The organism is Aeromonas sp. Marseille-Q7275, assembly GCF_965119515.1.
The window spans coordinates 1-56065 of record NZ_CBCPLW010000028.1 but is presented as its reverse complement, the minus strand read 5'-3'; the positions used below and the strand labels follow the sequence as shown (position 1 = coordinate 56065).

The window sequence follows — 56065 nt, the reverse complement described above, 5'->3', positions numbered from 1 at the left end:
CCAGTTGCGGCCATGGTGCTGGTAGTAATCCTCCATGGCGGCAAACGAGATCGCGAGCGGCCCCGCTTCGCCGAAGGGACGCAGCCGCATGTCGACCCGAAACACCTGACCATCCTGGGTGGGCTGGTGCAGGGCGTTGATCAGGCGCTGCCCCAGCTTGATGAAGAACTGCTGGTTCGCGAGTTCGCGCCGCCCGCCGACCGTGTAGCCGTTGTCGGGGAAGGTGAAGATGAGGTCTATGTCCGAGGAGAAATTCAGCTCGCCGCCACCCAGCTTGCCCATGCCGAGGATGAGCAGGGGCTGGGGGTCGCCGTTGCCGTCCATGGGGGTGCCGAGCTCGGCACACTGCCTGGCGTAGAGCCAGTCCCGGGCGCCGCAGATCAGCGCGTCCGCGAGCCTGGTGAGATGGACAAAGCTCTCTTCGACCTCTGACTCCCCGAGCAGCTCGCGCCAGGCGATCACCAGCATGCGGCTGCGGCGGAACTGGCGCAGCACGCGCTTGAGCGCCTCCTCGTCATGGACTTCGGCGAGCAGGGCCGCGAGATCGCCCTCGTAGGCGGGCCAGCGCTCGGACAGCGCCAGATCCCCGGCGGCCAGGGTCTGCGCCAGCAGCTCGGGCTGCTTTATGAGGGAGTCGGCGACGAAATCGGAGAGACCAAACAGGGTCAGCAGGGTCTGCTGCTCCATCGCTGGCAAATTGCCATAGTCGGGGGCCAGCGCCAGCAGCCGCTGCCACTGGCGCCCGGCCTGATCCTGCAGCAGGGGGGGCAGAGTGGAGAGGGATGCAGGCGATGGGGGAAGAGAAGAGGAATGCTGGGCCACGGTTGCCGTCCTTGTGATTAACGGGTCTGCAGAGGGAATGAAAACACCGGCAGCCAATCTAGCATTGTCCGTGCCCGCGTCACAGCCCGGGAGAGAGAAGCATGAGCCGGCGGGGAAAATGGGCCGCCGGCGCGGGCTCAGGGGCGTTGATAGATCTCGGGGTCGTACTTTTCCATCAGGCTGCCGGGGGTGCGGGGCGGCGCGAAGCCAAAACCGGCATAGAGGCCCTGGGCATCCGAGGTGGCCAGCATGAGGCGGCGCAGCCCCTGCAAGGCGGGATGGTCGACAATGGCCGCCATCAACGCCTTGCTATGGCCGCGACCGCGATGCTCGGGCAGCACGAAGACGTCGGAGAGATAGCCGAAGGTGGCCCGGTCTGTGATGACCCGGGCGAAGGCCACCTGCTGACCGTCGACATAGCCGCCGAAGCAGAGGGAATGATTGATGGCCCGCTGCACGGTGGAGAGGGGAATGCCGAGGCTCCAGTAGGCCTCCTCGGACAGGAAACGGTGAATGAGCGGGACATCGAGGCGTCCCTTGTCGTCGCTGATCTCCAGTGGGGATGGGGTGTGCTGCATCCTGGCTCCTTGCCGTGTCATGAGATGAAAAAAGGCCCCTCGCGGGGCCTTCCAGTTTACTCAAATCACGACCTCAGGCCAGCTTGAAGGCCTGGATATGATTGTCCAGCGTCTGGCTGTGGTCCGTCTCTCTTTCCGACACCTTGCTGTGATAGCAATAAGAAAGGCCCCTGACGGGGCCCTTGTGCGTACCAGGTTGATGCCATCAGGCCAGCTTGAAGGCCTGAATGTGGGTATCCAGCGTCTGGCTGTGGTGCTCCACCAGTTCGGAGGCATCTTTCAGCTCCCGCAGCACCACCACGGAGCCTTCCACCACCTGCTTGACCTGCTCCAGGTTGGCGTTCATCTCTTCGGCCACCGAGCTCTGCTGCTCGGAGGCGGCGGCGATCTGGCGGTTCATGTCGGCCACCCCCTGTACCCGCTGCACTATGGTGGCGAGCTGATCGCCGGCCTGGGTCACCTGCTCCACCCCCTTGTCCGCCTGCTGCACGCTCTCGGCCATCAGGCCGACGGCCTGGCGGGCATTGCCCTGCAACTGCTCGATCATCTTCTGGATCTCGACGGTGGCGGCCTGGGCCCGGTTCGCGAGTTCGCGCACCTCGGAGGCGACCACGGCGAAGCCGCGGCCCGCCTCGCCGGCGCGGGCGGCCTCGATGGCGGCGTTCAGGGCCAGCAGGTTGGTCTGCTCCGAGATGCTGCGGATGGTGTCCACCACTGAGCCGATGCGATCGACCCCGTGTTCCACCTCGTTGACCACGGCGGAGGAGCGCTGGATGTTGCCGGAGAGGGTGTCTATGGTGCTGACGGTGGCGGCCACGCAGCGGCTCCCCTCCTCGGCCAGGGCGCTGGCGTCGGCAGTGGCGTGGGAGGCCTGCTCCGCATGGTTGGCCACCTCGCGAATGGCCCCCACCATCTGGCTCATGGCGCTGGCGAGCTGCTCTATCTGGGTGAACTCCTCGTTGATCGCCTCGTTGGCCTCATCCATGCAAAGCGTCACCTGGGAGGCGATGTCGTTGAGCTCCTTGCAGGCGGCGCGCTGGGTGCCGAACACCTCCTTGAGGTTCTCCTGAGAGTGGGCGACCGCCTTGGCGATGTCGCCGAACTCGTCCCGGGACTTGAGCAGCACGCTGTGGCTGAGATCCTTGCGGGCGAAGCGCTCCAGCAGGCCCACCAGATAGTGCACCTGCTTGACCATGAGACGGGAGCCGGTTAGCAGCAGCACCACGAAGACGACCCCCATCAGCGCCGTCTCCATCAGACCGGTCCAGAGCAGGCGATCGGCAATGGCATTGGCCTTGGTGGCATCTATGCCCTCGCCGAGCAGGGTGGCTTCCAGGTTGCTGGCATCGAACCAGAGCTTGGCCAGCAGCAGCAGCGTGCTGAACACCATGAGCAGCACCACTTTGGGCACCAGTCGGATGTTGCTCATTCGCCTCTCCAGCGAGTTTAACTGCATAATCTTTCTCCTTCTTAATGGCCGGTTTTCCTTTGTCCTCAGGACTATCGGCATTATCTTCCTTTTTATTAATTCGCACCGTGCCTAAAGTAGGAAATTGTATGCGACATCACTTAACTCACCTGCGCGCCATGGATCTGCTGATGGCGTTTCTGTCGGTGATTTCCGTTTGCCTGGTCTGTGCCCGCTGGTGGGGGCACCGCGAGTGGAGCCCGCAGACCCTGCAACTCTTCTATGACGTCGACAGCCTGATCTGCTATTTCTTCCTCGCCCACTTCGCCTACGGCTGGGTGAGGGCCCCGGATCGCATGGCCTTCTTCAAGGCCAACTGGTTCTATCTGCCGGGCAGCCTGCCCATGGTGGAGCAACTGCGCTGGGCGCGGCTCATCCAGCTGTGGCGGGTCTATCAGCTGCTGCGAGACAGGCCGGACCTGCTGGGCATGTTTCGCCGGGAGCGCAACGAGACCACCCTCTCCGGCATTCTGTTCCTCTTCTTCCTGCTGCTGGGGGTGGGCTCCGGCGTCATGTACTGGCTGGAGACGGGCCAGCCAGGGAGCCTGATCCAGACCCCCTACGATGCCTTCTGGTGGACGCTCGTCACACTCTCTACCGTGGGCTACGGGGATCTGGTGCCCAGGACGGAGGAGGGGCGCTTCGTCGCCAGCCTGCTCATCCTGTTCGGTGTGGGTCTGTTTGGCGCCCTCAGCGGTTTCATGGCCAGCCTGTTCGTGCATCCCGGCAAGACCAACGACGACACCACCCTGTGGCGACGCCAGCAGAGCGAGCAGCAGGCGCAACTGTTGCAGGAGCTGAAGGCCCTGCGCGCCGAGGTGAAGGCATTGCAACAGAAGTAGCCTGCGGCGTCTGGAATGGTCGCATGGCAAACGGGGGAAGCCGTGAGGCGCCTCTCAGTCAGGGGGGCGCCGCTTTTCTTTGCTTGTCCTTTGACCCGCTGGCGGCTTAACATTCGGCCTGCAACCTAATTCAACGAAGAGAATCGATCGACCATGCGCGCCCTTCTCGGGATCTTGATCTGCTTGTGTGCCCAACAGGTACTGGCCGATACCCGTTATGTCTCAGACAACATCTTTACCTATATCCACAACGGTCCTGGCACCCAGTACCGGATCCTCGGCAGCGTCAAGGCCGGTGAACCGCTGGAGGTCAAGGCGGTGAACAACGACGCCGGTTTCACCCAGGTGGTGGACGGCCGTGGTCGTGAAGGCTGGATCAAGAACAGCGAACTGCAGGGGGAGATCAGCCTGCGCGAGCGTCTGCCCCAGGTTCAGAAAGAGCTGGATGAGGCCAAGGCCCGTCTGCTGAACCTCAATGGCGACAACGAGCGTCGTTTCGCCGAGAAGGATGGCCAGATCACCGAGCAGAGCAAGGAGATCGCCAGCCTGAAGGCCCAGCTCGCCAGCCAGAGCACAGAGATGAGCAGCCTCAAGGAGCAGAACGACGCCCTGACCCAGAGCTATGACAACCAGGAGCACGACATGCAGATGGACTGGTTCATCCGCGGTGGTGCCATGGTGCTGGGGGGCATACTGCTCGGCATACTGCTCCCCATGCTGCCCCGTCGCCGCAAGAGCAGCGAGCGCTGGATGAACTGATCGCCCGGGCGATCGCAACGAGAAAGGTCGCCATGGCGACCTTTTTTCATGGGCGCGCACCGGGGCCGATTCTTGACCCGGTCGGGGGTCGCCAGGGGGCCTTTGCGGCCGTAAGATGAGCCGAACTATCCCGTGCCCTGCGCACCCTTCTCAACAAGAGCCTTCAACATATGTCATCAACCGAACAGGCCCGCTGGTTCGTGCTGGGGGGCGATCACCTCGTCCTGCTGGATGAACGGGGGCAGATCCCCCGGGGCCCCAAGGCCAGCCTGCCCGCCCATCTGCACGCCGCCCATTTCGAGCCTTTCGACGAGTGGGACGGACTGCCCTGCCTGCTGCTGGATCTGGGACCGGATGCCGAGATCGCCTCTCTGGCGGGGCTGCGCCAGCTGATGGTGGCGGGGGACGAAGAGGGTTTTCGCCTCGCCGGACGCGCCTGGCAGCTCGCCACCTTCCGCCGCACCCATCGCTTCTGCGGCGAATGCGGCGCCCCCATGACCCCCAAGGCGGGGGAGTGGGCACAGGTGTGCCGGCATGGTCACGTCGTCTACCCGCGCATCTCCCCCTGCATCATAGTGGCGGTGCGCAAGGGCCCGGCGATCCTGCTGGCGGCCCATCGCCGTCACTATCAGGCGGAGGATCCCATGTATACCGTGCTGGCGGGCTTCGTGGAGGCGGGGGAGAACCTGGAGCAGTGCGTGGCGCGAGAGGTGTTCGAGGAGAGCGGAATCCGGGTGCGCAATGTGCGCTATGTGGCGAGCCAGCCCTGGCCCTTCCCCCACAGCCTGATGATGGGCTTCACCGCCGACTACCAGAGCGGCGAGATCAAGGTGCAGGACGAGGAGTTGGTGGCCGCCGGTTTCTTCGAGGCGGACCGGCTGCCACGGCTGCCCCCCCACGGCACCATAGCGCGGCGGCTGATCGAGCAGAGCCTCGCGGCAGAGAGGCCCTGAAAAGCGGGGCCCTGGTTTGCGCCCCCTCACATCTTTGCACTCCGGCGACCCGGCGGCGCGTTTGTGCCGCCCTTAGCCTTGCACAAAGTGGTATCATATCCGCCATTTTATGCTGGATATGAACTCAGGAACTGGGATGAAAGAGCTGAAGAACGATCGATACCTGCGTGCCCTGCTGCGCCAGGATGTGGACATGACCCCGGTGTGGATGATGCGTCAGGCTGGCCGCTACCTGCCGGAATACAAGGCGACCCGCGCCGTCGCGGGGGACTTCATGTCCCTGTGCCGCAACGCCGAGCTGGCCTGTGAAGTCACCCTGCAGCCCCTGCGCCGCTATCCCCTCGATGCCGCCATCCTCTTCTCCGACATCCTGACCGTGCCCGACGCCATGGGGCTTGGCCTCTACTTCGAGCACGGGGAAGGCCCGCGCTTCGAGCGCCCAATCACCTCCATGGCGGACGTGCAGGCGCTGCCCATCCCGGATCCGGAAGATGAGCTCGGCTACGTGATGAACGCGGTGCGCACCATTCGCCGCGAGCTCAAGGGCGACGTGCCGCTCATCGGCTTCTCCGGCAGCCCCTGGACCCTGGCCACCTACATGGTGGAGGGGGGCAGCTCCAAGGCGTTCACCAAGATCAAGCAGATGATGTATGCAGAGCCGCAGACCCTGCACCTGCTGCTCGACAAGCTGGCGGACAGCGTGATCGCCTATCTCAACGCCCAGATCAGGGCAGGTGCCCAGTCCGTCATGGTATTCGACACCTGGGGCGGCGTGCTGACCCCCCGCGATTACCGCGACTTCTCCTTGCAGTACATGCACAAGATCGTCGATGGCCTGATCCGTGAGAATGAGGGGCGCCGCGTGCCGGTGACCCTGTTCACCAAGAACGGCGGCCAGTGGCTGGAGCAGATCGCCGCCACCGGCTGCGACGCCCTGGGGCTGGACTGGACCACGGATATAGCCGACGCCAAGCGCCGGGTCGGCGACAAGGTGGCGCTGCAGGGCAACATGGATCCCTCCATGCTCTACGCCGCGCCTGGGCGCATCCGCGAAGAGGTCGCCACCATACTGGCGGGCTTTGGCAGCGGCAACGGCCACGTCTTCAACCTCGGTCACGGCATCCATCAGGATGTGGACCCGGAGCACGCCGGGGTGTTTGTGAACGCGGTGCACGAGCTGTCGGCTCAGTACCACGGCCGCTGAGCGCGGCAGACAGCACGATGAGAACGGGGCCTGCGGGCCCCGTTTTGCTGCCCGGCCTCGCGGGGGCTGCATCCTGGTCACCGCTCGGGTTACACTGCACCACCACTGAACAGGGTCGCGGACAGGATGGGCGAGTGCACCTCCTGACGACCGTGTGAGGGCGTCGTCGAACATGGCAGGAGGCAGGATGGGCAAGAGTGCATGGGACTGGGGAATCGATCTTGGCGGAACCAAGTGCGAGTGCGTGGTGCTCGAGGGTGACGAGGTGCTGCTGCGCCATCGCATCCCCACCGAGCGCCGTGGCGGTTACGAGCACATGATAGGCCAGATCGCCAAACTGGTGGACGAGTGCGCCGAGCGGCTCGGCCAGCGTCCCGCCATCCTCGGCATGGGCACCCCGGGGGCGCGGGACCCCCAGACCGGGCTGATGAAGAACTGCAACACCACAGAGCTCAACGGCAAGCCGTTCAAGGAAGATCTGGAGCGCAGGCTCGGCATTCCTGTGCTGATCGCCAACGACGCCAACTGCTTCGCCCTGGCGGAAACCCATCTGGGGGCGGTGCGCCAGCACCATCCCGATGCCAAGGTAGTGTTCGGCATCATCATGGGCACAGGGGTGGGCTCCGGCATCGTCATCAACGGCCAGATCCTCAACGGCCATCACGGCATCGCCGGGGAGTGGGGCCACAACGTGCTCTCTCCCGACGGCCCGGAGTGCTACTGCGGCAAGCGCGGCTGCGTCGAGACCTTCATCAGCGGCCCGGCGCTGGAGGCCTGGTATGAGGGCAAGGCCAGGCGCCACCTGTCACTGGCCCAGATAGCGGCGGCCAGTGCCCACGACCACGTCGCCAAGCTCACCATGGACCGGCTGCATCTGCTGTTCGGCCAGGCCCTGGCCAACGTGGTCAACATCCTGGATCCGGATGTCATCGTCATCGGCGGCGGTGTGGGCAACGTGCAGAGCCTCTACAGCGTCGGTCGGCAGACTGTGCTGCCATTTCTGTTCAATCCCCGCTTCGCCACCCCCCTCATTGCCCCGGCCCTGGGCGACAGTGCCGGTGTGTTCGGGGCCGCGCTGCTGGCCAGGGGCGTCTTCCAGGAGGCCCTGCTGTCGTGAACCAGTCAGGGATCCGTCACTTTGTCGCAGGTAAGGACACAGATTTTTCATGATCAAGATTGCCATCAACGGATACGGGCGCATCGGTCGCAACGTGTTGCGGGCCCTCTACGAGAGCGGCCGCGATAACCAGCTTAAGATAGTCGCCATCAACGAACTGGCGGCTCCCGAGGCCATGGTGCACCTCACCCGCTTCGACACCAGCCACGGCCGCTTCGGCTACCCGGTGCAGCTCGCGGGCAACAGCATGCTGGTGGGGGAGGATCTCATCGCCCTGTTTGCCGAGCGGGATCCGGCCAGGCTGCCCTGGCGAGCGCTGGGGGTGGATGTGGTGCTGGACTGCACCGGGGTATTCGGCTCACGGGCCGATGCCGAACTGCATCTGGGCGCGGGGGCGGGCAAGGTGCTCTTCTCCCATCCGGCGGATGCGGACGTGGATGCCACCATAGTCTACGGGGTCAACCATCAGGTGCTGACGGGACGGGAGCGGATCGTCTCCAACGCCTCCTGTACCACCAACTGCGTGGTGCCCGTCATCGAAACATTGCATCGAGAATTCGAGATAAATTGTGGTACTATTACGACAATTCATTCGGCCATGCACGATCAGCAAGTCATCGATGCCTATCACAGCGACTTGCGTCGAACCCGGGCCGCCAGCCAGTCCATCATCCCGGTGGATACCAAGCTGGCAAAGGGGTTGGAGCGAATCCTCCCTCACTTCGCCGGCAAGTTCGAGGCGATCGCGGTGCGGGTGCCGACCATCAACGTCACCGCCATGGATCTGAGCATTACTGTTCGTAAAAAAGTGACAGTTAGTGACGTAAATCAAGCCCTGCAACGGGCATCCAGAGGTACATTACAGGGTATCCTGGACTACACGGAAGAGCCGCTGGTCTCCGTAGACTTTAATCATGATGCACACTCCTGCATCATTGATGGTACCCAGACTCGGGTGAGCGATGCCAACCTCGTCAAGATGTTGATGTGGTGCGATAACGAATGGGGCTTCGCCAACCGCATGCTGGATACCACCCGGGCCATGATGGCCGCAGGCTGAGAGCCTGCACCGGGCGCAAGGTTACTGTTTTTTTAACATTACCTGAAAATATATAGAGGACTGAATATGTCTGTTATCAAGATGACCGACCTGGATCTGGCGGGTAAACGCGTTCTGATCCGTGCTGACCTGAACGTGCCGGTAAAAGACGGCAAGGTCACTTCCGATGCACGTATCGTGGCGACTCTGCCGACCATCAAGCTGGCTCTGGAAAAGGGCGCCAAGCTGATGATCACCTCCCACCTGGGTCGTCCGACCGAGGGTGAATACAACGAAGAATTCTCCCTGGCCCCGGTAGTCAACTATCTGAAAGACGCTCTGTCCTGCCCGGTCCGCCTGGCCAAGGATTACCTGGATGGCGTAGACGTCGCCGCCGGTGAGCTGGTTGTGCTGGAAAACTGCCGTTTCAACAAAGGCGAGAAGAAGAACACCGAAGAGCTGGCCAAAAAATACGCCGCCCTGTGTGACGTCTTTGTAATGGATGCATTCGGTACTGCTCACCGCGCCGAAGGGTCCACCTACGGTGTGGCCCAGTTCGCCCCAGTTGCCTGTGCTGGCCCCCTGCTGGCCGGTGAACTGGACGCCCTGGGCAAGGCCATGCTGAAGCCCGAGCGCCCCATGGTTGCCATCGTTGGCGGCTCCAAGGTCTCCACCAAGCTGACCGTGCTGGAATCCCTCTCCAAGATCGCTGACCAGCTGGTGGTCGGTGGTGGCATCGCCAACACCTTCATCGCCGCTGCCGGTCACAACGTCGGCAAGTCCCTGTGCGAGCACGACCTGATCGATACCGCCAAGAAACTGGCTGCCGAGACCAACATCCCGGTGACCACCGACGTGGTTGTGGGTGCCGAGTTCTCCGAGTCCACTCCGGCCACCATCAAGTCCGTTAGCGATGTGACCGACGGCGACATGATCTTCGACATCGGCCCTGACTCTGCCAAGGCCCTGGCCGACATCATCATGAACGCCAAGACCATACTGTGGAACGGCCCGGTCGGCGTGTTCGAGTTCGACCAGTTCGCCGAAGGCACCAAGGTGATCGCCGAAGCCATCGCCGCTTCCCCGGCCTTCTCCATCGCTGGCGGTGGTGACACCCTGGCCGCCATCGACAAGTTCGGCATCGCCGACAAGGTCTCCTACATCTCCACCGGCGGCGGCGCCTTCCTGGAGTTCGTAGAAGGCAAGGTACTGCCGGCTGTCGCGATTCTTGAAGAACGCGCCAAAGCCTAATTGACCCGGGACGGGGGGCAAAAGCCTCCCGTTTCGTTTATCATGTGGCCGCTGTGCCGGTTCATGATGAACCCCCCATTTTTTATTAACGGCATACGAGAACAGGACGATTAAACATGTCTAAGAAAATTTTCGACTTCGTAAAACCCGGCGTGATCACTGGTGATGACGTTCAGAAAGTGTTCGCCATCGCTAAAGAGAACGGCTTCGCTCTGCCTGCCGTGAACTGCGTGGGTACCGACTCCGTCAACGCCGTGCTGGAAGCTGCCGCCAAGGTCAAAGCCCCGGTCATCGTTCAGTTCTCCAACGGTGGTGCCGTGTTCACCGCCGGCAAGGGTCTGAAGCTGGAAGGCCAGCAGGCTGCCATCATCGGTGCCATCTCCGGTGCCAAGCACGTGCACGCCGTTGCCGAAGCTTACGGTGTACCTGTCATCCTGCACACCGACCACGCCGCCAAGAAGCTGCTGCCGTGGATCGACGGTCTGCTGGAAGCGGGCGAGAAGCACTTCGCCGAGACCGGCAAGCCGCTGTTCTCCTCCCACATGCTGGATCTGTCCGAAGAGTCTCTGGAAGAGAACATCGACATCTGCTGCGAGTACCTGACCCGCATGGCCAAGATGAACATGACTCTGGAGCTGGAACTGGGTTGCACCGGTGGCGAAGAAGACGGTGTGGACAACAGCCACATGGATCAGTCCGCCCTGTACACCCAGCCGGAAGACGTGGCTTACGCCTACGAGCGTCTGTCCAAGATCAGCCCGCGTTTCACCATCGCTGCCTCCTTCGGCAACGTGCACGGTGTTTACAAGCCGGGTAACGTCAAGCTGACCCCGTCCATCCTGGACGCTTCCCAGAAATACGTTTCCGAGAAGTTCGGTCTGCCTGCCAAGTCCCTGGACTTCGTGTTCCACGGTGGCTCAGGTTCCACCCTGGAAGAGATCCGCGAATCCATCTCCTACGGCGTCGTGAAGATGAACATCGACACCGACACCCAGTGGGCTACCTGGGAAGGTCTGTTGAACTTCTACAAGACCAACGAAGCCTACCTGCAAGGCCAGCTGGGCAACCCGGAAGGCGCCGACAAGCCGAACAAGAAGTTCTACGATCCGCGCGTATGGCTGCGTGCCGGTCAGACTTCCATGATCGCCCGTCTGGAGAAAGCCTTCTCCGACCTGAACGCCATCAACGTACTGTAATTCGTTACCGTATCTTGATTGCTGAAGAGGCGCCCCGCGGGGCGCCTCTTTCATTTTGGGCCCTCGGCTGGCCTCTCAAAAGGTGTCCTTCGGGACACCTTTTGCATTTCTGTGATCCTGACAGGCTGGATTGGCGACCCTGGGCTGGGTATTATCGATGACACTGCGTTTAATTTAGTAAACAAGTGCAACCAAGGCAGGATGCTGAGCATGCAGACAGGAAGACACAACGGACACCAGGAGCACGTGGCCTCCTATTACGCGGCCACCCGCAACGACCATCGTCAGTGGCCCGAGCTCAGCGGTGAGCTGGATGCCGACGTCTGCATCATAGGCGGCGGCTTCACCGGCCTCAACACCGTCATCAACCTGGCCGAGGCGGGCTACAAGGTGGTCTTGCTTGAGGCCAACCGCATCGGTTGGGGCGCCTCCGGCCGCAACGGCGGTCAGCTCATTCGCGGTATCGGCCACGACACCAGCCAGTTTGCCCGCTGGATAGGCGAACAAGGGGTGCGCGAGCTGGACCTGATGGGGCTGGAGGCGGTGCAGCTGGTGCGCGAGCGGGTCGCGCGTTTCAACATCGACTGCGACCTGACCTGGGGCTACTGCGATCTCGCCACCAAGGCGCGCCACCTCAAGGGATTTGAGGAGGATGCCGAGCACTTGGCGAGCCTGGGCTACCGGCACGAAGTCAGGCTGGTGCCCAAAAGCGAGATCAAGTCGGTGGTGGGGTCGGATCGCTATATCGGCGGCATGATCGACATGGGCTCAGGCCACCTGCATCCCCTCAACCTGGCCCTCGGCGAGGCGCGCGCGGCGGCCAGCCTGGGCGTCGCCCTGTTCGAGCACTCCAGGGTGACCCATATCGACTACGGCGATCGGGTCGAGGTGACCACGGCCCATGGCCGTTGCCGCGCCAGCTATCTGGTGATCGGCTGCAACGCCTACCTCAACGAGCTCAATCCCGAACTCGGGGGCAAGGTGCTGCCGGCGGGCTCCTATATCCTCGCCACCCAGGTGCTGGAGAAACGGCTGCGCCAGCGGCTGCTGCCGCAAAACATGGCGGTGTGCGATCAGAATGTGGCGCTCGACTACTACCGGCTGTCGGCGGACGGTCGCCTGCTGTTTGGTGGGGCCTGCAACTACTCGGGGCGCGATCCCAGGGACATCAAGGCGTTTATGCTGCCCAAGCTGCTGCGGGTCTTCCCGGAGCTGGCTGGCACCGCCATCGAGTTTCAGTGGGGGGGCATGATAGGCATAGGCGCCAACCGGCTGCCGCAGATCGGGCGCCTCAAGGAGCACCCCAATGTGTTCTATGCCCAGGCTTACTCGGGACACGGCCTCAATGCCACGCACATGGCTGCCAAGCTGGTGGCCGAGGCGATCAGGGGGGAGAGCCGGGGCTTCGATCTCTTCAGTCGCGTGCCCCACATGACCTTCCCCGGCGGGCCTGCCCTGCGCTCCCCCTTGCTGGCGCTCGGGATGCTGTGGCACAGAATGAAGGATCTGCTCTAGGGGAGGGCTGGCGGCAGGGAGGAGGGTGCTTATCCCTGCTGCGCCGGTTCTGCCAGCTGCCAGCCCTGCTCCGTCTTCATCATCCAGACCTGGCTCTCCTGCGCCAGCGCCTGGCCTGCCTCGAACTCGCCGTATTTGCGCTCCAGCTCCATCAGGGCCATCTCCTGCTGGAAGGGGCCGACCCTGTCATAGACCAGATCCTCGTCGTGCAGCACCTGCAGCTGATCCAGCCCCTGCTTGAAGTGGAGCCGGTAGCTCACCCTGACCAAGTAGACCCCCTCCATCCGCTCCTCCTTGCCGAGCACGGCGAAGTCGCTGATCTCGAACAGGTTGGCGTCGGTTTCGGCCTGCAGCCTGGCGGTGACCTGGCTCTGGATCGCCTCTTCACCTGGACCTGAGTTGCAGCCATATAGCCAGCAGGCCAGCAGGGGGATGAACCACTTTTTCATCAAAACTCCGGACGATGCGAGACGGAAAGGGCAAATTCTGCCATGGCGCCTGTCATATACAAGGGATGGCCAGAAAAATCAGCGCGCAGAGGAGAGGGCGGCCCGCGCGGCAAGGTGGGCCGCCATGGTTCAGCGCAGCTTGTCCAGCTGGCCGAGGAACTCGGCGGGCCCCATAAAGCCGGTCACCCGCTGGCCGCTCACCTCGTTGCCATCGCGATCGAAGAAGATCAGGGTCGGCAGCCCCAGCACGTTCAGGCCGTTGAGCAGATCCACATCGGCATCGTCGTTGGCGGTGACGTCAGCCTGCAGCAGCACCATGTCGGCGAAGCGCGCCCGCACCTCGGGATCGCTGAAGGTCTTGTGCTCGAACTCCTTGCAGGCCACGCACCAGTCGGCGTAGAGGTCCAGCAGCACCGGCTTGCCGCGGGCGGCCTCGAGTCGGGTCTTGAGGTCATCCAGGGTCTTGATGCGGACAAACCGGGGCGCCTGGGTCCCGGTGCTGGCCTTGACGCCAGGCTCGGGCAGCAGCAGATCCTTGCCCATCACCACCAGGCCCATCATCGCCAGCAGCAGCACGAAGCCGCCGAGACTCTTGCCCACCGAGTGGGGGCGATGCTGGTTGTGGTGATAGAGATAGCCGCACAGCACCAGCCCCCAGCCGAGCCAGAGCAGGGTGGCGACCTGGTCGCTCAAGAGCCGTGACAGCAAGAGGATGGGCACCGCCAGCAGAGCAAAGCCAAAGAGTTGCTTGATCACATCCATCCAGGCGCCCGCCTTGGGCAGCAGCTTGCCCCCCGAGGTGCCGAGCAGCAGCAGCGGCAGCCCCATGCCCAGGGACAGGGCATAGAGGGCCGCACCACCGAGCCAGAGATCGCCGCTCTGGGCAACATAGATAAGCGCGCCGGAGAGCGGCGCCGTGGTGCAGGGGGAGCAGACCAGGCCGGAGATCATCCCCATGATGGTGACCCCGACCACTGAGCCGCCCTGCTGGCGGTTGGAGAGGCCTGAGAGCCGGGTTTGCAGGCTGCTCGGCAGTTGCAGGCTGTAGAGCCCGAACATGGAGAGCGCCAGCAGCACGAACATCACCGAGAGGCCGATCAGCACATAGGGGTGCTGCAGCGCCGCCTGGAACTTCAGCCCCGCCGAGGCGACCACCAGCCCGAGCAGGGTGTAGGTGACCGCCATCCCCTGCACATAGACGAAGGAGAGCAGGAAGGCGCGGCGGGTGGAGAGGTGCTGACCGGCACCGGCGATGATGCCGGTCAAAATGGGGTACATGGGGAAGACGCAGGGGGTGAAGGCAAGCCCCAGCCCCAGCGCAAAGAAGGCGGCGATGCTGAGCCAGAAGCCCTGGCTGCCGAGGGCCGCCGCCAGTCTGTCCTGCTGGCTGCTGGCCGGCGCCTCGATGGCGTCAGCGGAGCCTGTCTGCCCGGCGTCGCCGGTAGCCGCGAGGGGCTGCACCGGGATCCGCTTGTCGGTGGGGGGATAGCAGAGGCCGTCGGTGCAACCCTGATAGCTTATCCTGAGGCTGGCGGCGTCCCCCACCTGGGTCAGGGTGACGGGGATCTGCAGCTCCTGATAGAAGACCCGGGTCTTGCCGAAGAAGTCATCCTCATGCTCGGTGCCTGCGGGCAGCACTGGAGGCTCGAAGGCGAGGTTGTCCCCCTTGACGCTGATGCTGTGGCGATAGAGATAGTAACCGTCGGCGAGGCGCAGGGTCAGCAGCAGCTTGTTGCCCTGCTGCTCGCTCTCGAGGACGAAGGCCTCGTCGACTTTCAGAAACTTGGGCTGGGCGCTGGCCTGGATGCCGAGGCTGCCGAGCAGATCCTGACTGCTGGCCTGGGCGGGGGCCGCGAGCAGGCTCAGCAGGAGCAGCAGGGGGAAAAGCAGGGGTCGCAGAGTCATGAGGTCTCCTGTGTCAACCAGTCGAGGTAGGCTTGATGACCCTGGCTGGCGGGGATCGCCAGGATCTCCGGCACCTGGTAGGGGTGATGCGCCAGGATGCACCGCTCGAGCTCGGCAAAGAGCGGCTGGCGGGATTTGATGATGAGCTGGATCTCCCGTGCCCGTTCAGTCTTCCCCTGCCAGCGATAGACGGAGGTGAGCCCTGGCAGCTGATTGATGCAGGCGGCGAGGCGCTGGTCGAGCAGTTGCTCGCAGATGAGGTCGGCACTGGCTTCATCAGGGCAGGTGCAGAGCACCAGAATGGCGTCGGTCATGGGGTCGGCGGTCTCGTCAGCGGGGGCGCAAAGGCCCTCTGGAACAACGGTTACTATACCGGGCAAAGGGGCAAATAGCACCCGGCCCGCGCCCCGCTGGCGGGACGCTCAATTAGTGATGCGCCCGAGATAGACGCTGTGAAAAGGACAGGGCAGAATGAGCGGGCTTGTTCCCACTCTACGTAAGGAAATGTATGACCCAACAGAATGAGCAGCAGAGAAACCGCATGTTGAGCCTGTTGCGTGAAGGCGAGCGCCGCATGTTGGTGCAACTGGCCGGTCTGCTGCGTACCAGTGTCGATGAAATCAATGCGGAGCTGGAAAAAGAGGAGTTGCTGTCTGCCCTGGAGCAACCCATCACGGTGGAGTACCTCAATGGCGTGGTGCAACACCATCTGTTCGAGCGTCTGCACAAGGGGGACATGGTCGCGGCCCAGCGCATGCTGAACCAGTATCAGAGCGACCTCGAGGCCATGCTGAACCAGGAAGCGGCCCAGACCGAGGCCCCTGCCGACGAGGTGAAGGCGCAAGCCTGAATACCTGCCCCTCGAGGATCCAGATCAGCACCATCATGCCAGTCGCATGATGGTGCCTCGATTTTTCCCTTCTCTTGTCACCCCGTGACCGGCCGCACCCCCTGGCCCGGGATGGGGAACACCTTGTCATAGCTCCAGTTGTAGACGAAGGCATAGACCAGGTAGAACAGCACGAAGCCCAGATCCAGCACCAGCGCCTCCAGCAGGCCGATGTCGAGCCACCAGGACATCACCGGCAGGGCGACGATCAGCAAGCCCCCCTCGAAACCCAAGGTATGCAGCACCCGTTGCCACAGGCTCTTGTGGGTATGGCCCTGCAGGCGCAGCAGCAGCCTGTCCACCCCGATGTTGTAGACATAGTTCCAGACGGTGGCGACCACCGAGAAGAACAGGGCCAGCGGGCCCATGTGGTTGAGACCGACGCCGGTGACCCAGCTTGCCAGGGGGGCGGCGATCAGCAGGCCAATCAATTCGAAGCCGATGGCGTGGCGCAGGCGATCACGGGTATTACGCATGGTCTGTCTCTCTGTTTCTCTTTCCGGGTGGGTATGGCGGCCAATTTATCGCTATTTTTCGATAGGTTCACGTTGGTATCTATCGCTAAAATAGATGGATCTGGGTGCAATATCAGGGCAGGAGCAGGCGAATGACCCCTTCACTGGAACAATTCAAGGCGTTGCTGGCGGCGGCCGAGACGGGATCTTTCTCGGCGGCGGCGCGCAGCCTGGGCAAGGCGCAGTCGGTGGTGAGCACCGCCATCGCCAATCTGGAGATAGATCTCGGTCTCGAGCTGTTTGATCGCAGCGGCCGCTACCCCGTGCTGACCGAGGCGGGGGCCCGCATCAGCCAGGAGGCGGGGGTGCTGCTGGCCCAGAGCGAGCGGCTGCAGGCCATTGCCGGGGAGCTGGCCAGCGGCATAGAGTCGCGCCTCACCCTGGCCATCGACGATGACTCCCACCTGCCCTGGCTGGGTGCCCTGCTGGAGGAGTTCGCCGGTCGCTATCCGACGGTGGAGCTGGAGCTGCTGTTCCCGCTGATGGAGGATGTGACCGAGCTGCTCAAGAGCGGGCGGGCCCAGCTCGGCATCAGCTACCAGAAGGCGCACCCGGAGCGGGAGCTGGTCTCCCGCTCCCTGGGGAGCGTCGCCATGCCCCTGGTGGTCTCCCCGGATCACCCCCTGGCCCACAAGACGCCGCTGCACGAGAGTGACCTGCAAGGGGCCCGCCAGCTGATGGTGACGGGACGGCGGGAGGGCACGGAGCGCCATCGCTTCCGCCTCTCGTCCCAGGTGTGGTGGGTCGAGGGGGATCTCGGGATCCTGGAGCTGGTCAAGCTGGGGCTGGGGTGGTCTGCGGTCCCCGAGTTTCTGCTGCACCGGCCGCTGGCGCGGGGTGAGCTGGTGGTACTCAAGCCGGATTTCCTTCCCCTGGCCGAGCTGGAGCTGGAGTTGCAGTGGTATCGCGCCCGCCCGCTCGGGCAGGCGGGGCGCTGGCTGAAGGAGGCCCTGCTGGCGCGGGTGCCTCGTTAGCGGACCTTAGTCGGTCAGGGAGTAGGGCAGGGGTTGCAGGGCGAGGCGGGAGCCTTCCTCCTGCTTGAGGCGGAAGCTGGCATCGGCCTCGGTGTCCTTGGGCAGCACGGCGGTGAGCCACACCTGACCATCCTGCTGCCAGGCGTTCAGCACCATGCCGCTGCGCCGCCAGTTGTCACCGAACTGGATCTCCAGGGTATCGCCGCTGGCCACGGGGCCACTGGCCTGCCCGGCCAGCACGAAGAGGGCGCGGTTGTTGGCGCCGCGGTATTTGGCGCGGGCCACTATCTCCTGCCCCATGTAGCAGCCCTTGGTGAAGCTGATACCGTCCAGGGCCTGCAGGTTCAGCATCTGGGGAATGTACTCCCCCTGATGGACCGCCTCCAGGTGCGGGATGCCCGCCTTGATGTCCAGACCCCACCAGAGCGCTTCGTTGCCGGCAGGCAGGCTCAGCGCCAGCGGCTGCTCGCTTGCCAGCAGCCAGCGATCGGCTTCCACCCTGACCGCCATGCCGCCCTCGACAAGGCCGGTCCCGGTCAGCTCGAAGTGCTGTGCTACCCAGGCATCCGTGCCCTGACCGGCCAGGCCGACCGCCTGGCCCTGGAACTCGCCGATCTCCACCTTGGCGAACACCGCAAACTTCTTGAGTTCGGGCAGCTGGCGCGCCAGCACCGACGGCTTGGTCAGCAGCAGCAGGCTCTCATCAAGGCAGAGCAGGCGAAAATCGCTCCACAGCTTGCCCTTGGGATCGCAATGGCCGCCGAGGGTGCTCTGGCCCGGTTGCAGGGCGCTGACGTCACAGGTGACCTGGCCTTGCAGATATTTCACGCGATCAGTGCCGGTGAGGCGGGTGATGGCCAGATCGGTCAGGGAAAACAGGGTTGGCTCGGCAGGAAGAACAGGGGTCGGCAGGCTCACGATGGTATTCCAGAGACAGAAAGTATGTGACCTGCATGGTAAAGACGTAAGGAATGTTTGTCAGCCGGAAAATCCAGCTGCTACCATCCTCGGGTCTTTGTAAGGAGAGTTCCATGTTGAGCCCAATTGAAAAGTCCCGCCTGAAGTGGGCCTGCCGTCGCGGCATGCTCGAGCTGGATGTGATCTTTATGCCCTTTTTCGAGCACGAGTTCGACTCCCTGAGCGAGGCCGAGCAGCAGACCTTCATCCGTCTGCTGGAGTGCGAGGATCCCGAGCTGTTCCGCTGGAGCATGGGCCACGGTGTGCCGAGCGACCCCGATTTCGCCGCCATGATCCCCCTGATCCTGGAGCGCAATCAGGCCCGTCATGATCGCCTGAGCTGATCCCCGATGCGGGTCCTGATGCCCGTCATTCCCTCCCGGCGGCAGCGCCTGCTGCTGCTTGTCCTGTTTGGGCTGTTGCTCTGGCCCACCGCCAGCCTGATCCAGGGCTGGCAATGGGGGCTGTTTATCCCCTGCTGGTTGCTGGGGCTCTGGCTGGCCTGGCGCCCCGTCACGTCAGGGCGACAGGCGCTGCTCTGGGATGGGGAGTGGCTGGAGTGGCAGGGCCGGCGCCATCGACTGGATGACCGCAGCCGCATCCTGCCCGGGGTGCTCTGGCTGAGGCTGGTGGCAGACGAGGGCGCCGAGCGCCACCTCTGGCTCTTCTCCGACGCCCTGGCACCCGAGCACTACCGCACCCTGGCCCGGGCCATTCACCTCGCCGTTCCCCGCTGACCCCATCCTGCCCCCAATAGATGACCCCGCCGAAGCGGGGTCATCTGATGGACTGCGGTGGGTTGTTTACTCCCGTTCCGGCGTCAGTACCGTTGGCTTGGGATTCGGCTGCATGTCCGGGTAGTCGAGGTTATAGTGCAGTCCGCGGGACTCCTTGCGCTCCAGGGCACAGTTGACGATGAGCTCGGCCACCTGCAACAGGTTGCGCAGCTCCAGCAGGTTGTTGGAGACCCGGAAGTTCGCATAGTACTCCTGCACCTCCTGCTTGAGCAGGTCGATGCGGCGCTTGGCGCGGGCCAGACGCTTGTTGGTGCGCACTATCCCCACGTAATCCCACATCATCAGCCGCAGCTCGTGCCAGTTGTGCTGGATCACCACCTGCTCGTCCGAGTCATCCACCTGGCTCTCGTCCCAAGCGGGCAGGCTCGGCGGCTCCACGCTGGTGGGCAGCTTGGCCAGGATGTCGGCCCCCGCCTGATGGGCGTAGACCACGCATTCGAGCAGGGAGTTGGACGCCATGCGGTTGGCACCGTGCAGCCCGGTGTAGGTCACCTCGCCGATGGCGTAGAGACCCGGGATATCGGTCTGGCCGTTGTTGTCGATCATCACGCCGCCACAGGTGTAGTGCGCCGCCGGGACGATGGGCATGGCCTCCTTGGTGATGTCGATGCCGACCGCGAGGCAGCGCTCGTGGATTGTCGGGAAGTGCTTGATGATGAACTCCGCCGGCTTGTGGCTGATGTCCAGATACATGCAGTCGGCGCCGAGCCGCTTCATCTCGTGGTCGATGGCGCGGGCGACTATGTCCCGCGGCGCCAGTTCGGCCCGCTCGTCGAAGTCCGGCATAAAGCGGCTGCCGTCGGGACGGCGCAGATAGGCCCCTTCCCCGCGCAGGGCTTCGGTCAGCAGGAAGTTGGGGTCATCGGGGTGGAACAGGCTGGTGGGGTGGAACTGGTTGAACTCCAGGTTCGCCACCCGGCAGCCGGCGCGCCACGCCATGGCGATGCCGTCCCCCGAGCTCACGTCCGGGTTGGAGGTGTATTGATACACCTTGGAGGCGCCGCCGGTGGCCAGCGCCACGAAACGGGCGCGGATCACCTCGACCTGCTCGACGTTGCGGTTCCAGACATAGGCGCCGAGCACCCTGTTGCCCGGCAGGTCCAGCTTGCGGGTGGTGATGAGATCGACCGCGTTGAAGCGCTCCATCAGGCGGATGTTGGGGTGGGCGCGGACCTGATCGATCAGGGTGAGCTGCACTGCCTTGCCGGTGGCGTCCGCCGCGTGGAAGATGCGGCGATGGCTGTGGCCCCCTTCCCGGGTCAGGTGATAGTGGGATTCCCCCTCGGCATCCTCTTCCTGATCGAAGGGCACGCCCTGCTGGATCAGCCACTGGATGGAGTCGCGGGCGTTGCGGGCGGTGAACTCCACCACGGCCGGGTCACACAACCCGGCGCCGGCGTTGAGCGTGTCGCTCACATGGGATTCGATGCTGTCGGTCTCGTCGAACACGGCAGCGATGCCTCCTTGCGCATAGAGAGTGGCCCCCTCACTGATGGGCCCCTTGCTCAGAACCAGGACTTTGGCCTGGTCTGCCAATCGCAACGCGAGGGACAGACCGGCGGCACCGCTGCCAATGATCAGTACGTCGCAAAGGTATTCAACACTTGCTTTCATAAGTATCATTGGCCTGGATTAAGAACTGGCCCCATGGTAGCCCAAGGGGGGTTGTGATGCAGCCCGCATCACATTTTTTTCAATGCAAGCGAACTTTCTCTGATTCCTCCTGTCTGAACTTGTGCGCTTAGAAGGGGCCGGAAAAGAAGAACGATAACCTGATGGGGGTTTTACGGCTCTGATGAGCGACCAGAATCTACTGGACGAACAGCTGGTTGAACGGGTCCAGCGTGGCGATAAAAATGCATTCAACCTGTTGGTAAGAAAATACCAGCATAAGGTGGTCAACCTGGTGGCCAGGTATGTCAACAATCCGGGCGATGTGCCGGATGTGGCGCAGGAGGCCTTTATCAAGGCTTACCGTGCGTTGCCGACATTCCGTGGCGAGAGCGCGTTTTACACCTGGTTGTATCGGATCGCCGTCAACACGGCCAAAAATTACCTGACCTCACAGGGGCGCAGACCGCCTAGCAGTGATGTCGAAGCGGACGAGGCTGAATATTATGGTGGTGGTGAAGCCCTGCAAGAAGTGGCCACCCCGGAAAACCTGGCGCTGACCGACGAGATCAAGCGCACTGTGTTTGCCGCCATAGAAGCCTTGCCAGAAGACTTGAGAACAGCGATCACCCTTCGTGAAATGGAAGGGCTGAGCTACGAAGAGATTGCGGAGATCATGGATTGCCCTGTGGGTACGGTGAGATCCCGTATCTTTCGGGCGAGGGAAGCAATCGATAAAAAGCTGCAACCTCTGATCGAGAATTAAACTGGGGAAAGACAGGCAAACTTATGGCAAATAAAGAGCAACTTTCAGCCCTGATGGATGGTGACCTCAGCGACATGGAGGTTCTGAACGAGCTGGGAACGGATCCCGCTCTGCAAGATACCTGGGCTCGTTACCATCTGATCGGTGATGCCATGCGGGGAGACCTGCCGGTCAATCTGCAACTGGATCTCAGTGACAGCATCATGCTGGCACTGGAAGACGAACCCGTCATACTGGCGCCCAAACCGGTGCAACCCGTTGCCCCCCAGGTGAAGCCTGCAGGCAAGGTGATACCTCTGGTCCGTCGCTTTGGTCAGCAGATGGGGCAGTATGCCATTGCGGCCTCCGTGGCTGCCGCCGTCATCTTCGGGGTGCAGCAGTATCAGGGCAACGACGGCATGCCGGCCAACCCTGTGCTCAACACCATACCGGTCGGTGGCAGTGCGACGCCAGTGAGCGTGCACTATCCCCAGGAGGGCAACCGTGCCACTCCTCGCCAGCAAGGCTTGAACGAGCAACAGATGCAGGAGCAGCGCGAGCGTATCAACGCCTTCCTGCGAGACCATCAATTGCAACAGCGTCTGCTGCAAGACAAGCAGATTCAGGAATAACGCATCTTTAGGGATCAGACCGTGCGCCAGTCCAGCCTCATTCTGCTGGCCTCTCTCCTGCTGATTTGTGCCAAGGCCTCGGCCGACGATCTGTCGGCCGAGGCCTTGTTGCAGCAGATGCAGAGTGCCGTTTCGCAACAAAATTTTGAGTTGTCCATGGTCAAGGCCCGTCAGGGACGCCTCGAGCCCATTCGCTTCAGCCACGGGGTGATCGATGGCAAGGAGGTCGCTCATCTGAGTTATCTCGACGGCAAGGCGGTGGAGTATCTGCAACGCCAGAATGAATACACCTTCTTCGAAAACACCCACGAACCCTACACCCTCAAGGGAGCGCGTTTCCCGGGCGTCTGGTCGAGCCTGGTGAAGATGCCGCTGCCCCGGGTGCTGGAGAGCTATGATCCCGTGCTGGCCGGTCGCAGCCGGGTGGCTGGCCTGGTGGCCCAGGTCGTGAGACTGGTGCCCAAGGAGGCGGACAAGTACGGCTTTGTGCTCTGGGTCGATGAGCAGAGCCACCTGCTGCTGCGGGTGGACATGGTGGACAAGGAGGGCAACCTGGTCGAGCAGGTGCTTGGGGTGGATCTGGACAGGCAGCCGGCGCCCGCGCCCTGGCTTGTCACCCTGGCCCGCAGCAAGCTGCCCGATGCGCTGGCATTGGAAGACGCCTACCCCGCCCCCCAGCAGACCCTGAACTGGCACCTGACCTGGCTGCCGGGTGGATTCAAGGTGCTCTCTCAGGACAGGCACCAGCTGGTCAGCACCAGCTTGCCGGTCGACTACATGATGCTGTCGGACGGCGTGGTGGATCTCTCCGTCTACGTCTCCCGGGTCGATCCCAAGCAGGCGGTGCGCCAGCAGTTGATCCGCCAGGGGGCCACCTCGCTGGTGAGCTTCGTCAACGAGGTCGGGGTGGAGATCACCGTGGTCGGGGAAGTCCCCACCGAGACGGCCAAGCGCATCGCCGAGTCGGTGCAGCCGCTGGCCCGCAACGAGGCGGTACAGTGAGGCGGCATGCTGCCACTTGCCGAACCGGGACGACCGTGCTGAGATCGGGTAAATCCATAGCCGTTCGTCTGGAGTCATCCTGTGAGTAACATGAGCGAAGAGCTGGCAACCGTGGTGGCCGTCGAGGGGGCTTTTGCCTGGGTGGAGTGCGAACGGCGCTCCGCCTGCAGCGGCTGCCATCAGCAGTCAAACTGCGGTACCGGCACCGTCGCCAAGGCCTTTCCCCTGAAGTCGCAGCGACTGCGGGTGGCGCTGACCGGCGAGGTCCTGGTCGGCCAGCAGATCCGGCTCGGCATTCCCCAGGCGAGCATCCTGCGCGGCGCGGCCCTGGTCTATGTGCTGCCGCTGTTCTGCCTGCTGCTCGGTGCCCTGCTTGGTCAGCTCTGGCTGGCGCCGCTGCTGTCGGCGGGGGAGGGCGTCACCATCCTCAGTTGCCTGCTCGGCGGCACCATCGGATTTTTACTGGTTCGTTACTTTTCTGCCCGGCTCGAGCAAGGGGAATATGGTCCCCGCATGCTCGGCGTGGTACTCAATACCCGCCACCTCTCCTGAGCGGCGCTACCCTTTTCTGGCTCCGTCGCCGCCGTTCTGGTGCCGAGGGCCCGCCAGACAAGGCGCTATTTCTGGTGCCCGCCGACTAAAGATTGGCCGTCGACCGGGTTATCCAGTAAAATCCTGCCCTCATATCCGACCCTAACTTAATTTTGAGTGATTCTTGCTCGATGAAACACATTCGTAACTTTTCGATTATTGCGCACATCGACCACGGTAAATCGACCCTGTCGGACCGTCTGATCCAGACTTGTGGCGGCCTGTCCGACCGCGAGATGCAGGCTCAGGTGCTTGACTCCATGGATCTGGAGCGCGAGCGCGGCATTACCATCAAAGCACAGAGTGTGACCCTGAACTACCAGGCACAAGACGGTAACACCTATCAGCTGAACTTTATCGACACCCCGGGCCACGTGGATTTCTCCTACGAGGTTTCTCGCTCCCTGGCTGCCTGTGAAGGGGCTCTGCTGGTGGTGGATGCCGGTCAGGGGGTTGAGGCACAGACTCTGGCCAACTGCTACACCGCCATGGAGATGGAGCTGGAAGTGGTGCCCATCCTGAACAAGATCGATCTGCCTGCCGCAGAACCCGAACGGGTTGCGGAAGAGATCGAGGACATCGTCGGCATAGACGCGGTGGATGCGGTGCGTTGCTCCGCCAAGACCGGTCTGGGTGTCGATCTGGTGCTGGAAGAGATAGTGGCCCGCATCCCGGCGCCGGAAGGTGATCCGGATGCCCCGCTGCAGGCGCTGATCATCGACTCCTGGTTCGACTCCTACCTGGGGGTTGTCTCCCTGGTGCGCATCAAGAACGGTTCCCTCAAGAAGAACGACAAGATCAAGGTGATGAGCACCGGTCAGGTGTGGGGCGTGGATCGCATCGGTATCTTCACTCCCAAGCAGGTGGACACCATGGGCCTGGGCTGTGGCGAGGTAGGTTGGGTCGTCTGCGGCATCAAGGACATCCACGGCGCCCCTGTGGGTGATACCCTGACGCAGGCCAAGAACGGTGCCGACAAGGCGCTGGCCGGTTTCAAGAAGGTGAAGCCGCAGGTCTATGCGGGTCTGTTCCCCATCTCCAGCGATGACTACGAGTCGTTCCGTGACGCCCTCGACAAGCTCTCCCTGAACGATGCCTCCCTGTTCTTCGAGCCGGAAAGCTCCACCGCACTGGGCTTCGGCTTCCGTTGTGGCTTCCTCGGCATGCTGCACATGGAGATCATCCAGGAGCGTCTGGAGCGGGAATACGATCTGGATCTCATCACCACGGCACCGACCGTAGTGTATGAAATCGAGCTGAACAACGGCGAGACCATCCACATCGACAGCCCGGCTGCCATGCCTGCGGTCAACAACATCAAAGAGATGCGCGAACCCATCGCCGAGTGCAACATACTGTTGCCCCAGGAGTACATGGGCAACGTGATCACCCTCTGTATCGAGAAGCGTGGCGTGCAGACCAACATGGTCTATCACGGCAAGCAGGTGGCGCTGACCTACGAGATCCCGATGGCGGAAGTGGTGCTCGATTTCTTCGACCGCCTCAAATCCACCAGTCGCGGCTACGCCTCCCTGGATTACGGCTTCAAGCGCTTCGAAACCTCCGACATGGTCCGTCTGGACATCATGATCAACGGTGAGCGCGTCGATGCCCTGGCCATCATCACCCACAAGGAGAACGCCCAGTATCGCGGTCGCCAGGTGGTGGAGAAGATGCGCGAGCTGATCCCGCGCCAGATGTTCGACATCGCCATCCAGGCGTCCATCGGCAACCAGATCATCGCCCGCAGCACGGTCAAGGCCCTGCGCAAGGACGTGACCGCCAAGTGCTACGGCGGTGACGTGAGCCGGAAGAAAAAGCTGCTGAACAAGCAGAAAGAAGGCAAGAAGCGGATGAAGTCCCTGGGCCGTGTCGACGTGCCGCAAGAGGCCTTCCTCGCCATTCTCCACGTCGGAAAGGATTAATAGATGGCAAGCACCTTTTCCCTGATCCTGGCCATAGTCACTCTGCTGACCGGCATCATCTGGACAGTCGACAAGCTGGTCTGGTCCAAGCAGCGGGCGGCCAAGATTGCGGCCGCCCGTGCCAACGCCGGCTCGAACATCGATGAGAAGACCCTGGCCAAGGTGGCCCCCATGCCGGTCTGGATCGAGCAGACCGGCGGTGTCTTCCCGGTCATCGCGCTGGTGCTGATCCTGCGTTCCTTCATCTTCGAGCCGTTCCAGATCCCGTCTGGTTCCATGATGCCCACCCTGCTGGTGGGCGACTTCATCCTGGTGGAGAAGTTCGCCTACGGCCTGCGTGATCCCGTGACCAACACCAAGTTCCTCGAGACGGGTTCTCCCGAGCGTGGCGACGTGGTGGTGTTCAAGTATCCGCTGGATACCCGGGTGGACTACATCAAGCGGGTGGTCGGCATGCCCGGCGATCGGGTGATCTATCGCAACAAGGAGCTGATGATCCGGCCCAAGTGCGAGGAGCAGGAAGGGAAAACGTGCCCGGGCTTCAAGAAGCTCGACGTCAAGTTCGAGCAACGGGGTGAGTTCAGCCAGATGGGGATCCCGCTGGATCGCTACACCGAACAGTTGGGCACAGTTTCTCACGAGACCCTGCGCAACCCCCTGATGCCGGACCTGGTGGATCGCTACTATCGCCAGCCCGGTACCTACCCGGATGAGTGGGTGGTGCCGGAAGGCCACTATTTCGTGATGGGCGACAACCGCGACAACAGTACCGACAGTCGTTTCTGGGGCTTCGTGCCCGAGCAGAACCTGGTGGGCAAGGCGGTTGCCATCTGGATCAGTTTCGAATTTGAGCGCGAGGAAGGATCCAGCTTGCCAAGCTGGGTGCCGACCGGTGTGCGCTTCAACCGCATTGGCGGAATCAAGTAAATGAATATCAAGATGAACAGACTGCAGTCCCGTCTCGGGCATGTCTTTCAGGATCAAGAGCTGCTGACCCGGGCGCTGACCCATCGCAGCGCCGGTTCCCGTCACAACGAGCGACTGGAATTTCTGGGGGACTCCATCCTGAGTCTGGTGATTGCCGACGACCTCTTCCACCGCTTCCCGCAAGCGGCGGAAGGGGATCTCAGCCGGATGCGCGCCACCCTGGTGCGGGAGAAGACGCTGGCCGAACTCGGCCGGGAGTTTGACCTTGGGGATCACCTGATCCTGGGGCCTGGCGAGCTGAAAAGCGGCGGGTTCCGTCGCGAGTCTATCTTGGCCGACACTGTCGAGGCGGTGATCGGCGCCGTCTATCTGGATACCGATCTGGAGCGGGTGCGGACCCTGTTGCTCGGCTGGTACGCCAGCCGCCTGGATGAAATCAAGCCCGGCATCGAGCAGAAGGATCCCAAGACCCGACTGCAGGAAATTTTGCAGGGAAGCCGCAAATCCCTGCCGACCTACACAGTGACCAACGTCAAGGGCGAAGCCCACAACCAGGAGTTCACCGTCCAGTGTGACGTGGATGGCCTGGATGGTCCGCTGGTCGGGGTCGGCACCAGCCGCCGCAAGGCCGAACAGGCCGCGGCGCAGCAAGCACTGGAAAAACTGTCATGACAGATACTACCTATTGCGGCTTTGTCGCCATAGTGGGCCGCCCCAACGTGGGCAAGTCCACCCTGCTCAACAAGCTGCTTGGCCAGAAGGTCAGCATCACCTCGAAGAAGCCCCAGACCACCCGTCACCGGATCCTGGGGATCGACACCGAGGATAACTACCAGACCATCTATGTGGATACCCCGGGTCTGCACATCGAAGAGAAGCGGGCCATCAACCGCCTGATGAACCGCGCCGCCACCAGCTCCCTGGGGGACGTGGCCATGGTGGTCTTCATGGTCGACGGCACCCACTGGACCAAGGACGACGAGATGGTGCTCGGCAAGTTGCGCCACCTGCACTGTCCCGTGGTGCTGGCGGTCAACAAGATCGACAACGTCAAAGAGAAAGAAGATCTGCTGCCTCACCTGGAGTGGCTGGGCCAGCAGATGAACTTTGCCCACATTCTGCCCATCAGTGCCGAGAAGGGCACCAACGTGGAGAAGATCCGCGAGTGGGCCAAGCCGTTGCTGCCGGAGAACGTTCACTTCTTCCCGGAAGACTACGTGACCGACCGTTCGTCCCGCTTCATGGCCTCCGAGATCATCCGCGAGAAGCTGATGCGCTTCACCGGCGAGGAGCTGCCCTACTCGGTGACGGTGGAGATCGAGCGCTTCAAGGTGGAAGAGAACGGCCTCTACCACATCCACGGTCTGATCCTGGTGGAGCGCGATGGCCAGAAGAAGATGGTCATCGGCAACAAGGGCGAGAAGATCAAGACCATAGGCACCGAAGCGCGCCTCGACATGGAACGGCTGTTCCAGAACAAGGTGCACCTGGAGCTGTGGGTCAAGGTCAAGTCCGGCTGGGCCGATGACGAGCGCGCCCTGCGCAGTCTCGGTTACGGCGATGACTAAGCGGCGCTGACGGATTGCTGAACCCGGCTTTCGTCATCCACAGTCGGCCCTATCGGGAGACCAGCCAGCTGGTCGAGGTCTTCACCCAGGATAGCGGCCGATTTACCCTGGTGGCTCGCGGTTCCCGCGGGCCACGCTCCCCTCTGAAGGGGCTGCTGCAACCCTTCACCCTGCTCACCATGAGCTGGCGTGGCAAGGGAGATCTCAAGAACCTCGCCCAGGTCGAATGCCCGGATCACTCCCTGCGACTCGGTGGCGATCGCCTCTTCTACGGCCTCTATCTCAACGAGCTGGTCTACTACCTGCTCGAAGCCCATACCCCCTTCCCCGAGGTGTTCGACGCCTATGCCCGTGCCCTGATGGCGCTGGCGGATGGCGAGACGCCGGAGCTGCCCCTGCGCCGCTTCGAGTTCCTGCTGTTGCAGGCCTTGGGCTATGCGGTGGATTTCGAATATGCCGCCGACGACGACACCCCGATCCAGCCCGATCTGCTCTACGGCTTCGAGCGGGAGCTCGGCTTTGTCGCTTGCGAGCGGGCGCCCGATCCCCGTACCCTGTTTCTCGGCGCCCACCTGCTGGCCTTCGCCGAGGGGCGATTCGATACCCCTCCCTTGCTGCAGGCGGCCAAGCGCTTCAGCCGGCTGGCGCTGCAGCCCTATCTTGGCAAACGCCAGCTCAAGAGCCGAGAGCTGTTTTTAAAACGCAAAGCCAGCATGCAAGGCTGACACAGATTACATACATATGGATATTGGCGCGGAGTGATTCGCTGACCGCGCAGTCAACAGATGAAGAGTTTCAAGGAGTCCTCAATGAGTGAAATCTATCTGGGTGTGAACATCGACCATATCGCCACCCTGCGCAATGCCCGCGGCACCCAGTATCCGGATCCTGTCCAGGCCGCCTTCGTGGCCGAGCAGGCCGGTGCCGATGGCATTACGGTTCACCTGCGTGAAGATCGCCGCCACATCACCGACCGCGACGTGGAGATACTGCGCCAGACCATCCAGACCAGGATGAACCTGGAGATGGCGGTGACCGAGGAGATGATCGGCATCGCTTGCCGCATCAAGCCCCAGTTCGTCTGCCTGGTACCGGAGAAGCGCACCGAGGTGACCACTGAGGGTGGCCTGGACGTGGCCGGTCAGCTGGACAAGGTGACCGATGCGGTGACCCGCCTCGCCGCCGTCGGTGCCCAGGTGTCGCTCTTCATCGACGCCGACCCCATCCAGATCGATGCGGCCGCCGAGAGTGGTGCCCCCTTCATCGAGATCCACACCGGCCGCTATGCCGATGCCACCACGGATGCGGAGCGCAACGCCGAGTTCAAGCGCATCGCCGCTGGCGCCTCCTATGCCGCCGGCAAGGGCTTGAAGGTCAATGCCGGCCATGGCCTGCACTACCACAACGTCAAGGCCATCGCCGCCATTCCCGAGCTCTATGAGCTCAACATCGGCCACGCCATCATTGGCCGTGCCGCCTTCGACGGTCTGGCCAAGGCGGTGAGCGACATGCGCCTTTTGATGCAGGAAGCCCGTCAGGGGATCTGATGCCGGTCTGCCTGCATCGCACAGACAAGGGACGCCTCGGCGTCCCTTGTTGTTTTTTGGGGGGGCAACCCGGTTCTGGAAAGTACCGCTCCAGCAGTGCCATCAGGATGGCCTGGCACCCGGCTCGCCGGTGATCAATGCGGGGTGGAAATGGAGTTCGGCAGGGAGGCGCATCGCGGCTTGGGAACACGCTGCGTCAGCGGAAACATCAGGAAAACATCAGCCCGGCTCGGGAAAGTACCGCTCCAGCAGGGCCATCAGGATGGCCTGACACTCGGCATCCGGCTCGCCGGTGATCAGGGAGGGACGGAAATGGAGCTGGAAGGCGCGCAGGGCGGCGCGACTCTGCTCATCCCAGGCGCCGTGCTGGGGGAGGCCGTAGCCGTAGTGGGCGAGCCGCTGCTGCCATTGCAGCGCATCCCAGGGGATGAGCTGTGCCTGGCGCAGCTCGGCCACCCTGGCCTCGTCTGGCCAGGCGCCGACGCCATGGTGCAGGGCCAGCTCGCGCCAGGGGAAGTGGGGGCCGGGATCCTGCTTGCGTTCGGGGGCTATGTCGCTGTGGGCCAGCACCTGGGTGGGGGGAATGCGATAGCGATCGACCAGATCCCGGGTGAGGGCGCCGAGGGCGGCGATCTGGGCCCGGGTATAGGGTTGCCAGCGCCGCTGGTGAGCGGGCAGGGCTTCATCTTCCGTGGGATAACCCAGATTGACTATCTCGATGCCGAGGGAGCTGGCATTGAGCCCGGCATACTGATGCCAGCGGCTGCGACCGGCGTGCCAGGCGCGCTGGCTGTCGGGCACCAGCTGGTAAACGGGCAGCGGCCGCTCGTCGGTGTCGCGGGGGATCAGGTAGTGGGCACTCACCTTGTGCTCGGGTTCGGTCAGCAGGCGCAGGGAGCGGGCGTCGTCCTCGTCGGTGTAGTGGAGGATCAGAAAGGCGATGCGCTCATTCTGGTTGGCGCTGACATGACGGGTGGCGAGCTGATAAGGCGCCGGTTGGCAGGCGCCGAGTCCCAGCAGCAGGCAGAGTGACAGCAGTATGGTGCGGCATCTGCCTGGCCAGGAGGCACTGAAAAGAAGCGCTGGCCAGCGCGGCCTGCCGCCCAGGCGGAATGACGGGGGGCAGGTGCGCTGGCCCATGGCTCAGGCGCGCTGTCTGAGGGGGACGCGCGCGCGCGGGCTCATGGCGCTGTCCTGTACTTGGCGGTGAGGCCGATGAGGAAGTTGCGCAGGATCTGATCCCCGCAATCCTGGTAGTGTTTGTGATCCTTGGCGCGGAACAGGGCGCTCAGCTCGGATTTGGAGAGGTTGAAGTTGGCGAGCTTGAGGGTGCCCAGCATGTCTTCTTCCTTGTAGTCGAGGCCGATGCGCAGCTTGCGCAGGATCAGGTTGTTGTTGATCCGGTTCGGGATCACCTGAGGCGGGGCATTTTCCCGCACACCGCGACGCACGGCGATGAAGCCGTCGAGGAACTGGCTCAGGGCCGAGTCCGGGCAGGCGGCATAGCCGGCTTCCTGCTCTTCCCCTTCCGCGGCCTCTTTCAGCAACCAGCTGTGGAGCTGGGCGTGGGTGACAGTCAGGTTGCCCTTGGCAAACATCTCGACCATCTGATCGTTGCTGATGGTGAGGGCGTAGCGCAGGCGGCGCAGAATATCGTTGTTGGTCATGTTGACTCCTGTGGAAACGGCGCGATTTTACCATCTGCGGGCCCCGCAGTCAGAAAAAGCGCCTCACTCGGCCAGGGAGAGGTAGCGAGGGGCCTCCTGCCTCACCTGCTCCAGGGCATCTTGCAGCTCCAGCAGCTCGGGTTCGAGCTCGCTCACGGGCACGCCGTCGCGCAGCTGCTGCTCGAGCTGGGAGAGCAGGCGCTGCAGGCCGGGCACCCCCGAGTAGGCACAGCCGCCGTTGAGGCGATGGAGCTGGGCCAGCACCTCGGCATCCTCCACCTCCCCCGCCAGCGCCTCGTCCAGCATGGGTTCCACCTCGTCGAAGCTGGCCAGCAGCATGGTCAGCATCTCCCTGGCGAGATCCTCCTTGCCCGCCGCCTGGCGCACCGCCAGGGTCCAGTCTATCTGCTGATCCCCCTGGTTCTGGTGGCGCCTGTGGGCGAAGTCGGTGATGAGCTGCGCCAGCATGCCCTCGTCGATGGGCTTGGCCAGGTAGTCGTCCATGCCCTGGCGGATCAGCCGTTCCCGCTCGCCCGGGATGGCGTGGGCGGTGACCGCGACTATGGGGGTCTCGGTGTTGAGGGAGTGATGGCGGATCGCCTGGGTGGCGCTGATGCCATCCATGACGGGCATCTGTATATCCATGAAGATGATGTCGAACGGCTGGCTCTGGGCCAGGTTGACCGCCTCCTTGCCGTTCTTGCACACCACCACCTCGGTCACCATCTCCTTGAGCATGGCGGCGATGAGCTTGAGGTTGGCGGCGTTGTCATCCACCGCCAGCACCTTGACGGCCTGTACCCGGTGGGGGGCTGGCGCTGGCAGCGGCGTACGCCTGGCCGCCTCGGGGGAGAGCAGGGCGTGCAGCAGCTTGCGGTGGTTGATGGGCTTGGAGAGGCAGTGGGCGGCGCCATGGGCCAGCATGGCGTCATAGAGCGCCGGCTCGTGGCTGCTGAGCAGCACTATGGTGTTCTGTTGCCCGCTGAGGCCATCGAGACGGGTGATCACCTGCTGGGGGGTATGCAGTGTGCTGCTGCCGATGATCACCATGTCTTGACTGCCCATCTCGGGCCAGTCGTCGGTCATGGTCAGGGAGTGCACGTCCAGCTGCCATTCGGCCAGCAGGGCGAGCAGGGAGGCGTGGGTGAAGGGATCCGGCTCCAGCAGCCAGACCCGTTTGCCCAGGATGCGATCCAGCGGCAGCCGCTCGGTCTGGGGCAGGGGCGAGACATCCAGCTCCAGATTGAAGGAGAAGACGGAGCCCTTGCCAAGCTCGGACTCGAATCGGATCTGGCCTCCCATCTGCTGCACCAGCTTCTGGGTGATGACCAGGCCAAGCCCTGTGCCACCATAGCGGCGGGAGATGGAGGAGTCGGCCTGATTGAAGGCCTGGAACAGCTGGCGCTGCTGCTCCTCCGAGATGCCGATACCGGTATCCCGGATGAGGACTCGCAGGCGAACCTTGCTGCCGTTGGGGGCCCCGGTCTGCTCGACGCGCACATCCACGTTGCCCCGCTCGGTGAACTTGATGGCGTTGCCGGTGAGGTTGGTCAGCACCTGTTGCAGGCGCATGGGGTCGCCGGTGAGGTAGTCCGGCACGGCGGCATCCACCTGTAAGGAGAGCTCGAGCTGCTTGTCGTGGGCGCTCGGTCCCAGCAGGTGCATGGTCTCGTTGAGGGTGTCCCGCAGGCTGAAGGGGATGTGCTCCAGCTGCAGCTTGCCCGCCTCCAGCTTGGAGAAGTCGAGGATGTCGTTGATGATCCCGAGCAGGTTGCGCGCCGACTTCTCTATGGTCTGCATGTAGTCGGTCTGGCTCGGGGTCAGGCTGGTCTTGAGCAACTGGCGGGTGAAGCCGATGACGCCGTTGAGCGGGGTGCGCAGCTCGTGGGACATGTTGGCAAGGAACTCGGATTTGACCCGGGCCGCCTCCTGCGCCCGCTTCTTCGCCATGTCGAGCTCGACGTTCTGGATCTCGATCTGTTCGAGCGTTTCTCGCAGATCCGAGGTCGCCTGATCGATGTTCTGCTGCATCTCCTCATGGTATTCGGAGAGCGCCTTGGCCATGGCGTTGATGCCGTTTTTCAGCATGTCCAGCTCGCCGGTGAGCTGGCCGCTGACCCGGGTATCGAGGCGCCCCTCCCTGATCCGGTGCACCGCCTGCACCATGTCGGTGATGGGCTGGGTCACGCTCTTGACCAGGCGAAAGCCAAACAGGGTGCTGATGGCGAGGCCGATGAGCACGATGATCACCGCGAAGAAGGCGTCGCGATATTGCAGGACTATGGCCCTGTCGGTGGCGAGCTGCATGGAGATGTAGCCGATGACAGGCGGCTCCAGATCGCTCGGCAGGGGGAAGCCGTCCAGGCTGGTCTCGGCCTGGATGGGGGTGCGCAAGATGATGTCATCGCCATTGAAGGTGACGCTGGTCAGGGCCGGGATGGCGCTGCCGTCCGGCAGGCGCAGCTGGCTGAAGTCCCTGTGATAGTTGGACGTCACGAACAGCTGGTTCTCCTGGGTGAAGACGGCGATGGACTTGATGAAGGGGGAGTTCTTGCGATGGGTCAGCCCGATCAGCCGCTTGAGGGATTCGCGACTGTGCTGGGTCATGCCGTATTCACTGGCGATGGCCAGGGGCTCTATGATGTTGATGCCCTGATCGATCAGGTTGTTTTCCAGCTGATGGTAGCGGTGGAAGGTGAAGTAACCGGCGATCAGGCCGCCGATGATCAGGGTTGGCAATATGGTAAATGCCAGTACACGGGCTCTGAGGCCGTACTTGGTCATGCTGATAAACCGCCGGCAAACATGATGAAGACCATAGCCCCGGGGGCGTGTGGGCGCAGGGGGAGGGCTGGCAATACAGTCGATGTCACCGTACGGGCGCTCAGGCCGTATCCTGTCATATCAATGGGCCACTTATGGTCAGATTGGGCAATGGGGCAGAGGCCGCAGCTCGGGCCCTCAGGCCGCATTTGGTCATACTATTATTCTTGTGGGACAATGGCCTGCTGCAGATTCCACAATCATGACATAGCCACCTATAGGCACCAAGTTTTATGGCCCAGTTTTTCAAGCCCCAAAAGAAATCCACCCAGCCCCAACGTATTGAATTTACGATAGACAGTCTGGACCACCACTGTGTCGGTGTCGGCCGTCATCAAGGCAAGGCCATCTTCGTCGAAGGGGCACTCCCCGGTGAGCTGATCAAGGCTCGCATCGTCGATGACAAGAAGCACTATGCCCACGCCGCCCTGCAACAGATAGTGACCCCGGCGGCCAATCGCATCGATCCCTTCTGCCCCCATTATCGCGAGTGCGGCGGTTGCAGTGCCCAGCACCTCGGCGAAGCGGATCAGCAGGCGGCCAAGGAGGCCGGGCTGGTCAGCCTGTTCGAGCGCCTTGGCAACATCAAGGCTCCGGCGCTCGAACCCGTGCTCAAGGGAGAGTCCCGCAGCTATCGCCGGGTCTGCCGTCTCGCCATCAAGTTTGACAAGAACGGTCGCTGCACCCGGGTGGGGTTCCGCCGCCGTCAATCCAATGACCTGGTGGAGGTGGCGGGCTGCCCCGTGCTGGCCGATCCCCTCTCTGCCCTCATCACCCCCCTGCGCGAGTGCCTCAATCGCTTGAAGAGCCAGCGCGAGCTGGGACATGCGGAGCTCATCCAGGCCGAACAGGGCATCATGATGCTGCTGCGTCACACGGGTCGCCCCAACGAGGCGGATCGCGCCCTGCTGCTGGCATTTGCCGAGGCCCAGGGGATAGACCTCTATCTGCAGGCGGCGGATGAGCGCATCGAACCCCTGCGTCAACAATTTCAGCCGAGCTACACCCTCGATGGCCTGTCTCTTGCATTCGCCCCAGGCGACTTCATTCAGGTCAACGGCCCCATCAACCAGAGCATGGTGACCCAGGCGCTGGCGTGGCTGGGGGCGACCAAGGACGACAAGGTGCTGGATCTCTTCTGCGGCATCGGCAACTTCACCCTGCCGCTGGCCCGTCAGGCCCGTGAAGTGGTGGGGGTCGAGGGGGAGCTCGCCATGGTGGCCCGTGCCGAGGAGAACGCCCGTCGCAACGGCATCGACAACGCCCGTTTCTACAAGGCGGATTTGAGCGGCGACATCGTCGGCATGTCCTGGGCGCGGGAAGGCTTCGATCTGGTGCTGCTGGATCCGGCCCGGCCCGGGGCGCTGGAAGTCATGAGCCACGTGGCGGCACTTTCGCCCAAGCGGGTGGTCTATGTTTCCTGTAACCCTGTCACCCTGGCCAGGGACAGCCAGGTGCTGGTGAAGGGGGGTTATCGACTGGCTCGCCTGGGGATGCTGGACATGTTCCCCCACACCGGTCATCTGGAGTCCATGGCGCTGTTTGAACGGGATTGAGCAGGCTGTTTTCAGATTGCCGGTGCTGCGTTTTGTCGGTCTTCCGATGCCGGTAGCGCTGTTTGCGCAGGGGTGATTAGGGTAATCTAGATCTGCAAAAATGGGCCTGATGTGCGAGAGAAACCTGTTGCCGGGATCGGCAACATGCCTTGAAAACTCTCCCGCGCATCCCCATTTGAGGCAGTCATCAGCTGATGAGGGGATGGCAGAAAGCATCGGCTTTCGGCCCCACAATTTTAAGGATTGATACCATGGTTGCGGTGCGCGAAATTCATTTGAAAGACAATTTCACTCTGGAGGAGTGGGTCAGTTCCCTTACCCTGAGTGAAAGCGACAAGAATCAACTGCGAACCGTCTACCAGTACTGTCTGACGCTTGGCGACGAGGCGCTCACCAACCGCCTGCTGGTGCGTGGCGTCGAGATGGTGGGCATACTGCTGATGCTCAGCATGGATCTCGCCACCCTCAAGTCGGCCATTCTCTATCCCTTCGTCGAAGCCGGCCTCATCAAGCAGGAGAAGGTGAACGAGGACTTCGGTCCCAAGATCGCCAAGCTGGTGGAAGGGGTGCTGGAGATGGAGGCCATCCGCTCCCTGCAGACTCTGCACCGCAGCGAGACCTCGCCGGAGCAGGTGGACAACGTGCGCCGCATGTTGCTTGCCATGGTGGAGGATGTGCGCGCCGTCGTCATCAAGCTGGCGGAGCGGATCGCCTGCCTGCGGGAGGCCAAGCTGGCGGATGAGGAGACCCGGGTGCTGATGGCCCAGGAGATCACCAACATCTATGCGCCCCTCGCCAACCGCCTCGGCATAGGTCAGCTCAAGTGGGAGCTCGAAGATCTCGCCTTCCGTTACCTGCACCCGGATACCTACAAGCAGATCGCCAAGCAACTCGACGAAAAACGACTCGATCGGGAACGCTACATCCGCGAGTTCGTGCAGTCCCTGCGGGATGCGCTGGCGGAGGCCGGGGTCGAGGCCGAAGTCTACGGCCGCCCGAAACACATCTACAGCATCTGGCGCAAGATGCAGAAGAAGCACCTCGAATTCAACGAGCTGTTCGACGTGCGTGCGGTGCGGGTGATCACCAAGCGGCTGCAGGATTGCTATGCGGCGCTCGGCATAGTCCATACTCATTTCCACCACATTCCCCGCGAGTTTGACGACTATGTCGCCAACCCCAAGCCCAACGGCTACCAGTCCATCCACACAGTGGTGGTGGGGGAGGAGGGGAAGACGGTGGAGATCCAGATCCGCACCGAGCAGATGCATCAGGATGCCGAACTCGGCGTGGCGGCTCACTGGCGCTACAAGGAAGGGGCCCAGGCCGCCGCCAAGACCAGCACCTTCGAAGACAAGATCGAGTGGCTGCGCAAGCTCCTTGCCTGGCAGGAGGATCTCTCCGAGAGCGGCTCCCTGCTGGACGATCTGCGCAGTCAGGTGTTCGAGGACAGGGTCTATGTGTTCACCCCCAAGGGGGACGTCATCGACCTGCCGGCGGGGGCCACCCCGCTCGATTTCGCCTATCACGTCCACAGCATGATCGGCCACCGCTGCATCGGGACCAAGGTGGATGGCCGCATTGTGCCCTTCACCTACACGCTGCAGACCGGCGATCAGGTGGAGGTGATCACCCAGAAGGAGCCGAACCCGAGCCGCGACTGGATGAACCCCAATGCGGGCTTCCTGCGCTCCAGCCGGGCGCGGGCCAAGGTGGCGACCTGGTTCAGAAAGCTGGATCGGGACAAGAACATCGCCGCCGGCAAGGAGCTACTGGAGAAGGAGCTGGACAGGCACAACCTGACGCTCTCCAAGGTGGACAAAGTAGTGCTGGAGCGCTTCCATGCGGAGGAGCTGGAAGACCTGCTGGCCGGCATCGGCAGCGGCGACATCCGCATCAACCAGCTGCTCAACTACCTCGACACCCGTTACAACAAGCCGACGGCGGAGGAAGAAGACCGCCGCCTGCTGGAGAAGCTGGAGCAGAAGGCCAATGCGCCCTTCCGCCCCAAGGCCAAGGATCACATCGTGGTGGAGGGGGTCGGCAATCTGATGACCCACATTGCCCGCTGCTGCCAGCCCATCCCGGGGGACTCCATCCAGGGTTTCATCACCATGGGCCGCGGCGTCTCCATCCACCGGGAGGATTGCGAACAGCTGAAAGAGCTGTCGCGCCGCAACCCGGAGCGACTGATCGACGCGGTCTGGGGGGAGAACTACTCCGGCGGCTATGGTCTCACCATCCGCATCCTCTCCAACGACAGATCCGGCCTGCTGCGGGACATCACGACCGTGCTGGCCAACGAGAAGATCAACGTCATGGGGGTTCGCTCGCGCTCCAATGTGCGCGAGCAGACCGCCGAGATCGACATGGAGCTGGAGATCTACAACATCAACGCCTTCAACCGGGCCTTGGCCAAGCTCAGCCAGCTCAATGACGTGATCAGCGCCAAGCGACTCTGACACCCGATAAATAGTGACCGGCCCCCGTGGCCGGTTGTGCTTTATGACCCTTCTTGAACGAATCGAAAGCGAAGATCCCATGTCCCAACGTTACGACCTCCCTCAACTGCTCGACATCATGGCTCAACTGCGCTCCCCGGACGGGGGCTGCCCCTGGGATCTCAAGCAGAGCTTCCAGACCATAGTGCCCCACACCCTGGAGGAGGCCTACGAGGTGGCCGATGCCATCGAGACCCAGGATTGGGAAGGATTGAAGGGGGAACTGGGGGATCTGCTGTTCCAGGTGGTCTTCTACGCCCAGCTCGGCAAGGAGCAGGGGTTGTTCGATTTTGCCGACATAGTCGATGCGGTGAGCGAGAAACTCATTCGCCGCCACCCCCATGTGTTCTCCGATGCTGACCTCGGTGACGAGCAGGCGGTCAAGGTGAACTGGGAGGCGGAGAAGGCCAAAGAGCGTGCGGCGCTGGACAAGGAGAGCGTGCTCGATGACATCCCCCTCTCGCTGCCAGCCCTGACCCGGGCCGCCAAGATCCAGAAGCGCTGCGCCACCGTCGGCTTCGACTGGAAGACGCTAGGGCCTGTGGTGGACAAGATCCACGAGGAGATCGAGGAGGTGATGGAAGAGGCGCTGATGGTCGACGTGGACGAGGCACGGGTGAGCGACGAGCTCGGCGATCTGCTGTTTGCCACCGTCAATCTGGTGCGCCATCTGGGCAAAGATCCCGAGCAGGTGCTGCGGGGCGCTAACGCCAAGTTCGAACGCCGTTTTCGTCAGGTTGAGCAGTTTATTGCCGCGGAAGGGCTGAAAATGACCGATTGCTCCCTGGAGAAGCTGGACGAGGCCTGGAACAAGGCCAAGGAAACCGAGCAAAGTTGATTTGGCGCAAGACGGGGCGGCGGGGAGCCTGATAGATTTTTGTTCATTGTTTGGGAGAGGGGGTTTTGGTATACTGTTTCCCCGTCCTGCTTCATCCCCGAAGCACCCCTTAAAATTCCCTAAACTTCTTTCAGGTTCAGCATGACGACAAAATATATTTTTGTAACTGGTGGCGTTGTTTCATCCCTCGGCAAAGGCATTGCCGCAGCTTCTCTGGCAGCCATTCTGGAAGCCCGTGGTCTGGATGTGACCATCATGAAACTGGACCCCTATATCAACGTGGATCCGGGCACCATGAGCCCGACCCAGCACGGTGAAGTGTTCGTAACCGAGGACGGGGCCGAGACCGATCTGGATCTGGGCCACTACGAGCGTTTCATCCGCACCAAGATGACCCGTCGCAACAACTTCACTACCGGCCGCATCTATGCCGACGTGCTGCGCAAAGAGCGTCGTGGTGACTATCTGGGCGCCACCATCCAGGTCATCCCGCACATCACCAACGCCATCAAGGAGCGGGTGATTGCCGGCGCCGAAGGCCATCAGGTGGCCATCGTCGAAGTGGGCGGTACCGTGGGCGACATCGAGTCCCTGCCGTTCCTCGAAGCCATTCGTCAGCTGGCTGCCGAAGTGAGCCGCGACAATGCCATGTTCATGCACCTGACCCTGGTGCCTTACCTGGCCGCCGCCGGCGAGGTGAAGACCAAGCCGACCCAGCACTCCGTCAAAGAGCTGCTCTCCATCGGGATCCAGCCAGACGTGCTGATCTGCCGCTCCGATCGCGCCATTCCGGCCAACGAGCGTGCCAAGATCGCCCTGTTCTGCAACGTGCCAGAGCGCGCCGTCATCTCCATGAAAGACGTCGACTCCATCTACAAGATCCCGGCGCTGCTCAAGTCCCAGAATCTGGATGACTACTTCATCGCCCGTTTCGGCTTGGAGTGCAAGGAAGCCGACTTGTCCGAGTGGGAACAGGTGGTCTATGAAGAGGCCAACCCGACCGCAGAAGTGACCATCGGCATGGTCGGCAAGTATGTCTCCCTGCCGGATGCCTACAAGTCCGTCAACGAGGCGCTCAAGCACGGTGGTCTGAAGACCCGTCTCTCCGTCAACATCAAGTACATCGACTCCCAGGACATCGAGACCCGTGGCTCAGAGCTGCTGGAAGGTCTGGACGCCATCCTGGTGCCGGGTGGCTTCGGTGAGCGTGGCGTGGAAGGCAAGATCCTGGCCGCCCAGTATGCCCGCGAGAACAAGATCCCTTATCTGGGTATCTGTCTCGGCATGCAGGTTGCCATGATCGAATTCGCTCGCAACGTAGCGGGCATGGCCGGTGCTCACTCCTCCGAATTCAAGAAAGATTGCGCCTATCCGGTCGTCGGCCTCATCACCGAGTGGGTGGATGAAGAGGGCAACGTCGAGACCCGTACCGAGAAATCCGATCTGGGCGGCACCATGCGTCTGGGTTCCCAGCTCTGCCACCTGGTGGAAGGCTCCAAGGTGCGCCAGATGTACGGCAGCCCGACCATTTACGAGCGCCACCGTCACCGTTATGAGGTGAACAACAAGCTGCTGCCGCAGATCGAAGCGGCCGGCTTGAAGGTGACCGGTCTCTCCGCCGACAAGAAGCTGGTGGAAATTATCGAGATTCCGGATCACCCTTGGTTCGTGGCGGCGCAGTTCCACCCGGAGTTCACCTCGACTCCCCGTGATGGCCACGCCCTGTTCGCCGGTTTTGTGAAAGCCGCCGGCGAGTATCAGAAGCGTAATTTGAAGTAATTGAAAATAAATGCGGTTGGGGCTCTGTGCCGCAGCCGCTTTTTTTGGCATATTTTTGTTGTTTTTTTACGAAACCTGAGGAAATACACATGTCCAAGATCGTTAAAGTGATCGGTCGTGAAATCATCGACTCCCGTGGTAACCCGACCGTTGAGGCCGAAGTTCACCTGGAAGGTGGTTTTGTTGGTATGGCAGCCGCTCCGTCTGGCGCGTCCACCGGTTCCCGCGAAGCGCTGGAACTGCGTGACGGCGACAAGAGCCGTTTCCTGGGTAAAGGCGTGCTGAAAGCCATCGAAGCCGTCAACGGCCCGATCGCTCAGGCTCTGCTGGGTAAAGATGCCAAGGACCAGGCCGCTGTTGACCAGATCATGATCGACCTCGACGGTACCGAGAACAAATCCAAGTTCGGCGCCAACGCCATCCTGGCCGTTTCCCTGGCTAACGCCAAAGCCGCTGCTGCTGCCAAGGGCCTGCCGCTGTACGCCCACATCGCCGAGCTGAACGGCACCCCGGGTGTCTACTCCATGCCGCTGCCCATGATGAACATCATCAACGGTGGTGAGCACGCCGACAACAACGTCGACATCCAGGAGTTCATGATCCAGCCGGTTGGCGCCAAGACCCTGAAAGAAGCCATCCGCATGGGTGCCGAGGTCTTCCACAACCTGGCCAAGGTACTGAAGTCCAAAGGCTACGCCACTGCAGTGGGCGACGAAGGCGGTTTCGCACCTAACCTGAAGTCCAACGCCGAAGCGCTGGAAGTGATCGCCGAAGCCGTTGCCGCCGCCGGTTACAAGCTGGGCACCGACATCACCCTGGCCATGGACTGCGCTGCTTCCGAGTTCTACGACGCAGAGAAGAAAGAGTACAACCTGAAGGGCGAAGGTCGTATCTTCACCTCCAACGAGTTCTCCGACTACCTGGCCGACCTGACCACCAAGTTCCCGATCGTCTCCATCGAAGATGGCCTGGACGAGTCTGACTGGGAAGGCTTCGCCTACCAGACTGCTGAACTGGGCAAGAAAATCCAGATCGTGGGTGACGACCTGTTCGTAACCAACACCAAGATCCTGAAGCGCGGCATCGACAACGGCATCGCCAACTCCATCCTGATCAAGTTCAACCAGATCGGTTCCCTGACCGAAACTCTGGCTGCCATCAAGATGGCCAAGGACGCTGGCTACACCGCTGTCATCTCCCACCGCTCCGGTGAGACCGAAGACGCGACCATCGCCGACCTGGCCGTGGGTACCGCTGCTGGCCAGATCAAGACCGGTTCCATGAGCCGTTCTGACCGTGTTGCCAAGTACAACCAGCTGATCCGTATCGAAGAAGCCCTGGGTGCCAAGGCTCCGTTCCGCGGTCTGAAAGAAGTCAAAGGCCAGTAATTACTGCCTGCAATTCTTAAGCTGTTGAAAAGCCCCGCCACTCTGGCGGGGCTTTTTTGTATCCGTCGCCACCCCATTGTCAGGCCAGCCGCTGATCGGCGGCGGTTTTCCTGTGGTTGCCGCCAACCTGGCGCCAAGGCCGTCGTCCTGGGAACTGCGCGGTTTTTTGGCCCTCGTCTGCGGGGCCCCGTCATCTTTTTTAGTCCCCCGCCCCGTCTGGCACACCGGCTTTCTTTTGTCTTGCCTGCGAATATGGGAAACTAGGCCGCTTGAAGGAGACTCAGTGCATGCGGCTACTCACTCTTATCCTGCTCCTCCTCTTGGGAGGGCTGCAATATGACTTCTGGCTGGGGAAAAACGGCCTATCCGATTATCGGGAGCTCTCCAATGCCATCGAGCGGCAACAGCAGGACAATCTGGTTCTCAAGGACCGCAACAACCTGATTTACCGGGAGATCGACGATCTGACCTCGGGCCTTGAGGCCATCGAGGAGCTGTCGCGCAACGATCTTGGCTATATCAAGCAGGGCGAGACCTTCTACCGGATCATTCCCAAAGACAAAGACCAAGCAACGGAGCCGGACGGCGTCCCCTACGATGACTGATTGCCACAGCGGGCTGACCGCCATAGTTCCGGCCGCCGGTATCGGCAGCCGCATGGGAGCAGACTGCCCCAAGCAGTACCTGACACTGGCAGGGAAGACCATCCTGGAGCATACGCTCGGCTGTTTACTGTCCCATCCGGCCATAGCCCGGGTGATAGTGGCGCTGGCACCCCACGACCGCTGGTTTGAGACGTTGGCCGTGGCCGCCGATCCGCGGGTGCTGCGAGTGGAAGGGGGAAGCGAGCGCGCCTATTCGGTGCTCAACGCCCTGCATGTGGCAGAGGGGAAGTGGGTATTGGTGCATGACGCCGCCCGTCCCTGTCTGACCCAGGGGGATCTCGATGCCCTGATAGCCAGTGCCATGGCGTGCGATGGCGCCATCCTCGGCAGCCGGGTGCGTGACACCATGAAACGCACAGACGGGGCTGGCAACATAGTGGCGACCGTCGAGCGCGAACAGCTCTGGCATGCCCTGACGCCGCAGATGTTTCCCACCGGCAACCTGAAGCGGGCGCTGGAGGAGGGGCTGGCCCTGGGGGCCCTCATCACAGACGAAGCCTCCGCCATGGAGCGCGCCGGTTTTACCGTGAAGATGGTGGAGGGGCGTGCCGACAACATCAAGGTGACCCGCCCGGAAGATCTCTCCCTGGCCGAGCTCTTTTTACAACAACAGAGTGCGCGCCAGCAGGCGCGACCCGATTGACCCGCAAAGGGGCCCGCATGATCCACATTGGACATGATTTTGATGAGACAGATTTCTGTGTATTGAGGGGGGATCAGGCATGATGCGAATTGGACATGGTTTTGACGTGCACAAGTTTGGCGGGGCTGGCCCCTGCATGCTGGGTGGCGTCCCGGTACCCTATGAGCAGGGCCTGCTGGCCCACTCCGATGGCGACGTGGTGCTGCACGCAGTGAGCGATGCCCTGCTTGGTGCCATAGGTGCCGGCGATATCGGCCGCCACTTTCCCGATACCGCGGCCGAGTTCAAGGGGATCGACAGCCGCATCCTGATGCGGGACGTCTTTGCCCGGGTACAGCAGGCTGGCTACGCCATCGGCAACCTGGATGTGACCATCATCGCCCAGGCCCCCAAGATGGCGCCCCATATCGCGGCCATGTGCGCCGTGCTGGCAGCCGATCTGCAATGTGATTTGAACCGGGTGAATGTCAAGGCGACCACCACAGAACAACTCGGGTTTACGGGGCGCAAGGAAGGGATCGCCACCGAAGCCGTCGTCTTACTGGTGAAACAATGATGCTGGAACAGCTGAGCTATCTGCACGGGGCGCCCACTGCCCGCGGCATCCTCAAGGCCGAGGCCGCCGACTTCGTGGTGAATGAAGATCTCGGCTTCGAACCCTGCGGGGAGGGGGAGCACATCTTCGTGCGGGTGCGCAAAACCGGCGAGAACACCGCCTGGGTCGCGGGTCTGCTGGCCGATGCGGCCGGCGTCAACCGCAATGCGGTGACCTGGGCGGGTCTCAAGGATCGCCATGCGGTGACCGAGCAGTGGTTCGGCATTCATCTGCCGGGCAAGGGCGAACCGGATCTCTCTGTCATCCAGAGCGACAGCATCCAGATCCTGCAGGCCAAGCGCCACAACAAGAAGCTGCGGGTTGGCTACCTCAAGGGCAACCACTTCACCCTGCGCCTCACCGGTCTGGAACAGGCTGGCGATCTGGAAGCCCGGCTGCAGGCCATCGCCACTCAGGGCGTGCCCAATTACTACGGCGAGCAGCGCTTTGGCCGGGATGGCAACAACCTGGACGCGGCCAAGGCGATGTTTGCCGGCAAGCGGATCAAGGATCGCAACAAACGCTCCCTCTATCTCTCCGCCGCCCGCAGCATGCTGTTCAACGCCATCGTCAGCGCCCGCATCGAGCAGGGGCTGGCACACCAGCTGCTGGCCGGCGACTGCGTGATGCTGAAAGGGAGCCACTCCATCTTCAGTGAAGAGGTGCTGACTCCCGAGCTGGAGGCGCGCCTCGCCTCCGGCGACGTGCAGCTCACCGCCCCCCAGTGGGGCCGTGGCCGGCTGGCGAGCCAGGGTGCCGCCGCCGAGTTTGAACAGGCGGTGCTGGCTCCTTACGCCGAATGGTGTGACGGGCTGGAGAAGGCCGGACTGGATCAGGACAGGCGTCCGCTGCTGCTCAAGCCGGAGCAGATGAGCTGGCAGCAGGATGGCGAGGTGCTGACCCTCTCCTTCTTCCTGCCGGCCGGTGCCTTTGCCACCAGCGTGGTGCGCGAGTTAATGCAGGCCGAAGAGGCCGATCACGGTTTCAGGAACCCAACCGATGCGAATTCTGGTCAGTAATGACGATGGAGTACATGCCGAGGGCATTCGTGCCCTCAGCGAGGCGCTGACTGCCTGCGGCGAAGTCATTGTGGTGGCGCCGGATCGCAACCGCAGCGGCGCGAGTCACTCCCTGACGCTGGAAGTGCCGCTGCGGGTTACACGCCTTGGCGAAACCGGCTTTAATGGCAGCGAGAGCTATGCGGTGAAGGGCACCCCGACCGACTGCGTGCACCTGGCGGTCAACGAGCTGGTGCGCCCGGAGCCGGACATGGTGGTGGCCGGGATCAACCACGGCGCCAACCTGGGGGATGATGTCATCTACTCGGGCACTGTCGCGGCGGCCACCGAGGGGCGCCACCTCGGCTTCCCCTCCATCGCCATCTCCCTGGTAGGAAGGATCCACTTCGCCACGGCGGCCCACTACGCGGCCCTGCTGGTGAAGGGGCTGATGAAACATCCCCTGCCTGCCGATCGGATCCTCAACGTCAACGTGCCTGACCTGCCCCTCGAGCAGATCAAGGGGATCAGGGTGACCCGCCTTGGCAACCGCCATCCCGCCGAGTCGGTGATCCGCAGCGAGGATCCCCGTGGCCAGCCCATCTACTGGATAGGCCCCCCCGGCAGCCAGCAGGATGCGGGGGACGGCACGGATTTCGCCGCCATCGAGCAGGGTTATGTCTCCATCACCCCGTTGACCATCGACATGACTGCCTATGACAGTCTGGCGAGTCTGGGTGCCTGGCTGGATCTGCAGGGATGACGTTGTGATAGTACAGCGCCTGTTGAATCAACTGATTGCCCAGGACATTCGTGATTTCCGCGTGCTCGCGGCGATTGCGAAAGTGCCGCGCCAGCTGTTTGTGGATGAAGCCATGGCCCACAAGGCCTGGGACAATACGGCCCTGCCCATCGGCCACGGCCAGACCATCTCCCAGCCCTACATAGTGGCGCGGATGACAGAGTTGCTGATCCAGAACGATCCGGCCCATGTGCTGGAGATCGGCACTGGCTCCGGCTATCAGACCGCAGTGCTGGCCCACCTGGTGGAGCATGTCTACACGGTGGAGCGGATCAAGTCGCTGCAGTTCCAGGCCCGGCGCCGGCTGCGCCAGCTCGACCTGCACAATGTCTCGGCCAAGCACGGCAACGGCTGGCTGGGCTGGCCCAACAAGGGGCCGTTCGATGCCATCCTGGTGACGGCCGCGGCAAGCGAGGTGCCCAAGGCCCTGACCGATCAGCTGGCCGAAGGGGGGCGTCTGGTGCTGCCGGTGGGGGATAGCCAGCAGACTCTGCAGCTGATCGAGCGATCCGGCTCCCAGCTGACCAGCCGGATCCTGGAGCCGGTGCGTTTTGTCCCCCTGATTGACGGAGATGTGGAGTGAAGTTGTTTTCCCGTTTGTACGTACTGGTGATGCAGTGGGCCCGCCACAAGCACGCCCCCTGGTATCTCTCCATCACCGCCTTTATCGAGTCGGTGTTCTGGCCGATCCCGGTGGACGTGATGCTGGCCCCCATGGCGCTCGCCAAGCCGCACAAGGCGTGGCACTTCGCCGGGTTGGCAACCCTCTTCTCTGTGCTGGGGGCGCTGTTTGGTTATGCCCTTGGCTATGCCCTGTGGGAGCCCGTGGTCCAGCCGCTGGTGGTCTCCGTCGGCTATGAAGACAAGATGGCGCTGGCCGAGCAGTGGTTCACGCAGTGGGGGATCTGGGTGATTTTTATTGCCAGTTTCACGCCGATCCCCTACAAGGTGTTTACCGTCACGGCAGGCTTGCTTCATATGGCGCTACTGCCATTTATCGTGACCTCCCTCATCGGTCGTGGCATGCGCTTCTTCCTGGTCGCGGGCCTGATGCGATGGGGGGGTGAGAAGATGGAGCGCAAGCTGATGCACTATGTGGATGTGCTCGGCTGGCTCTGTATTGGTTTGGCCATTGCGGCCTATTTCTGGTTTAGTCGTTAAGGATCCACTATGCGTTCGCGTGTTTGGCAAGGAAGTAGTGTCGTCGTGTTGTCATGGCTACTGCTTGCCTGCTCTTCCAGCAAGACTGCTGCCCCGGTACAGAGTCTCGGCAATGACCCCATTGCCTCGACCATCCCGACTCGTCAAAACATGGCCAATTCGGGCATGCAGGGTGGCAGTTACACAGTGGTGAAGGGGGATACCCTGTACTCCATCGCATTCCGTTCGGGCATGGATGTCGCCTCTCTGGTCAGCCTCAACGGGATCAGCCCCCCCTACAACATCTATCCGGGCCAGCAGCTCAGGCTGGATGGCTCTTCCGGGGCCGTGGTCAGCACCGGCATGGCGATGAGCCGCCCTGTCACAAGCGGCAACGGCACCTATGAGGTGCGTCGTGGCGATACCCTGAGCAGCATAGGCCGCCAGTTCAATGTCTCCAATCAGACGCTGGCACAGCGCAACAACCTGCAGGCACCCTATTCGCTCCATGTTGGCCAGGTGCTCAACGTGGGATCGAGTGCGGCGGCAGGCGGCCAGATGGTGGCGGCGACCACACCGTCGGTGACCAGCTCCGGACCCAAACCCATGGCGACGGCACCGGCAGGTACGACCACCCCATTTATTGCTCAGAAAACGATTGCTCCTGCATCCTCAACAGCATACGCTCAGGCGAAAGAACAAAAAAACATCAGTTCCCAGTCAACTCTCTCCTGGCATTGGCCAGCTAAGGGACGGATAGTCGAAGGCTTCTCCGTTGCGGAACAGGGCAACAAGGGCATCGATATCTCCGGCCAGAAGGGCCAGCCCGTTTACGCCGCCAGCGGCGGTAAAGTGGTCTACGCGGGCAGTGCACTCAGGGGTTACGGCAAGCTGATTATTCTCAAGCACAACGATGACTATCTCTCTGCTTACGCCCACAACGACGAGTTGAGGGTCAGGGAGGGAGACTCCGTCAAAGGCGGAGCCGTTATCGCCAACATGGGTAGCACGGATGCGCCGGATGTGCGCCTGCACTTTGAAATCCGGTACAAAGGCAAGTCAATCAACCCGATGGGCTACTTGCCAAAGCGTTAACCCAGAGAGCTAGGTCTTACTCTGGTTCAGGTCAGGGAGACATATCATGAGCCAAGAACAACTGGTAATGCAGGATGCAGAGTTAGAGTTCGACGAAGAGCTGGAGGCCCAGGAGGAAGAAGAGGTTCAGGAGGTTGCCGCCGAGGCTGAGGAGACCATCTCCGATGAGCTCATGGTGCCGGAACTGAACAAGGTGATGGATGCCACCCAGCTCTATCTGGGGGAGATTGGTTTCTCCCCCCTGCTCACCGCCGAAGAGGAAGTCTATTACGCCCGTCGTGCCTTGCGCGGTGACAAAGCCGCGCGCAAGCGCATGATCGAATCCAACCTGCGCCTGGTGGTCAAGATTGCCCGGCGCTACAACAACCGCGGCCTGGTGCTGCTGGATCTCATCGAAGAGGGCAACCTCGGTCTTATCCGCGCGGTCGAGAAGTTCGACCCGGAGCGCGGCTTCCGTTTCTCCACCTATGCCACCTGGTGGATCCGCCAGACCATAGAGCGGGCCATCATGAACCAGACCCGCACCATCCGGCTGCCGATCCATGTGGTCAAGGAGCTGAACGTCTATCTGCGCACCGCGCGCGAACTCTCCCATCGTCTCGACCATGAACCCACCGCCGAAGACATCGCCTTCGCGCTGGATCGCTCGGTCGACGATGTGAATCGCATGCTCAAGCTCAATGAGAAGATCACTTCGGTGGATACCCCCATCGGCGGCGATCGCGACAAGGCCCTGCTCGACGTCCTGTCCGATGAGCGAGGCATGGGGCCAGAGCTGGAGTCTCAGGAAGATGACATGCGCAGCAGCATAGTCCACTGGCTGGAAGAGCTGAATCCCAAGCAGCGTGAGGTGCTGGCTCGCCGCTTCGGCCTGCTCGGTTACGAGCCGGCGACGCTCGAAGACGTGGGGGCCGAGATTGGTCTGACCCGGGAGCGGGTGCGCCAGATCCAGGTCGAGGGATTGCGCCGCCTGCGGGAGATCCTGCTGGGACAGGGGCTCTCCATCGAGGCCCTGTTTAGAACTAATTGATCCGAACCCGCTGACGGCTGTTATGCCGAGGACAGACACAACAAAGGGGCCATAGGCCCCTTTTTCATTGCGAGAGGATCCTTGGGATCACACGGGATCCAGGGTATCCAGCGGCCAGCGCGGCACCGCCTTGACGACCAGCGGCTCGAACACGCCTGCCTTGAGGCGTTGCATGCCGGCATAGGCGATCATGGCGCCGTTGTCGGTGCAATACTCGGTGCGCGGATAGAACACCTCGCCCTTGAGGCTCTCCATCAGCTCGGCAAGCTGGGCGCGCAGATGACGGTTGGCGCTGACGCCCCCGGCCACCACCAGGCGCTTGAGCCCGGTCTCTTTCAAGGCTCGGCGGCACTTGATGGCCAGGGTGTCGACCACAGCATCCTCAAACGCCCGGGCGATGTCGGCACGAGTCTGCTCATCGTCACCGTTGGCGGCTATGGTGTTGGCGGCAAAGGTCTTGAGGCCGGAGAAGCTCATGTCGAGGCCGGGTCTGTCGGTCATGGGGCGGGGGAAGGTGAAGCGTCCCGTGGTGCCCTTCTCGGCCAGACGGGAGAGCAGGGGGCCGCCCGGGTAGTCCAGTCCCATCAGCTTGGCGGTCTTGTCGAAGGCCTCGCCGGCGGCATCGTCGATGGATTCTCCCAGCAGCTGATAACTGCCGATCCCGTCGACCCGCACCAGCATGGAGTGACCGCCGGAGACCAGCAGCGCCACGAAGGGGAACTCGGGGGCCCGCTCCTCCAGCATGGGGGCCAGCAGGTGGCCCTCCATATGGTGCACCGCCACGGCGGGTTTACCCCAGGCCATGGCGAGGGAGCGGCCTATGGTCGCCCCCACCAGGATGGCGCCAACCAGACCCGGTCCCGCAGTGTAGGCGATGCCGTCGATGTCATCTTTACCCAGTCCCGCCTCTTGCAATGCGGCCTGGATCAAGGGGATCGTCTTGCGGACGTGATCCCGGCTGGCGAGCTCGGGGACGACGCCACCGTAGTCCGCATGCAGCTTGACCTGGCTGTATAACTGGTGGGAAAGGATCCCTTTTTGATCGTCGAAGATCGCGATCCCGGTTTCGTCACAGGATGTCTCTATGCCCAATACACGCATTGCTAAAAAATTTCACTGCTAAAATGAGACGGCTATGGTAACCTTCGCGGGTTTTTTAAACCAGAGCGATCTCTGCGGGTTTACTTTCATTCCCTGTCCAGAGTATAATTTCGCACCATTTTAAGACATGCTGATCGATTGAAGGTCAGCTAACCATATATCACTGAGGTGAAAGGCACATGCCAGTAATCAAAGTCCGTGAAAATGAGCCGTTTGACGTTGCTCTGCGTCGCTTCAAGCGTTCTTGCGAAAAGGCCGGTATCCTGTCTGAAGTTCGTAGCCGTGAGTTCTACGAGAAGCCGACTACCATTCGCAAGCGTGCCAAAGCGTCTGCCGTCAAGCGTCACGCCAAGAAGCTGTCCCGCGAAAACGCACGTCGTATCCGCCTGTACTAATCGGGGGATCATGCCGTGTCTCTGAAGGATCGACTCAAGGATCAACAAAAACTCGCCATGCTGGCCAAAGACAAGGCCCGCTTGGGGGCGATCCGTTTGTTGATGGCAGAAATCAAGCAGCGTGAAGTCGATACCCGTGTCGAGCTCAATGATGAGGATATCCTCGCTGTCGTGACCAAGATGGTCAAACAGCGCCGTGATTCCATCAGCCAATTTGAAGCTGCCGGTCGTCAGGATCTTGCCGACAAAGAGTCCGCCGAGATCCTGGTGCTGCAGGAATTCCTGCCGCAACAGCTGACCGCAGAGGAAATTGCCGTGTTGATCGAGCAAGCCATCACCGAAAGTGGGGCTGCCGTCATGGCGGACATGGGCAAAGTCATGGCTGTCTTGAAGCCGAAAATTCAGGGGCGTGCCGATGTCGGCGCCGTCAGTGCTCAGGTGAAAACCCGCTTGGCGTAACAGGCATTTCTCTTGTTAGTCGAAAGAAGCCGTGCTTCCCTGTGAATGCGCGGCTTTTTTATTTTCTCTGCAGTGAAACAGGACGGTTATGGCAGGCAGGATCCCACAATCCTTTATCGATGATCTGCTCGTACGCACAGACATAGTCGAGCTGATCGACTCGCGAGTGCGGCTGAAGAAGGCTGGCAAGAACTATCAGGCTTGTTGTCCTTTTCATAACGAAAAAAGCCCCTCTTTCACCGTCAGTCAGGAGAAGCAGTTCTACCACTGCTTCGGTTGCGGTGCTCACGGCAATGCCATCGGCTTTGTCATGGAGTACGACGGACTCGAATTCCCGGACGCCATCGAAGAGCTCGCCAGCATGCAGGGCATGCAGGTGCCTCGCGAGCAGAGTCTGGGTGGTTCTGGCAGTTCCCAGCCCGCCGTCAGCAAGGATCTCTTTGAGCTGATGAACCAGATCGCCCGCTTCTACGAAAGCAACCTGAAGAGTGCTCCCCATGCGGTGGAGTACCTCAAAGGGCGTGGCCTGACCGGGGAAGTGGTCAAGCGCTTCAACATAGGCTATGCCCCGGGAGACTGGGATCAGGTGAGGCGCCGTTTCGGGACCAGCCGGGATCACGAGCAGTTGCTTATCTCCGGCGGCATGTTGATCCCCCGAGACAGCGGCCCTGGCAGCTATGATCGTTTCCGCGATCGCATCATGTTCCCCATCCGCGACAAGCGGGGTCGGGTCATCGGCTTCGGTGGCCGGGTGCTGGGGGATGGCACTCCCAAGTACCTGAACTCCCCTGAAACCCCCATCTTTCACAAGGGGCGTGAACTGTTCGGCCTCTACGAGGTGAAGCAGGCACACAAGGATCCTCGCCGGATCCTGGTGGTGGAAGGCTACATGGACGTGGTGGCGCTCGGTCAGTACGACATCGACTATGCGGTGGCCGCGCTGGGTACCGCCACCACCAGCGACCATATCCACACCCTGTTTCGTACCACGGCCGAGGTGGTCTGCTGTTACGATGGCGACAACGCCGGTCGTGAGGCGGCCTGGCGGGCGCTGGACAACGCACTCTCCCATCTGCAGGACGGGCGCGAACTCAAATTCGTGTTCCTGCCCGATGGGGAGGATCCCGACTCTCTGGTCCGCCAGATCGGCAAGGAGGGGTTTGAGGCCTTGCTGGACGAGGCCCAGCCCTTCGCCGATTTCATGTTCGAGCGTCTGGGGCGTGATGCCGCCCTCTCTGGCGAGGCGGGCAAGTTTGAAGTGGCCAACAAGGCTGCTGAACTGATCCGTCGCGTGCCGGAGGGCTTTACCCGGGAAGGATTGATCACCCGGCTCTCCAGCATGATGCGCTGGGGGGAGAACAAGCAGCGGATCGCCGAGCTGTTTGCCCGCAATAGTCAGCCCAAGGGGGAAGTCAGCAAGCCCAAGGCCGCCAAACTGACCCCCATTCGCCGGGCACTGGCTCTGATGGTGCAATATCCGGCGGTGACGGCCGAACTGCCGGCCATGCCGGAACTGGCTGGGCTGCGGGTGCAGGGCATCAAGTTCCTGCTGCAGCTGCATCAGCAGATCCTGACTCAGCCAGGGATCACTACCGGCATCCTGCTGGAGCACTGGCGCGGCACCAAGGAGGGGGAAATCCTGGCTCAGCTGGCCATGCACGACCTGTTTGAAGAGATCAAGCTCGACCAGGAGCCGGATATTCTGGGAGAATTGCAGGATACCTTCGTCGGTTTCATCAACCAGTTTCTGAAGCAACGAATCGAAGAATTGCAGGCCAAGGTGGCTCAGGAAGGGCTAAGCTCTGAGGAAACACAGGAGCTGATGATGCTGATCAGAGAGGTACAGATTGAGAAAAGAAATGAGAGCGGGGCTTGATATTTGAGTGATTAGTCCCAATATGAATACCGTTGCCCGAATCGACGGGATTAAAAGCAAACATTTTATAACCGCCTGGCCCCGACAATACTGCGGGCAGGGGTTTCTCATGACCGACGCCGCAACCAGACATAGCATGTCTGGCGGTTTTCTATTAGAATTGGCTATTTGCGCAGCAGCGCACTGTACGCGCAACCTAGCAACACCAACCGGATGAGTTCTATGGAGCAAACCCCGCAGTCTCAGCTTAAACTCCTCGTTGCCAAAGGTAAAGAACAGGGCTACCTGACCTATGCCGAGGTGAACGATCACCTCCCGCAAGACATTGTCGACTCTGACCAGATCGAAGACATCATCCAGATGATCAACGATATGGGTATCCAGGTAGTGGAAAACGCCCCGGACGCCGATGATCTGATCATGGCCGAAGGTGGTACCGCCGATGAGGACGCTGCCGAAGCAGCGGCCCAGGCTCTGGCATCTGTTGAATCTGAGATTGGTCGCACGACCGATCCCGTCCGCATGTACATGCGGGAAATGGGCACCGTCGAACTGCTGACCCGTGAAGGCGAAATCGACATCGCCAAACGGATCGAGGACGGTATCAATCAGGTACAAAGCTCCGTTGCCGAGTACCCTGAAGCCATCACTTACCTGCTCGAACAGTACGACAAGTACGAAGCCGAGCAACTGCGTCTGTCCGACATCATCTCCGGCTTTATCGATCCGAACGAAGCGGACGACGTGGCGCCGACCGCCACTCACATCGGCTCCGAACTCAGTGAAGACGATCTCGCTGACGAAGACGAAGATGAAGACGAGGATGAAGACGAAGACGGCGACAGCTCCGACGACGACGGGGACGGTGGTCCGGATCCGGAAGTCGCCCGCGAGAAGTTCGGCGAGCTGCGTGCCCAGTACGAAGTCACCCGTCTCTCCATCCAGAAGAATGGTCGCGCCCACGACGACACCCAGGCTGCCATCGCCCAGCTGGCCGATGTGTTCCGTCAGTTCCGCCTGATGCCCAAGCAGTTCGATCGCCTGGTCAACAACATGCGGGAGATGATGGAGCGGGTTCGCGTGCAGGAACGCATCATCATGAAGCTCTGCGTTGAGCAGGCCAAGATGCCGAAGAAGACCTTCGTCGCGGCCTTCACCAACAACGAGTGCGAGACTGCCTGGTTTGAATACCAGAAGCAGGCTGGCAAGGCCTGGTCTCCCCGTCTGCTCGAGATGGACGAAGAAGTGCTGCGTTCCATCGGCAAGCTGCAGCAGATCGAAGAAGAGACCGGTCTGTCCATCGCCCAGATCAAGGACATCAACCGTCGCATGAGCATTGGTGAGGCCAAGGCCCGCCGTGCGAAGAAAGAGATGGTCGAGGCCAACTTGCGTCTGGTTATCTCCATCGCCAAGAAGTACACCAACCGTGGTCTGCAGTTCCTGGATCTGATCCAGGAGGGCAACATAGGTCTGATGAAGGCGGTGGACAAGTTTGAATACCGTCGTGGCTACAAGTTCTCGACCTATGCCACCTGGTGGATCCGTCAGGCCATTACCCGCTCAATCGCGGATCAGGCCCGTACCATCCGTATCCCGGTGCACATGATCGAGACCATCAACAAGCTCAACCGTATCTCCCGCCAGATGCTGCAGGAGATGGGTCGTGAACCGAACCCGGAAGAGCTGGCCATGCGCATGGGCATGCCGGAAGACAAGATCCGCAAGGTACTGAAGATCGCCAAGGAGCCCATCTCCATGGAGACGCCCATCGGTGATGATGAAGATTCCCACTTGGGCGACTTCATCGAAGATACCACGCTCGCCCTGCCGGCGGATGCGGCGACCAGCGAGAGCCTGCGCAACGCCACCCGCGAAGTGCTGGCCGGTCTGACCGCCCGCGAAGCCAAGGTGCTGCGGATGCGTTTCGGTATCGACATGAACACTGACCACACCCTCGAGGAAGTGGGCAAGCAGTTCGACGTCACCCGTGAGCGTATTCGTCAGATCGAAGCCAAGGCACTGCGCAAACTGCGCCACCCGAGCCGCTCGGAAGTGCTGCGCAGCTTCCTGGACGAATAGTCCTGAGGCACCACCTGAACATGTCTCAAAAGCCCCGCCATGCGGGGCTTTGTTTTATCCGGCAGCCTGGGTGCAATAGATTAGCGGATTAGTGGACAAAAACTCGCCAAGTGGTTGATCTGCCTATGGACGGCTTATCTCACATCCCCTATAATCCACGCCGCAAAACCAAGATTCTGGCCCCTTAGCTCAGTTGGTTAGAGCAGTCGACTCATAATCGATTGGTCGCCCGTTCAAGTCGGGCAGGGGCCACCACATTCAGACAAAGCCGCTCATCATGAGCGGCTTTGTCGTTTCTGGCGTTCACCAGCGCCGGTCCAGATCGGCGGCGTAGAGTGCCATGGCGCGCCTGTAGGGGGCGAGGGCAGGATCTGCAGTCGTCTCGGCCAGCACTCCCAGCAAGGTCTCCATCCCCTCCTTGTGGTGCCCCAGGTTGTAGCTGGTCATGGCACGGAACACCCTGAACTCGGTGGCATCCGGAAAGCGGGCCAGGGCCTCGTCGAAAGTGGCCAGCGCCTCGGCATATTGCCCGGTGCAGCGATAGGAGCTGCCAAGGCCGAGCCAGGCGCCGCGCAAGGAGGCCTCACCCAGCCCCAGCCTGATGGCCTTTTGGTAGAGAGGGATGGCCTGGGCCTCGCGCCCCTGCATGTCGTGCAGGCTGGCCACTTCATAATGCAGTTCGGCGTGTTGCGGGTGCTCGATGAGTTGTAGCAGGCCGTGCTGGCGGGCTTCTTCGATCCGTCCCTCGGCCTTGAGGGTTTCCAATAGTTTCATATGCGCTCCTGCATGGGGATGAAGGATCAGTATGCCTGCCGACGGGCTGGCGGGGGACCGGCCAAGGGGGCCTGAAAAAAGCC

The 56065-nt window shown here is 62.0% G+C and carries 55 protein-coding genes and 1 tRNA gene (1 of these 56 cut by a window edge); 42 read left to right on the top strand and 14 right to left on the bottom strand.

The window, feature by feature from the left end:
• The 3 genes from glnE to ACWPWQ_RS19965 all read right to left on the bottom strand — a co-directional run.
• Window positions 1-822 carry the start of a bifunctional [glutamate--ammonia ligase]-adenylyl-L-tyrosine phosphorylase/[glutamate--ammonia-ligase] adenylyltransferase gene (glnE, locus tag ACWPWQ_RS19975; RefSeq protein WP_454010591.1) on the bottom strand. Its footprint begins 2073 nt before the window's first position, so only the first 822 of its 2895 coding nucleotides appear in the window; it begins with the start codon at window positions 820-822; the stop codon falls past the left edge of the window.
• A gap of 137 nt (window positions 823-959) precedes the next feature.
• Window positions 960-1400 (bottom strand): GNAT family N-acetyltransferase, encoded by a 441-nt coding sequence (locus ACWPWQ_RS19970; RefSeq protein WP_454010590.1) that lies wholly within the window; start codon window positions 1398-1400, stop codon window positions 960-962.
• 205 nt (window positions 1401-1605) lie between these two features.
• Window positions 1606-2856, bottom strand: a complete 1251-nt coding sequence (locus ACWPWQ_RS19965) for a methyl-accepting chemotaxis protein (protein WP_139433997.1) — start codon at window positions 2854-2856, stop codon at window positions 1606-1608.
• 32 nt (window positions 2857-2888) lie between these two features.
• Between ACWPWQ_RS19965 and ACWPWQ_RS19960 the strand changes: the two genes are divergently transcribed.
• The 9 genes from ACWPWQ_RS19960 to ACWPWQ_RS19920 all read left to right on the top strand — a co-directional run bounded on the left by ACWPWQ_RS19960 (window position 2889) and on the right by ACWPWQ_RS19920 (window position 12744).
• Window positions 2889-3710 (top strand): potassium channel family protein, encoded by an 822-nt coding sequence (locus ACWPWQ_RS19960; RefSeq protein WP_025328282.1) that lies wholly within the window; start codon window positions 2889-2891, stop codon window positions 3708-3710.
• A 153-nt stretch (window positions 3711-3863) separates the two neighbouring features.
• Window positions 3864-4469, top strand: coding sequence for a TIGR04211 family SH3 domain-containing protein (locus ACWPWQ_RS19955; RefSeq protein ID WP_139433999.1), 606 nt, complete (start codon window positions 3864-3866; stop codon window positions 4467-4469).
• Window positions 4470-4639: 170 nt separating this feature from the next.
• Complete coding sequence (gene nudC, locus ACWPWQ_RS19950; protein ID WP_454010589.1) at window positions 4640-5422, top strand: NAD(+) diphosphatase; 783 nt, start codon at window positions 4640-4642, stop codon at window positions 5420-5422.
• A gap of 136 nt (window positions 5423-5558) precedes the next feature.
• Window positions 5559-6626, top strand: coding sequence for a uroporphyrinogen decarboxylase (gene hemE, locus ACWPWQ_RS19945; protein ID WP_342059815.1), 1068 nt, complete (start codon window positions 5559-5561; stop codon window positions 6624-6626).
• Between the two features lie 187 nt (window positions 6627-6813).
• Complete coding sequence (locus ACWPWQ_RS19940; protein WP_454010588.1) at window positions 6814-7743, top strand: ROK family protein; 930 nt, start codon at window positions 6814-6816, stop codon at window positions 7741-7743.
• Window positions 7744-7792: 49 nt separating this feature from the next.
• The gene (gene epd / locus ACWPWQ_RS19935; RefSeq protein ID WP_139434003.1) at window positions 7793-8803 is read left to right on the top strand and encodes an erythrose-4-phosphate dehydrogenase; all 1011 of its coding nucleotides are present in this window, start codon (window positions 7793-7795) and stop codon (window positions 8801-8803) included.
• A 66-nt stretch (window positions 8804-8869) separates the two neighbouring features.
• Entirely contained in the window at window positions 8870-10033 is a 1164-nt protein-coding gene (locus ACWPWQ_RS19930; RefSeq protein WP_202047212.1) for a phosphoglycerate kinase, read from the top strand.
• A 116-nt stretch (window positions 10034-10149) separates the two neighbouring features.
• Window positions 10150-11229 (top strand): class II fructose-bisphosphate aldolase, encoded by a 1080-nt coding sequence (gene fbaA, locus ACWPWQ_RS19925; protein WP_005332814.1) that lies wholly within the window; start codon window positions 10150-10152, stop codon window positions 11227-11229.
• A gap of 210 nt (window positions 11230-11439) precedes the next feature.
• The gene (locus ACWPWQ_RS19920) at window positions 11440-12744 is read left to right on the top strand and encodes an NAD(P)/FAD-dependent oxidoreductase (RefSeq protein ID WP_454010587.1); all 1305 of its coding nucleotides are present in this window, start codon (window positions 11440-11442) and stop codon (window positions 12742-12744) included.
• Window positions 12745-12773: 29 nt separating this feature from the next.
• On the opposite strand, the gene ACWPWQ_RS19915 is transcribed toward ACWPWQ_RS19920, so the two are convergent.
• The 3 genes from ACWPWQ_RS19915 to cutA all read right to left on the bottom strand — a co-directional run bounded on the left by ACWPWQ_RS19915 (window position 12774) and on the right by cutA (window position 15412).
• Entirely contained in the window at window positions 12774-13193 is a 420-nt protein-coding gene (locus ACWPWQ_RS19915) for a hypothetical protein (RefSeq protein ID WP_139434006.1), read from the bottom strand.
• A 129-nt stretch (window positions 13194-13322) separates the two neighbouring features.
• On the bottom strand, window positions 13323-15098 hold the full coding sequence (locus ACWPWQ_RS19910; RefSeq protein ID WP_429108567.1) for a protein-disulfide reductase DsbD: 1776 nt from the start codon (window positions 15096-15098) through the stop codon (window positions 13323-13325).
• Window positions 15095-15412: a divalent-cation tolerance protein CutA gene (cutA, locus tag ACWPWQ_RS19905; RefSeq protein ID WP_139434009.1), complete on the bottom strand. Its 318-nt coding sequence runs from the start codon at window positions 15410-15412 to the stop codon at window positions 15095-15097. Before cutA ends, ACWPWQ_RS19910 begins: the two co-directional genes overlap by 4 nt.
• Before the next feature lie 194 nt (window positions 15413-15606).
• Between cutA and ACWPWQ_RS19900 the strand changes: the two genes are divergently transcribed.
• Window positions 15607-15948, top strand: a complete 342-nt coding sequence (locus tag ACWPWQ_RS19900; protein ID WP_025328270.1) for a hypothetical protein — start codon at window positions 15607-15609, stop codon at window positions 15946-15948.
• A gap of 77 nt (window positions 15949-16025) precedes the next feature.
• On the opposite strand, the gene ACWPWQ_RS19895 is transcribed toward ACWPWQ_RS19900, so the two are convergent.
• On the bottom strand, window positions 16026-16463 hold the full coding sequence (locus ACWPWQ_RS19895; RefSeq protein ID WP_319916436.1) for a PACE efflux transporter: 438 nt from the start codon (window positions 16461-16463) through the stop codon (window positions 16026-16028).
• Window positions 16464-16594: 131 nt separating this feature from the next.
• Here ACWPWQ_RS19895 and ACWPWQ_RS19890 point away from each other — a divergent pair, with 131 nt between their 5' ends.
• On the top strand, window positions 16595-17476 hold the full coding sequence (locus ACWPWQ_RS19890) for a LysR family transcriptional regulator (RefSeq protein ID WP_025328268.1): 882 nt from the start codon (window positions 16595-16597) through the stop codon (window positions 17474-17476).
• Window positions 17477-17482: 6 nt separating this feature from the next.
• Here ACWPWQ_RS19890 and ygfZ read toward each other — a convergent pair whose 3' ends face one another.
• Window positions 17483-18388: a tRNA-modifying protein YgfZ gene (gene ygfZ / locus ACWPWQ_RS19885; RefSeq protein WP_454010593.1), complete on the bottom strand. Its 906-nt coding sequence runs from the start codon at window positions 18386-18388 to the stop codon at window positions 17483-17485.
• Between the two features lie 119 nt (window positions 18389-18507).
• Here ygfZ and ACWPWQ_RS19880 point away from each other — a divergent pair, with 119 nt between their 5' ends.
• Window positions 18508-18777, top strand: a complete 270-nt coding sequence (locus ACWPWQ_RS19880; RefSeq protein ID WP_025328266.1) for an FAD assembly factor SdhE — start codon at window positions 18508-18510, stop codon at window positions 18775-18777.
• An 18-nt stretch (window positions 18778-18795) separates the two neighbouring features.
• Window positions 18796-19170, top strand: coding sequence for a protein YgfX (locus tag ACWPWQ_RS19875; RefSeq protein ID WP_429108569.1), 375 nt, complete (start codon window positions 18796-18798; stop codon window positions 19168-19170).
• 66 nt (window positions 19171-19236) lie between these two features.
• On the opposite strand, the gene nadB is transcribed toward ACWPWQ_RS19875, so the two are convergent.
• A complete protein-coding gene (gene nadB / locus ACWPWQ_RS19870; RefSeq protein ID WP_454010586.1) occupies window positions 19237-20844 on the bottom strand; it encodes an L-aspartate oxidase in 1608 nt (535 codons plus the stop codon).
• A 181-nt stretch (window positions 20845-21025) separates the two neighbouring features.
• Here nadB and rpoE point away from each other — a divergent pair, with 181 nt between their 5' ends.
• The 10 genes from rpoE (at window position 21026) to pdxJ (ending at window position 29778) form a co-directional block, all read left to right on the top strand.
• Window positions 21026-21607 carry an RNA polymerase sigma factor RpoE gene (gene rpoE, locus ACWPWQ_RS19865; RefSeq protein ID WP_005332791.1) on the top strand — a complete coding sequence of 194 codons (582 nt, stop codon included), beginning with the start codon at window positions 21026-21028 and terminating at the stop codon, window positions 21605-21607.
• Between the two features lie 23 nt (window positions 21608-21630).
• Complete coding sequence (locus ACWPWQ_RS19860) at window positions 21631-22218, top strand: RseA family anti-sigma factor (protein WP_041204349.1); 588 nt, start codon at window positions 21631-21633, stop codon at window positions 22216-22218.
• A gap of 21 nt (window positions 22219-22239) precedes the next feature.
• On the top strand, window positions 22240-23220 hold the full coding sequence (locus ACWPWQ_RS19855) for a MucB/RseB C-terminal domain-containing protein (RefSeq protein ID WP_025328262.1): 981 nt from the start codon (window positions 22240-22242) through the stop codon (window positions 23218-23220).
• A gap of 90 nt (window positions 23221-23310) precedes the next feature.
• Window positions 23311-23772: a SoxR reducing system RseC family protein gene (locus ACWPWQ_RS19850; RefSeq protein WP_139434091.1), complete on the top strand. Its 462-nt coding sequence runs from the start codon at window positions 23311-23313 to the stop codon at window positions 23770-23772.
• 170 nt (window positions 23773-23942) lie between these two features.
• On the top strand, window positions 23943-25736 hold the full coding sequence (gene lepA, locus ACWPWQ_RS19845; protein WP_139434016.1) for a translation elongation factor 4: 1794 nt from the start codon (window positions 23943-23945) through the stop codon (window positions 25734-25736).
• A gap of 3 nt (window positions 25737-25739) precedes the next feature.
• Entirely contained in the window at window positions 25740-26663 is a 924-nt protein-coding gene (lepB, locus tag ACWPWQ_RS19840; RefSeq protein WP_042648729.1) for a signal peptidase I, read from the top strand.
• Window positions 26664-27335 (top strand): ribonuclease III, encoded by a 672-nt coding sequence (gene rnc / locus ACWPWQ_RS19835; protein ID WP_111910479.1) that lies wholly within the window; start codon window positions 26664-26666, stop codon window positions 27333-27335. It begins immediately after the preceding gene.
• Window positions 27332-28231: a GTPase Era gene (gene era / locus ACWPWQ_RS19830; protein ID WP_139434018.1), complete on the top strand. Its 900-nt coding sequence runs from the start codon at window positions 27332-27334 to the stop codon at window positions 28229-28231. Before rnc ends, era begins: the two co-directional genes overlap by 4 nt.
• Window positions 28232-28245: 14 nt before the next feature.
• Entirely contained in the window at window positions 28246-28956 is a 711-nt protein-coding gene (recO, locus tag ACWPWQ_RS19825) for a DNA repair protein RecO (protein WP_005332779.1), read from the top strand.
• A gap of 84 nt (window positions 28957-29040) precedes the next feature.
• On the top strand, window positions 29041-29778 hold the full coding sequence (gene pdxJ / locus ACWPWQ_RS19820) for a pyridoxine 5'-phosphate synthase (protein WP_041205039.1): 738 nt from the start codon (window positions 29041-29043) through the stop codon (window positions 29776-29778).
• A gap of 219 nt (window positions 29779-29997) precedes the next feature.
• On the opposite strand, the gene ACWPWQ_RS19815 is transcribed toward pdxJ, so the two are convergent.
• From ACWPWQ_RS19815 to barA, 3 genes are all read right to left on the bottom strand, one after another.
• On the bottom strand, window positions 29998-30918 hold the full coding sequence (locus ACWPWQ_RS19815; RefSeq protein WP_454010585.1) for an N-acetylmuramoyl-L-alanine amidase: 921 nt from the start codon (window positions 30916-30918) through the stop codon (window positions 29998-30000).
• Window positions 30919-30959: 41 nt separating this feature from the next.
• Complete coding sequence (locus ACWPWQ_RS19810) at window positions 30960-31445, bottom strand: YehS family protein (protein ID WP_139434022.1); 486 nt, start codon at window positions 31443-31445, stop codon at window positions 30960-30962.
• A 63-nt stretch (window positions 31446-31508) separates the two neighbouring features.
• Entirely contained in the window at window positions 31509-34229 is a 2721-nt protein-coding gene (gene barA, locus ACWPWQ_RS19805) for a two-component sensor histidine kinase BarA (protein ID WP_454010584.1), read from the bottom strand.
• 272 nt (window positions 34230-34501) lie between these two features.
• On the opposite strand from barA, the gene rlmD reads away from it, so the two are divergent.
• From rlmD to rpoS, 14 genes are all read left to right on the top strand, one after another.
• Entirely contained in the window at window positions 34502-35824 is a 1323-nt protein-coding gene (rlmD, locus tag ACWPWQ_RS19800) for a 23S rRNA (uracil(1939)-C(5))-methyltransferase RlmD (protein ID WP_454010583.1), read from the top strand.
• Window positions 35825-36075: 251 nt separating this feature from the next.
• A complete protein-coding gene (gene relA / locus ACWPWQ_RS19795; RefSeq protein WP_005332770.1) occupies window positions 36076-38286 on the top strand; it encodes a GTP diphosphokinase in 2211 nt (736 codons plus the stop codon).
• 79 nt (window positions 38287-38365) lie between these two features.
• Window positions 38366-39163, top strand: a complete 798-nt coding sequence (mazG, locus tag ACWPWQ_RS19790) for a nucleoside triphosphate pyrophosphohydrolase (RefSeq protein WP_454010582.1) — start codon at window positions 38366-38368, stop codon at window positions 39161-39163.
• A gap of 141 nt (window positions 39164-39304) precedes the next feature.
• Window positions 39305-40942 (top strand): glutamine hydrolyzing CTP synthase, encoded by a 1638-nt coding sequence (gene pyrG / locus ACWPWQ_RS19785; RefSeq protein ID WP_139434027.1) that lies wholly within the window; start codon window positions 39305-39307, stop codon window positions 40940-40942.
• Window positions 40943-41031: 89 nt separating this feature from the next.
• Entirely contained in the window at window positions 41032-42330 is a 1299-nt protein-coding gene (eno, locus tag ACWPWQ_RS19780) for a phosphopyruvate hydratase (protein WP_342059577.1), read from the top strand.
• 287 nt (window positions 42331-42617) lie between these two features.
• Window positions 42618-42935 (top strand): cell division protein FtsB, encoded by a 318-nt coding sequence (ftsB, locus tag ACWPWQ_RS19775; protein ID WP_025328246.1) that lies wholly within the window; start codon window positions 42618-42620, stop codon window positions 42933-42935.
• On the top strand, window positions 42928-43638 hold the full coding sequence (ispD, locus tag ACWPWQ_RS19770; protein ID WP_202047201.1) for a 2-C-methyl-D-erythritol 4-phosphate cytidylyltransferase: 711 nt from the start codon (window positions 42928-42930) through the stop codon (window positions 43636-43638). The genes ftsB and ispD overlap by 8 nt, the downstream gene beginning before the upstream one ends.
• A gap of 79 nt (window positions 43639-43717) precedes the next feature.
• Window positions 43718-44194 (top strand): 2-C-methyl-D-erythritol 2,4-cyclodiphosphate synthase, encoded by a 477-nt coding sequence (gene ispF, locus ACWPWQ_RS19765; RefSeq protein WP_342059579.1) that lies wholly within the window; start codon window positions 43718-43720, stop codon window positions 44192-44194.
• Entirely contained in the window at window positions 44194-45252 is a 1059-nt protein-coding gene (truD, locus tag ACWPWQ_RS19760) for a tRNA pseudouridine(13) synthase TruD (protein WP_454010592.1), read from the top strand. Before ispF ends, truD begins: the two co-directional genes overlap by 1 nt.
• On the top strand, window positions 45233-45994 hold the full coding sequence (gene surE, locus ACWPWQ_RS19755; RefSeq protein ID WP_454010581.1) for a 5'/3'-nucleotidase SurE: 762 nt from the start codon (window positions 45233-45235) through the stop codon (window positions 45992-45994). The genes truD and surE overlap by 20 nt, the downstream gene beginning before the upstream one ends.
• 4 nt (window positions 45995-45998) lie before the next feature.
• Complete coding sequence (locus ACWPWQ_RS19750) at window positions 45999-46616, top strand: protein-L-isoaspartate(D-aspartate) O-methyltransferase (protein ID WP_005332743.1); 618 nt, start codon at window positions 45999-46001, stop codon at window positions 46614-46616.
• The gene (locus ACWPWQ_RS19745; RefSeq protein ID WP_265435116.1) at window positions 46613-47194 is read left to right on the top strand and encodes a YqaA family protein; all 582 of its coding nucleotides are present in this window, start codon (window positions 46613-46615) and stop codon (window positions 47192-47194) included. Before ACWPWQ_RS19750 ends, ACWPWQ_RS19745 begins: the two co-directional genes overlap by 4 nt.
• Before the next feature lie 9 nt (window positions 47195-47203).
• Window positions 47204-48268 carry a LysM peptidoglycan-binding domain-containing protein gene (locus tag ACWPWQ_RS19740; RefSeq protein WP_454010580.1) on the top strand — a complete coding sequence of 355 codons (1065 nt, stop codon included), beginning with the start codon at window positions 47204-47206 and terminating at the stop codon, window positions 48266-48268.
• A gap of 46 nt (window positions 48269-48314) precedes the next feature.
• Window positions 48315-49298 carry an RNA polymerase sigma factor RpoS gene (gene rpoS / locus ACWPWQ_RS19735; RefSeq protein WP_043131996.1) on the top strand — a complete coding sequence of 328 codons (984 nt, stop codon included), beginning with the start codon at window positions 48315-48317 and terminating at the stop codon, window positions 49296-49298.
• Between the two features lie 87 nt (window positions 49299-49385).
• On the opposite strand, the gene tsaD is transcribed toward rpoS, so the two are convergent.
• Complete coding sequence (tsaD, locus tag ACWPWQ_RS19730; protein WP_043131995.1) at window positions 49386-50399, bottom strand: tRNA (adenosine(37)-N6)-threonylcarbamoyltransferase complex transferase subunit TsaD; 1014 nt, start codon at window positions 50397-50399, stop codon at window positions 49386-49388.
• 179 nt (window positions 50400-50578) lie between these two features.
• Between tsaD and rpsU the strand changes: the two genes are divergently transcribed.
• From rpsU to ACWPWQ_RS19705, 5 genes are all read left to right on the top strand, one after another.
• Window positions 50579-50794: a 30S ribosomal protein S21 gene (gene rpsU / locus ACWPWQ_RS19725; protein ID WP_005309452.1), complete on the top strand. Its 216-nt coding sequence runs from the start codon at window positions 50579-50581 to the stop codon at window positions 50792-50794.
• A gap of 15 nt (window positions 50795-50809) precedes the next feature.
• Window positions 50810-51253: a GatB/YqeY domain-containing protein gene (locus ACWPWQ_RS19720; RefSeq protein ID WP_202047197.1), complete on the top strand. Its 444-nt coding sequence runs from the start codon at window positions 50810-50812 to the stop codon at window positions 51251-51253.
• Window positions 51254-51341: 88 nt separating this feature from the next.
• The gene (gene dnaG, locus ACWPWQ_RS19715) at window positions 51342-53129 is read left to right on the top strand and encodes a DNA primase (protein WP_454010579.1); all 1788 of its coding nucleotides are present in this window, start codon (window positions 51342-51344) and stop codon (window positions 53127-53129) included.
• 183 nt (window positions 53130-53312) lie between these two features.
• A complete protein-coding gene (gene rpoD / locus ACWPWQ_RS19710; RefSeq protein ID WP_289976629.1) occupies window positions 53313-55208 on the top strand; it encodes an RNA polymerase sigma factor RpoD in 1896 nt (631 codons plus the stop codon).
• Between the two features lie 178 nt (window positions 55209-55386).
• A tRNA-Ile gene (locus ACWPWQ_RS19705) sits at window positions 55387-55463 on the top strand.
• Between the two features lie 48 nt (window positions 55464-55511).
• Here ACWPWQ_RS19705 and ACWPWQ_RS19700 read toward each other — a convergent pair.
• Window positions 55512-55982 (bottom strand): tetratricopeptide repeat protein, encoded by a 471-nt coding sequence (locus ACWPWQ_RS19700; RefSeq protein WP_454010578.1) that lies wholly within the window; start codon window positions 55980-55982, stop codon window positions 55512-55514.
• Between the last annotated feature and the right edge of the window lie 83 nt (window positions 55983-56065).

Bases quoted from the DNA above. Each gene is read 5' to 3' on its own strand.
- ACWPWQ_RS19970 (WP_454010590.1), bottom strand. From the start codon at position 1,400: ATGCAGCACACCCCATCCCCACTGGAGATCAGCGACGACAAGGGACGC.
- ACWPWQ_RS19965 (WP_139433997.1), bottom strand. From the start codon at position 2,856: ATGCAGTTAAACTCGCTGGAGAGGCGAATGAGCAACATCCGACTGGTG.
- ACWPWQ_RS19955 (WP_139433999.1), top strand. From the start codon at position 3,864: ATGCGCGCCCTTCTCGGGATCTTGATCTGCTTGTGTGCCCAACAGGTA.
- nudC (WP_454010589.1), top strand. From the start codon at position 4,640: ATGTCATCAACCGAACAGGCCCGCTGGTTCGTGCTGGGGGGCGATCAC.
- hemE (WP_342059815.1), top strand. From the start codon at position 5,559: ATGAAAGAGCTGAAGAACGATCGATACCTGCGTGCCCTGCTGCGCCAG.
- ACWPWQ_RS19940 (WP_454010588.1), top strand. From the start codon at position 6,814: ATGGGCAAGAGTGCATGGGACTGGGGAATCGATCTTGGCGGAACCAAG.
- epd (WP_139434003.1), top strand. From the start codon at position 7,793: ATGATCAAGATTGCCATCAACGGATACGGGCGCATCGGTCGCAACGTG.
- ACWPWQ_RS19930 (WP_202047212.1), top strand. From the start codon at position 8,870: ATGTCTGTTATCAAGATGACCGACCTGGATCTGGCGGGTAAACGCGTT.
- fbaA (WP_005332814.1), top strand. From the start codon at position 10,150: ATGTCTAAGAAAATTTTCGACTTCGTAAAACCCGGCGTGATCACTGGT.
- ACWPWQ_RS19920 (WP_454010587.1), top strand. From the start codon at position 11,440: ATGCAGACAGGAAGACACAACGGACACCAGGAGCACGTGGCCTCCTAT.
- ACWPWQ_RS19915 (WP_139434006.1), bottom strand. From the start codon at position 13,193: ATGAAAAAGTGGTTCATCCCCCTGCTGGCCTGCTGGCTATATGGCTGC.
- ACWPWQ_RS19910 (WP_429108567.1), bottom strand. From the start codon at position 15,098: ATGACTCTGCGACCCCTGCTTTTCCCCCTGCTGCTCCTGCTGAGCCTG.
- cutA (WP_139434009.1), bottom strand. From the start codon at position 15,412: ATGACCGACGCCATTCTGGTGCTCTGCACCTGCCCTGATGAAGCCAGT.
- ACWPWQ_RS19900 (WP_025328270.1), top strand. From the start codon at position 15,607: ATGACCCAACAGAATGAGCAGCAGAGAAACCGCATGTTGAGCCTGTTG.
- ACWPWQ_RS19895 (WP_319916436.1), bottom strand. From the start codon at position 16,463: ATGCGTAATACCCGTGATCGCCTGCGCCACGCCATCGGCTTCGAATTG.
- ACWPWQ_RS19890 (WP_025328268.1), top strand. From the start codon at position 16,595: ATGACCCCTTCACTGGAACAATTCAAGGCGTTGCTGGCGGCGGCCGAG.
- ACWPWQ_RS19880 (WP_025328266.1), top strand. From the start codon at position 18,508: ATGTTGAGCCCAATTGAAAAGTCCCGCCTGAAGTGGGCCTGCCGTCGC.
- ACWPWQ_RS19875 (WP_429108569.1), top strand. From the start codon at position 18,796: ATGCCCGTCATTCCCTCCCGGCGGCAGCGCCTGCTGCTGCTTGTCCTG.
- nadB (WP_454010586.1), bottom strand. From the start codon at position 20,844: ATGAAAGCAAGTGTTGAATACCTTTGCGACGTACTGATCATTGGCAGC.
- rpoE (WP_005332791.1), top strand. From the start codon at position 21,026: ATGAGCGACCAGAATCTACTGGACGAACAGCTGGTTGAACGGGTCCAG.
- ACWPWQ_RS19860 (WP_041204349.1), top strand. From the start codon at position 21,631: ATGGCAAATAAAGAGCAACTTTCAGCCCTGATGGATGGTGACCTCAGC.
- ACWPWQ_RS19850 (WP_139434091.1), top strand. From the start codon at position 23,311: ATGAGCGAAGAGCTGGCAACCGTGGTGGCCGTCGAGGGGGCTTTTGCC.
- lepA (WP_139434016.1), top strand. From the start codon at position 23,943: ATGAAACACATTCGTAACTTTTCGATTATTGCGCACATCGACCACGGT.
- lepB (WP_042648729.1), top strand. From the start codon at position 25,740: ATGGCAAGCACCTTTTCCCTGATCCTGGCCATAGTCACTCTGCTGACC.
- rnc (WP_111910479.1), top strand. From the start codon at position 26,664: ATGAATATCAAGATGAACAGACTGCAGTCCCGTCTCGGGCATGTCTTT.
- era (WP_139434018.1), top strand. From the start codon at position 27,332: ATGACAGATACTACCTATTGCGGCTTTGTCGCCATAGTGGGCCGCCCC.
- pdxJ (WP_041205039.1), top strand. From the start codon at position 29,041: ATGAGTGAAATCTATCTGGGTGTGAACATCGACCATATCGCCACCCTG.
- ACWPWQ_RS19815 (WP_454010585.1), bottom strand. From the start codon at position 30,918: ATGGGCCAGCGCACCTGCCCCCCGTCATTCCGCCTGGGCGGCAGGCCG.
- ACWPWQ_RS19810 (WP_139434022.1), bottom strand. From the start codon at position 31,445: ATGACCAACAACGATATTCTGCGCCGCCTGCGCTACGCCCTCACCATC.
- barA (WP_454010584.1), bottom strand. From the start codon at position 34,229: ATGACCAAGTACGGCCTCAGAGCCCGTGTACTGGCATTTACCATATTG.
- rlmD (WP_454010583.1), top strand. From the start codon at position 34,502: ATGGCCCAGTTTTTCAAGCCCCAAAAGAAATCCACCCAGCCCCAACGT.
- relA (WP_005332770.1), top strand. From the start codon at position 36,076: ATGGTTGCGGTGCGCGAAATTCATTTGAAAGACAATTTCACTCTGGAG.
- mazG (WP_454010582.1), top strand. From the start codon at position 38,366: ATGTCCCAACGTTACGACCTCCCTCAACTGCTCGACATCATGGCTCAA.
- pyrG (WP_139434027.1), top strand. From the start codon at position 39,305: ATGACGACAAAATATATTTTTGTAACTGGTGGCGTTGTTTCATCCCTC.
- eno (WP_342059577.1), top strand. From the start codon at position 41,032: ATGTCCAAGATCGTTAAAGTGATCGGTCGTGAAATCATCGACTCCCGT.
- ftsB (WP_025328246.1), top strand. From the start codon at position 42,618: ATGCGGCTACTCACTCTTATCCTGCTCCTCCTCTTGGGAGGGCTGCAA.
- ispD (WP_202047201.1), top strand. From the start codon at position 42,928: ATGACTGATTGCCACAGCGGGCTGACCGCCATAGTTCCGGCCGCCGGT.
- ispF (WP_342059579.1), top strand. From the start codon at position 43,718: ATGATGCGAATTGGACATGGTTTTGACGTGCACAAGTTTGGCGGGGCT.
- truD (WP_454010592.1), top strand. From the start codon at position 44,194: ATGCTGGAACAGCTGAGCTATCTGCACGGGGCGCCCACTGCCCGCGGC.
- surE (WP_454010581.1), top strand. From the start codon at position 45,233: ATGCGAATTCTGGTCAGTAATGACGATGGAGTACATGCCGAGGGCATT.
- ACWPWQ_RS19740 (WP_454010580.1), top strand. From the start codon at position 47,204: ATGCGTTCGCGTGTTTGGCAAGGAAGTAGTGTCGTCGTGTTGTCATGG.
- rpoS (WP_043131996.1), top strand. From the start codon at position 48,315: ATGAGCCAAGAACAACTGGTAATGCAGGATGCAGAGTTAGAGTTCGAC.
- tsaD (WP_043131995.1), bottom strand. From the start codon at position 50,399: ATGCGTGTATTGGGCATAGAGACATCCTGTGACGAAACCGGGATCGCG.
- rpsU (WP_005309452.1), top strand. From the start codon at position 50,579: ATGCCAGTAATCAAAGTCCGTGAAAATGAGCCGTTTGACGTTGCTCTG.
- dnaG (WP_454010579.1), top strand. From the start codon at position 51,342: ATGGCAGGCAGGATCCCACAATCCTTTATCGATGATCTGCTCGTACGC.
- ACWPWQ_RS19700 (WP_454010578.1), bottom strand. From the start codon at position 55,982: ATGAAACTATTGGAAACCCTCAAGGCCGAGGGACGGATCGAAGAAGCC.